Origin of the sequence: Campylobacter sp. IFREMER_LSEM_CL2090, assembly GCF_025771865.1 — a bacterium.
Taxonomy (GTDB): Bacteria; Campylobacterota; Campylobacteria; order Campylobacterales; family Campylobacteraceae; genus Campylobacter_D; species Campylobacter_D lari_D.
In genome coordinates this window covers 1-57,417 of record NZ_JAKMRA010000005.1, presented here as the reverse complement: position 1 = coordinate 57,417, position 57,417 = coordinate 1, and the positions used below count along the sequence as shown (strand labels likewise).

59 protein-coding genes, 1 tRNA gene and 1 pseudogene (1 of these 61 only partly in view) are annotated in these 57,417 nt (G+C 30.1%); 36 read left to right on the top strand and 25 right to left on the bottom strand.

Annotation, left to right across the window (positions count from 1 at the left end; genetic code table 11):
- Positions 1-47, bottom strand: a pseudogene (locus tag L8V85_RS04005) (hypothetical protein); it reaches 765 nt to the left of the window's first position.
- 128 nt (positions 48-175) lie between these two features.
- Between L8V85_RS04005 and L8V85_RS04000 the strand changes: the two are divergent.
- The 4 genes from L8V85_RS04000 to mnmA all read left to right on the top strand — a co-directional run bounded on the left by L8V85_RS04000 (position 176) and on the right by mnmA (position 3,227).
- On the top strand, positions 176-760 hold the full coding sequence (locus L8V85_RS04000; RefSeq protein ID WP_263737510.1) for a hypothetical protein: 585 nt from the start codon (positions 176-178) through the stop codon (positions 758-760).
- A gap of 27 nt (positions 761-787) precedes the next feature.
- The gene (locus L8V85_RS03995) at positions 788-1,420 is read left to right on the top strand and encodes a hypothetical protein (RefSeq protein WP_263737509.1); all 633 of its coding nucleotides are present in this window, start codon (positions 788-790) and stop codon (positions 1,418-1,420) included.
- 192 nt (positions 1,421-1,612) lie between these two features.
- Entirely contained in the window at positions 1,613-2,248 is a 636-nt protein-coding gene (locus L8V85_RS03990) for a TIGR00730 family Rossman fold protein (RefSeq protein WP_263664779.1), read from the top strand.
- Positions 2,211-3,227 (top strand): tRNA 2-thiouridine(34) synthase MnmA, encoded by a 1,017-nt coding sequence (mnmA, locus tag L8V85_RS03985; RefSeq protein WP_263737508.1) that lies wholly within the window; start codon positions 2,211-2,213, stop codon positions 3,225-3,227. The genes L8V85_RS03990 and mnmA overlap by 38 nt, the downstream gene beginning before the upstream one ends.
- Before the next feature lie 173 nt (positions 3,228-3,400).
- On the opposite strand, the gene L8V85_RS03980 is transcribed toward mnmA, so the two are convergent.
- The 5 genes from L8V85_RS03980 to L8V85_RS03960 form a co-directional block, all read right to left on the bottom strand.
- Positions 3,401-3,823, bottom strand: coding sequence for a hypothetical protein (locus L8V85_RS03980; RefSeq protein ID WP_263737507.1), 423 nt, complete (start codon positions 3,821-3,823; stop codon positions 3,401-3,403).
- Between the two features lie 67 nt (positions 3,824-3,890).
- Positions 3,891-4,382 (bottom strand): phosphatidylglycerophosphatase A, encoded by a 492-nt coding sequence (locus L8V85_RS03975; protein ID WP_133319620.1) that lies wholly within the window; start codon positions 4,380-4,382, stop codon positions 3,891-3,893.
- A 2-nt stretch (positions 4,383-4,384) separates the two neighbouring features.
- The gene (locus tag L8V85_RS03970; RefSeq protein WP_133319619.1) at positions 4,385-5,551 is read right to left on the bottom strand and encodes a sulfate adenylyltransferase; all 1,167 of its coding nucleotides are present in this window, start codon (positions 5,549-5,551) and stop codon (positions 4,385-4,387) included.
- Positions 5,529-6,404, bottom strand: coding sequence for a hypothetical protein (locus tag L8V85_RS03965; RefSeq protein WP_220566787.1), 876 nt, complete (start codon positions 6,402-6,404; stop codon positions 5,529-5,531). The genes L8V85_RS03970 and L8V85_RS03965 overlap by 23 nt, the downstream gene beginning before the upstream one ends.
- On the bottom strand, positions 6,401-7,516 hold the full coding sequence (locus tag L8V85_RS03960) for a bifunctional 2-C-methyl-D-erythritol 4-phosphate cytidylyltransferase/2-C-methyl-D-erythritol 2,4-cyclodiphosphate synthase (protein ID WP_133319617.1): 1,116 nt from the start codon (positions 7,514-7,516) through the stop codon (positions 6,401-6,403). The genes L8V85_RS03965 and L8V85_RS03960 overlap by 4 nt, the downstream gene beginning before the upstream one ends.
- A gap of 107 nt (positions 7,517-7,623) precedes the next feature.
- On the opposite strand from L8V85_RS03960, the gene L8V85_RS03955 reads away from it, so the two are divergent.
- Both L8V85_RS03955 and L8V85_RS03950 read left to right on the top strand, forming a co-directional pair.
- A complete protein-coding gene (locus L8V85_RS03955; protein WP_133319616.1) occupies positions 7,624-8,727 on the top strand; it encodes an Mrp/NBP35 family ATP-binding protein in 1,104 nt (367 codons plus the stop codon).
- Positions 8,728-8,737: 10 nt separating this feature from the next.
- Positions 8,738-9,901, top strand: a complete 1,164-nt coding sequence (locus L8V85_RS03950) for a tetrahydrodipicolinate N-succinyltransferase N-terminal domain-containing protein (protein ID WP_114640023.1) — start codon at positions 8,738-8,740, stop codon at positions 9,899-9,901.
- A 337-nt stretch (positions 9,902-10,238) separates the two neighbouring features.
- Here L8V85_RS03950 and L8V85_RS03945 read toward each other — a convergent pair whose 3' ends face one another.
- The 3 genes from L8V85_RS03945 to galU form a co-directional block, all read right to left on the bottom strand.
- Entirely contained in the window at positions 10,239-10,694 is a 456-nt protein-coding gene (locus L8V85_RS03945; protein WP_133319614.1) for a Dps family protein, read from the bottom strand.
- A gap of 129 nt (positions 10,695-10,823) precedes the next feature.
- Positions 10,824-12,047, bottom strand: a complete 1,224-nt coding sequence (locus L8V85_RS03940) for a glucose-6-phosphate isomerase (RefSeq protein ID WP_133319690.1) — start codon at positions 12,045-12,047, stop codon at positions 10,824-10,826.
- Positions 12,037-12,867, bottom strand: coding sequence for a UTP--glucose-1-phosphate uridylyltransferase GalU (gene galU / locus L8V85_RS03935; RefSeq protein WP_133319613.1), 831 nt, complete (start codon positions 12,865-12,867; stop codon positions 12,037-12,039). The genes L8V85_RS03940 and galU overlap by 11 nt, the downstream gene beginning before the upstream one ends.
- Positions 12,868-12,941: 74 nt before the next feature.
- Here galU and L8V85_RS03930 point away from each other — a divergent pair, with 74 nt between their 5' ends.
- Positions 12,942-13,523 (top strand): IMPACT family protein, encoded by a 582-nt coding sequence (locus tag L8V85_RS03930; RefSeq protein WP_263665784.1) that lies wholly within the window; start codon positions 12,942-12,944, stop codon positions 13,521-13,523.
- An 18-nt stretch (positions 13,524-13,541) separates the two neighbouring features.
- Here the strand turns inward: L8V85_RS03930 and L8V85_RS03925 are convergent, their stop codons facing one another.
- The 5 genes from L8V85_RS03925 to L8V85_RS03905 all read right to left on the bottom strand — a co-directional run bounded on the left by L8V85_RS03925 (position 13,542) and on the right by L8V85_RS03905 (position 16,872).
- Entirely contained in the window at positions 13,542-13,874 is a 333-nt protein-coding gene (locus tag L8V85_RS03925) for a hypothetical protein (protein WP_263737506.1), read from the bottom strand.
- A 50-nt stretch (positions 13,875-13,924) separates the two neighbouring features.
- Positions 13,925-14,257 (bottom strand): hypothetical protein, encoded by a 333-nt coding sequence (locus tag L8V85_RS03920; RefSeq protein ID WP_039617462.1) that lies wholly within the window; start codon positions 14,255-14,257, stop codon positions 13,925-13,927.
- On the bottom strand, positions 14,254-15,828 hold the full coding sequence (locus tag L8V85_RS03915) for an ABC-F family ATP-binding cassette domain-containing protein (protein WP_263737505.1): 1,575 nt from the start codon (positions 15,826-15,828) through the stop codon (positions 14,254-14,256). Before L8V85_RS03915 ends, L8V85_RS03920 begins: the two co-directional genes overlap by 4 nt.
- 87 nt (positions 15,829-15,915) lie before the next feature.
- Positions 15,916-16,395, bottom strand: coding sequence for a hypothetical protein (locus L8V85_RS03910; protein WP_133319609.1), 480 nt, complete (start codon positions 16,393-16,395; stop codon positions 15,916-15,918).
- Between the two features lie 3 nt (positions 16,396-16,398).
- The gene (locus tag L8V85_RS03905) at positions 16,399-16,872 is read right to left on the bottom strand and encodes a hypothetical protein (RefSeq protein WP_133319608.1); all 474 of its coding nucleotides are present in this window, start codon (positions 16,870-16,872) and stop codon (positions 16,399-16,401) included.
- Between the two features lie 168 nt (positions 16,873-17,040).
- Here L8V85_RS03905 and L8V85_RS03900 point away from each other — a divergent pair, with 168 nt between their 5' ends.
- The 3 genes from L8V85_RS03900 (at position 17,041) to L8V85_RS03890 (ending at position 19,871) form a co-directional block, all read left to right on the top strand.
- Complete coding sequence (locus L8V85_RS03900; protein WP_039662706.1) at positions 17,041-17,250, top strand: hypothetical protein; 210 nt, start codon at positions 17,041-17,043, stop codon at positions 17,248-17,250.
- 253 nt (positions 17,251-17,503) lie between these two features.
- On the top strand, positions 17,504-18,502 hold the full coding sequence (locus L8V85_RS03895) for a hypothetical protein (RefSeq protein ID WP_133319607.1): 999 nt from the start codon (positions 17,504-17,506) through the stop codon (positions 18,500-18,502).
- Position 18,503: 1 nt separating this feature from the next.
- Positions 18,504-19,871 carry a phosphomannomutase/phosphoglucomutase gene (locus tag L8V85_RS03890; protein WP_263737504.1) on the top strand — a complete coding sequence of 456 codons (1,368 nt, stop codon included), beginning with the start codon at positions 18,504-18,506 and terminating at the stop codon, positions 19,869-19,871.
- Here the strand turns inward: L8V85_RS03890 and tilS are convergent.
- On the bottom strand, positions 19,852-20,814 hold the full coding sequence (gene tilS, locus L8V85_RS03885) for a tRNA lysidine(34) synthetase TilS (protein WP_263737503.1): 963 nt from the start codon (positions 20,812-20,814) through the stop codon (positions 19,852-19,854). The genes L8V85_RS03890 and tilS overlap by 20 nt on opposite strands.
- Positions 20,804-22,120: a 30S ribosomal protein S12 methylthiotransferase RimO gene (rimO, locus tag L8V85_RS03880; protein WP_263737502.1), complete on the bottom strand. Its 1,317-nt coding sequence runs from the start codon at positions 22,118-22,120 to the stop codon at positions 20,804-20,806. Before rimO ends, tilS begins: the two co-directional genes overlap by 11 nt.
- 76 nt (positions 22,121-22,196) lie before the next feature.
- Here rimO and prfB point away from each other — a divergent pair, with 76 nt between their 5' ends.
- Together prfB and L8V85_RS03870 are read left to right on the top strand one after the other, a co-directional pair.
- The gene (prfB, locus tag L8V85_RS03875; RefSeq protein WP_133319603.1) at positions 22,197-23,297 is read left to right on the top strand and encodes a peptide chain release factor 2; all 1,101 of its coding nucleotides are present in this window, start codon (positions 22,197-22,199) and stop codon (positions 23,295-23,297) included.
- A 19-nt stretch (positions 23,298-23,316) separates the two neighbouring features.
- Entirely contained in the window at positions 23,317-24,153 is an 837-nt protein-coding gene (locus tag L8V85_RS03870) for a universal stress protein (protein WP_263737501.1), read from the top strand.
- Positions 24,154-24,210: 57 nt separating this feature from the next.
- On the opposite strand, the gene L8V85_RS03865 is transcribed toward L8V85_RS03870, so the two are convergent.
- On the bottom strand, positions 24,211-25,248 hold the full coding sequence (locus L8V85_RS03865; RefSeq protein WP_263737500.1) for a YeiH family protein: 1,038 nt from the start codon (positions 25,246-25,248) through the stop codon (positions 24,211-24,213).
- Between the two features lie 106 nt (positions 25,249-25,354).
- Between L8V85_RS03865 and L8V85_RS03860 the strand changes: the two genes are divergently transcribed.
- Complete coding sequence (locus L8V85_RS03860) at positions 25,355-26,218, top strand: LysR family transcriptional regulator (protein WP_263737499.1); 864 nt, start codon at positions 25,355-25,357, stop codon at positions 26,216-26,218.
- Here L8V85_RS03860 and murD read toward each other — a convergent pair.
- Together murD and mraY are read right to left on the bottom strand one after the other, a co-directional pair.
- A complete protein-coding gene (gene murD, locus L8V85_RS03855; protein ID WP_263737498.1) occupies positions 26,210-27,409 on the bottom strand; it encodes a UDP-N-acetylmuramoyl-L-alanine--D-glutamate ligase in 1,200 nt (399 codons plus the stop codon). The genes L8V85_RS03860 and murD overlap by 9 nt on opposite strands.
- Entirely contained in the window at positions 27,409-28,467 is a 1,059-nt protein-coding gene (gene mraY, locus L8V85_RS03850; protein WP_263676290.1) for a phospho-N-acetylmuramoyl-pentapeptide-transferase, read from the bottom strand. Before mraY ends, murD begins: the two co-directional genes overlap by 1 nt.
- Before the next feature lie 78 nt (positions 28,468-28,545).
- Here mraY and gpmI point away from each other — a divergent pair, with 78 nt between their 5' ends.
- Both gpmI and fabG read left to right on the top strand, forming a co-directional pair.
- A complete protein-coding gene (gpmI, locus tag L8V85_RS03845; protein ID WP_263737497.1) occupies positions 28,546-30,024 on the top strand; it encodes a 2,3-bisphosphoglycerate-independent phosphoglycerate mutase in 1,479 nt (492 codons plus the stop codon).
- A gap of 14 nt (positions 30,025-30,038) precedes the next feature.
- Entirely contained in the window at positions 30,039-30,782 is a 744-nt protein-coding gene (gene fabG / locus L8V85_RS03840; protein WP_263737496.1) for a 3-oxoacyl-ACP reductase FabG, read from the top strand.
- Positions 30,783-30,790: 8 nt separating this feature from the next.
- On the opposite strand, the gene acpS is transcribed toward fabG, so the two are convergent.
- From acpS to L8V85_RS03825, 3 genes are all read right to left on the bottom strand, one after another.
- A complete protein-coding gene (acpS, locus tag L8V85_RS03835; RefSeq protein ID WP_220566804.1) occupies positions 30,791-31,147 on the bottom strand; it encodes a holo-ACP synthase in 357 nt (118 codons plus the stop codon).
- Positions 31,147-31,692, bottom strand: coding sequence for a flagellar basal body-associated protein FliL (gene fliL / locus L8V85_RS03830; protein WP_133319594.1), 546 nt, complete (start codon positions 31,690-31,692; stop codon positions 31,147-31,149). The genes acpS and fliL overlap by 1 nt, the downstream gene beginning before the upstream one ends.
- A gap of 65 nt (positions 31,693-31,757) precedes the next feature.
- Positions 31,758-32,396 (bottom strand): transcriptional regulator, encoded by a 639-nt coding sequence (locus tag L8V85_RS03825; RefSeq protein ID WP_220566805.1) that lies wholly within the window; start codon positions 32,394-32,396, stop codon positions 31,758-31,760.
- 218 nt (positions 32,397-32,614) lie between these two features.
- Here L8V85_RS03825 and L8V85_RS03820 point away from each other — a divergent pair, with 218 nt between their 5' ends.
- The 4 genes from L8V85_RS03820 (at position 32,615) to L8V85_RS03805 (ending at position 37,480) form a co-directional block, all read left to right on the top strand.
- Complete coding sequence (locus tag L8V85_RS03820) at positions 32,615-34,039, top strand: catalase (protein WP_133319592.1); 1,425 nt, start codon at positions 32,615-32,617, stop codon at positions 34,037-34,039.
- A gap of 51 nt (positions 34,040-34,090) precedes the next feature.
- Entirely contained in the window at positions 34,091-34,552 is a 462-nt protein-coding gene (locus tag L8V85_RS03815) for an ankyrin repeat domain-containing protein (RefSeq protein WP_133319591.1), read from the top strand.
- 172 nt (positions 34,553-34,724) lie between these two features.
- Complete coding sequence (argH, locus tag L8V85_RS03810; RefSeq protein ID WP_263737495.1) at positions 34,725-36,122, top strand: argininosuccinate lyase; 1,398 nt, start codon at positions 34,725-34,727, stop codon at positions 36,120-36,122.
- A gap of 20 nt (positions 36,123-36,142) precedes the next feature.
- Positions 36,143-37,480 carry an anaerobic C4-dicarboxylate transporter family protein gene (locus L8V85_RS03805; RefSeq protein ID WP_133319589.1) on the top strand — a complete coding sequence of 446 codons (1,338 nt, stop codon included), beginning with the start codon at positions 36,143-36,145 and terminating at the stop codon, positions 37,478-37,480.
- Here L8V85_RS03805 and L8V85_RS03800 read toward each other — a convergent pair.
- Complete coding sequence (locus tag L8V85_RS03800; protein ID WP_133319588.1) at positions 37,477-38,151, bottom strand: transcriptional regulator; 675 nt, start codon at positions 38,149-38,151, stop codon at positions 37,477-37,479. The two genes, L8V85_RS03805 and L8V85_RS03800, sit on opposite strands and share 4 nt — an antisense overlap.
- Before the next feature lie 167 nt (positions 38,152-38,318).
- On the opposite strand from L8V85_RS03800, the gene L8V85_RS03795 reads away from it, so the two are divergent.
- The 7 genes from L8V85_RS03795 (at position 38,319) to feoB (ending at position 46,365) form a co-directional block, all read left to right on the top strand.
- Positions 38,319-38,681: a Rid family detoxifying hydrolase gene (locus L8V85_RS03795; RefSeq protein ID WP_044598311.1), complete on the top strand. Its 363-nt coding sequence runs from the start codon at positions 38,319-38,321 to the stop codon at positions 38,679-38,681.
- Between the two features lie 3 nt (positions 38,682-38,684).
- Positions 38,685-40,124: a C4-dicarboxylate transporter DcuC gene (dcuC, locus tag L8V85_RS03790; protein ID WP_263664793.1), complete on the top strand. Its 1,440-nt coding sequence runs from the start codon at positions 38,685-38,687 to the stop codon at positions 40,122-40,124.
- A gap of 12 nt (positions 40,125-40,136) precedes the next feature.
- Positions 40,137-41,306, top strand: a complete 1,170-nt coding sequence (gene metC / locus L8V85_RS03785; RefSeq protein WP_261545055.1) for a cystathionine beta-lyase — start codon at positions 40,137-40,139, stop codon at positions 41,304-41,306.
- Between the two features lie 3 nt (positions 41,307-41,309).
- Positions 41,310-42,674, top strand: a complete 1,365-nt coding sequence (gene purB / locus L8V85_RS03780; protein WP_263676282.1) for an adenylosuccinate lyase — start codon at positions 41,310-41,312, stop codon at positions 42,672-42,674.
- A gap of 6 nt (positions 42,675-42,680) precedes the next feature.
- A complete protein-coding gene (locus L8V85_RS03775; RefSeq protein ID WP_263737494.1) occupies positions 42,681-44,021 on the top strand; it encodes an MmgE/PrpD family protein in 1,341 nt (446 codons plus the stop codon).
- A gap of 92 nt (positions 44,022-44,113) precedes the next feature.
- Positions 44,114-44,341, top strand: coding sequence for a FeoA family protein (locus L8V85_RS03770; RefSeq protein ID WP_263693143.1), 228 nt, complete (start codon positions 44,114-44,116; stop codon positions 44,339-44,341).
- A complete protein-coding gene (feoB, locus tag L8V85_RS03765) occupies positions 44,341-46,365 on the top strand; it encodes a ferrous iron transport protein B (RefSeq protein ID WP_263693142.1) in 2,025 nt (674 codons plus the stop codon). Before L8V85_RS03770 ends, feoB begins: the two co-directional genes overlap by 1 nt.
- A gap of 15 nt (positions 46,366-46,380) precedes the next feature.
- Here feoB and tenA read toward each other — a convergent pair whose 3' ends face one another.
- Positions 46,381-47,046, bottom strand: a complete 666-nt coding sequence (tenA, locus tag L8V85_RS03760; RefSeq protein WP_263673847.1) for a thiaminase II — start codon at positions 47,044-47,046, stop codon at positions 46,381-46,383.
- Positions 47,047-47,191: 145 nt separating this feature from the next.
- Between tenA and acpP the strand changes: the two genes are divergently transcribed.
- The 4 genes from acpP (at position 47,192) to L8V85_RS03740 (ending at position 49,747) form a co-directional block, all read left to right on the top strand.
- Entirely contained in the window at positions 47,192-47,425 is a 234-nt protein-coding gene (acpP, locus tag L8V85_RS03755; protein WP_039617517.1) for an acyl carrier protein, read from the top strand.
- Between the two features lie 26 nt (positions 47,426-47,451).
- Complete coding sequence (locus L8V85_RS03750; RefSeq protein ID WP_220566816.1) at positions 47,452-48,666, top strand: beta-ketoacyl-ACP synthase II; 1,215 nt, start codon at positions 47,452-47,454, stop codon at positions 48,664-48,666.
- Position 48,667: 1 nt separating this feature from the next.
- Positions 48,668-49,603 carry an acetyl-CoA carboxylase carboxyltransferase subunit alpha gene (locus L8V85_RS03745; protein ID WP_173787871.1) on the top strand — a complete coding sequence of 312 codons (936 nt, stop codon included), beginning with the start codon at positions 48,668-48,670 and terminating at the stop codon, positions 49,601-49,603.
- Positions 49,604-49,671: 68 nt separating this feature from the next.
- Positions 49,672-49,747, top strand: a tRNA-Phe gene (locus tag L8V85_RS03740).
- Positions 49,748-49,750: 3 nt separating this feature from the next.
- Here L8V85_RS03740 and L8V85_RS03735 read toward each other — a convergent pair.
- Positions 49,751-50,548, bottom strand: a complete 798-nt coding sequence (locus L8V85_RS03735) for a ferritin-like domain-containing protein (protein ID WP_263737493.1) — start codon at positions 50,546-50,548, stop codon at positions 49,751-49,753.
- An 81-nt stretch (positions 50,549-50,629) separates the two neighbouring features.
- On the opposite strand from L8V85_RS03735, the gene L8V85_RS03730 reads away from it, so the two are divergent.
- The 6 genes from L8V85_RS03730 to L8V85_RS03705 all read left to right on the top strand — a co-directional run.
- Entirely contained in the window at positions 50,630-51,406 is a 777-nt protein-coding gene (locus L8V85_RS03730; RefSeq protein ID WP_263671618.1) for an ABC transporter permease, read from the top strand.
- On the top strand, positions 51,403-52,074 hold the full coding sequence (locus L8V85_RS03725) for a capsular polysaccharide export system, ATP-binding protein (protein ID WP_039617525.1): 672 nt from the start codon (positions 51,403-51,405) through the stop codon (positions 52,072-52,074). The genes L8V85_RS03730 and L8V85_RS03725 overlap by 4 nt, the downstream gene beginning before the upstream one ends.
- A complete protein-coding gene (locus L8V85_RS03720; RefSeq protein ID WP_263737492.1) occupies positions 52,064-53,179 on the top strand; it encodes a capsule biosynthesis protein in 1,116 nt (371 codons plus the stop codon). The genes L8V85_RS03725 and L8V85_RS03720 overlap by 11 nt, the downstream gene beginning before the upstream one ends.
- Complete coding sequence (locus L8V85_RS03715) at positions 53,179-54,822, top strand: polysaccharide biosynthesis/export family protein (RefSeq protein ID WP_263737491.1); 1,644 nt, start codon at positions 53,179-53,181, stop codon at positions 54,820-54,822. Before L8V85_RS03720 ends, L8V85_RS03715 begins: the two co-directional genes overlap by 1 nt.
- Positions 54,823-54,830: 8 nt before the next feature.
- Entirely contained in the window at positions 54,831-55,787 is a 957-nt protein-coding gene (locus L8V85_RS03710) for a KpsF/GutQ family sugar-phosphate isomerase (RefSeq protein ID WP_412175245.1), read from the top strand.
- On the top strand, positions 55,784-57,417 hold a 1,634-nt coding region (locus L8V85_RS03705), incomplete at its 3' end, for a galactosyltransferase-related protein (RefSeq protein WP_263737490.1). The genes L8V85_RS03710 and L8V85_RS03705, both read left to right, overlap by 4 nt.

Genomic DNA, 57,417 nt, shown 5'->3' with positions numbered 1-57,417 from the left:
AAAATACAACTAAGTAAAACCATAAATGTTAAGAAAATCTTTTTCATTGTTACCTTTCTAAATATTTTTAGATTTTTTCCATTAAAACAATAAATGTTTCAAATAACAAATTGATTTTAATATGTAATTTGTGATATTCTTTAAAAAAGAGTAAAAATAGCTAAAAAAGGAAGTTATGTTAAAGAAGTTAGCAGGTTCTTTGATTTTAGGTTCTTTGTTAGTAAGTTCTGCTTTTGCTGGGGATTTTTTAGCTAAAGTTAGTAATGGTGCTTTAAGTGATAATTCTCAAGGCGTAAAAGTTCTAAATGTAGATGAGATGAAACAAGTTAAGGGTGGGTATTTAGTCGGTTTTAAATTTTTTAAAGATCGTCCAAATTTAATTTCAGAAGTTTATGCAATTGCAGATTTTTCAGAATACGAACTTAGCAATCTTAACAAGGGTCTATGTGGTGCAGGAGATGAAAAATGCTCAAACCCTAGTAGAGATAGATTAATTTCTTGGTTGCAAGCGAGTGCTAATTCTCCTGCTGAATATCGTCCTGTATATAAGGTAAAAAGACAAATAAAATACTCAAATTTAGGACAGCCTTATGTTTTATTTACTTATGGAGTCGGTGTTTATAATGTAAAGAATGGACAAATATATCAATATAATTCTAGTCCTATGTTAAATAATAATACAATCATGAGAGAAATTGCTTATAAATATCAAAATTCTATACAAGATGCCATGGGTGGTTGGAATCCAAGATTATTTTAATAAAATATCATAAAAAAAGGGTTTTCTATGGTAAATTTTGATACTCAATATACAAATATTAATTATCTAAGCAATAACACGAACAATAAAAAATCTGTGCTTAAAAACGATGATAATTATTTTAATTCCGTGATAAAAAAATTTAATTTCTCTGAAAAAACCAAAGAAGAACAAGGGTATAATGGATCTCCTGATGTAAAAAAAGTAGAAAACTCTTTATATAAAAGATATATGGAAGATAAACTAAGCAAGGATGAAATAAAAATACTTAATAAATTTGGCACAGACTATCTTACAGAAGGCGTAGATTTGTCCGCACTTCATAAACGAAAAGTTGATCTTTTAAAAACTCTTACAAGTATGAATGAATTTGAGAAAATATGGGGTGCTGAAAGGGCACAAAGAGAAAAACAATTTTTTAATGAACTTGGTAAGTCACTTACTCAAGAAGATATAGATAGGTTCTTAGCTAATAAAAACAATCAAAAAGAAGATAAAGAAAAACCCTTTAAACCTATACAAGCAGAAAGCAAAAACAAAGAAACTTACAAAGATGATAATAAAATGAATGAGCTTGTAAAAAAACTATTAGAAGATAAATTTAGTACAAGCGATGAGTTGAAAATTCTTTTTGGTGTTAAAATAGATGTAAAGATTTAAATAATAACGAATTTACTAAAATCTTTTCATAATTAAGTGTGTATAATATATAAAAGTGTGAATTTGAAAGTTTAGAAATTTAAAAAAATCTAATTTAATGCAGTTTGCAAAAGAAAATTATTTAAAAATTACATAAAAGATTATTATAAAAATTTAGCTAGAATGGAATTTATTTTAACTAAAGGTTATAAAATGAATGAAAAAATAATCCAAGATTTAGAAAAATTTGCTAACATGCCAAACCTAAAAAATGCTATAACTTTTTTTGGTTCTGCAAGATTAAAAGAAGACAATGAGTATTGTATTTTGGCTTCAAAATTAGCTCAAAAGTTAGCTGATGAGGGTTATAGCATCATCAGTGGTGGTGGCGGTGGTATTATGCAAGCTGCAAATTACGGGGCTATGCAAAGTCAAGCTTCGCACTTGAAATCTTTTGGATTTAATATACATTTACCATTTGAGCAAAAAGCAAATGACTTTTTAGAGTATAATATCACTTTTAAGAGCTTAGCCATTCGCAAAATGGCTCTTATCCAAAAGAGTCTAGCTTTTGTGATTTTCCCAGGCGGCTTTGGAACATTAGATGAATTTTTTGAAATTCTTACTCTTAAGCAACTTAGTTTTAAAAAAGATGTTCCTATTATTTTAGTTGGGCAAAAATTTTGGCAACCTCTTGATGAATTTATCAAAACTTCTTTACTAGAACTTGGAACTATATCTAAAAATGATGAGTTAAAGTATAGTATAAGTGATGATTTAGATGAAATTATAAGAATGATAAAGGAAAAAGATGAAAATTCTTGTTGCAATGAGTGGGGGTGTAGATAGCACTGTAACTGCTTATAGGTTAAAGCAAGCAGGACATGAGATTATAGGTTGTTATATGAAGCTTCATGGAAAAGCTAATTATCATGAAGAAAATATACAAAAAGTTGAAAAAGTTGCTAAATTTTTAGACATCAAATATCATATTTTAGACTTACAAGAAGATTTTAAAAATCAAGTTTATATGCCTTTTGTTAATACCTACAAAGAAGGAAAGACGCCAAATCCTTGTGCTTTGTGTAATCGCTTTATTAAGCTTGGCAAGCTTTTAGAATTTGCTAAGAGTTTGGGTTGTGAGAAATTAGCCACAGGTCATTATGCAAGGATAGAAAATGGTTTGATTAAAATTGCAGTTGATGAGAGTAAGGATCAAAGCTATTTTTTAGCAAATGCAGAGAAAGAGGCTTTGGAATATTTGATTTTCCCTCTTGGAGAGATGAGAAAAGAAGATGTGAAAAAATTTGCTTCTACAATCGATGTTTTAAAATCTTTTGCAATACAAAAGGAAAGTTCTGAAATTTGTTTTGTGGAAGATACTTATGTGCAAGTTTTAGATCAGTTTATGGATACCAAAATTCCAGGTATTGTAAGAGATAGTAGTGGTAAAGAAGTAGGAAAACACGAAGGTTATATGCACTATACCATAGGTAAAAGAAGAGGTTTTGAGGTACGCGGGGCTCATGAGCCACATTTTGTGTTAAAAATTGATCCTAAAAAAAATGAAATCATAGTAGGTAAAAAAGAAGAACTTAAGATAAGTGAATTTAACCTTGATAATATTAATTTATTTATCGATGCTAAAGAGCTAGATTGTGAAGTAAAAATACGCTATAGATCAAGATCGACCCCATGTAAAGTTTTGATTAATGAAGATAAAAGTGCAAAAATCATCTTACAAGAGCCTGTTTATGGGCTTGCCAGCGGACAAATGGCGGTATTTTACGATAAAGATTTGGTTCTTGCAAGCGGATTTATTAAATAAAAAAGCTAAAGGGTTGCACCCCTTTGGCGTTGCACCCTTTATACTAACTTTTTTTTAAAAATTAAAATTATTTTATTGTAATAAAAAATAAGAAAATTGTAGTTGAGGTTTTTCTAAGATAGATTAGGCAAATCTTATCTTAGAAAAATTATATTGCATTTGATAGGTTGATCTTATTCAGTCATATCAACAATTGTTCCACGATCTTCACATCTTTCTTTATTCCATTTTCTTGTATCACATGCTCCATAAACTATTTCATGTTTATTCAAATCGCCATTTTTATAGTTGATATAAACAACATCGCCATATTCTATTTCGCCTTTTGCAACATCTCCTAGCAATCCATCTTGTTCTATTTTAATACCTTCAAAATCTTCAGCTACTTCAGGGTGTTTTTCTTTTAAAGCATTTAAATCAACATCTTTAAGGCTTTTTATCACAACATTAGAGCCATAATCTTTTTTTAAAGTTTTAATGAATAAATCATAACCACCTTTAGAACCTCTACTTGAATCATATTTATAATCTACTCCATTAGTACATGCTATAAAAGAAATTAATGCTAAAGCACCAAACATTGTTTTTTTAATCATTTTTTATCCTTTTAGTTTTAGTTTGCAAAGTTTATCATAAATGAAGTTAAATCAAAAAATTACGGAGCTAAAATATCTCCATAATGCTTATATCAAACCATAAAAGATCAAATTTAAGTAAAATTCCATAAATCACTGCACTAAATAATCCTGCGAAAATTCCTGCTAAAACATCATCTAGCATTACACCCAAACCACCTTTAGTTTTTTTGTCAATTTTACCTATGATAGAAGGTTTTGTGATATCAAAAAATCTAAATAAAACAAAAGAAAGCAAAAAAGTAAAAACACTCTGTCCGCAAATTGCCAAGGCTAAAAATACCCCAACAACTTCATCTATTACAATATGCTTATCATCGTGTATGCCTGTTTGTTTTTCATATTGATCGATGATTTTTATAGAGATTAAAAAAAGTAAAATTGCAAGCAAGATCAAAGTTCCTATGCCCAAATACCTTAAAATAAAAAAAGCAGGGATTAGCGCTGCTATCGTGCCAAAAGTTCCTGGAGCTTTATTAACACTACCTGAATAAAAAAAAGTTAAAAATAATTTTTGCATGATTACACCATATATGACATTTGATGAAGTTTTATAAGTTGCTCATAAAATTCTTTATCGCTTCGATACTCTAAAATACCATGTGTAGGGAAAAGATTACTATAGATATTTTGTTTATTATGAAAGCGATTTGGGAAAAGCTCAGATAAAATCAAAGCTGAAATTTCTCTTCTTATAAAAACTGCTGGTGGAATGATACCAAGTCTAAGTAAATTTTTTAAAGAATCACCATGGTATTTCATATGATGATGAGCTCCATGGGGACATGATTTGGTACTTACTACCATTTTACATTCATCACAAAATACAAATTCAGGAAGTATGGTAACTTCTATATTATAATCTTTTGCAAAATCATCAAGCACGGTAAAGGTTCTGTTTTGATTAAAATACATCCCAAGTCCTGCATGATTTTGTCCTACAAAAAGTTTATTGCAATCAAAACTTTTAGCCAAAGCACACTCAAGCACAGGGTTTAAATGCGAGGCAAAAATTTTGATATTATGTAAAGGTATAAGTAAAACCCTAGAAGATGGTAAGTAATTTTGCGCAAAAACATCAAAACAACGCTTTTTGAGTTTTAAGCTCAATCCGTTGTTTTCATAGGATTCTATAAGGAAAATAATCACTAAATCAGATTGTTCTATAGCCCATCTTAAAATTCTCTCATGTGCTCTATGAAAAGGATCAAAACTTGAAACAATGGCTGTGATATTAGAAGGATTTAATCTTTTTTTGATTTTTTCAAAATCTTCTTTAATGGCTTTGATATTATTGTGATAAATTTCAAATTCGCCACTTATACAAATTTTTCCAAAATCTTGGATCAAGCAAGCATTAGGTCTAAAAATATCATTGCTATTTTTATCATTTTCAAATTTGCTTTCTAAAATGATATGTCCTATGGGTTTATCATTGCAAATAAAGTCTATTTTATCGCCAACTTTTGCATTTTCTAAAGCAGTATTATTTTCTTTTGTACTTGCAGGTGCAAAGGTGAGAGTATAAGGAATTTTTTGTTTATGTATCATTCCTGTGGCTATAACTTCATCTCTTTCTTTTTGATTCATTAATTTTGTAAAAGAACCAAAAACTCCTTCTTTGATAAAACATAAAACTTCGTATTCTTCTTCTGAGATTGTAATACTATTTTTTCTTTGTAATGCCATATTTTTTCCTTTTTTCCCATAAAGATTTTCTAGAAATTCCTAATTTTTTTGACAAATCTGTATCAGGAAAGACATTTTGATAACTAATGATAATATGTTTAACATAATCATCAATAGTTAAAATTCCATTACTTTCGAAGTTTTTCTCATCCTCACCCAGTTCTAAAATTTGAAAATCACTATGTTCAACATTTGTACTTGTATGTATAATAACAGCTTTTTTTAAAGCAAGGTTTAACACTTTTTCTTTGTCTGATGATTTTAGAGTTTGGAAATTTACAAGATAGTATAAACAATTATCTTTAAAGATTTTATCTAAATTTTGTTGATGTGAAAGATCTATATAAATATTTGCGACATTATGCTCATTGGTATAGTTAAATACAAAATGATCTGCAAAATTTTGATTATTAGTTTTTAAAATCAAAGGCAATTTGAATTTTTTATAATCAAAAGTTGGTAGTTTAGCTGTCTCAAATTTATGTTTTAAATAAGACTGATAAGTATGATTTAAAATATTTATTTTCTTAAATTCTTGAAAATGTTTGATTTTTCGCGTTAATTCTTCTATCATAAAAGGCTTTTGTATATAATCACTCGCACCGGCTTTTAGTGGCGCTAAAACTGTATCTGAGCTTATATAAGATATAAGTAAAATAATAATTTTATGCTTAAAAATTTCTACAATATGTTCAAAATTAGCCATACTAGTAGAAAGCAAAATGATTTCATAATCATGATGAGCAAGCTCATTAACATTTGCAATAATATCACAATCATAACCTATAGAATTAAGTTTTGAACCTATGCTTTGGGCTAAATAAAATTCATTTTCTACTATTAAAACTTTCATAATTTCATCCAATCAAAATATTTTAAATTCGCACTTACTAAAACAGCAATTCCTTCTTTTCTTCCTACAAAACCTAAATGCTCTGTGGTGGTGGCTTTGATATTGATTTTATTTGGTGTTACTTTTAATATTTTGGCTATATTAAAAGCAATATCTTCTTTAAAATCTTTCATCTTGGGCGTTTGTGCAATGATTGTAATATCAGCATTCACAAGCTCAAATCCATAATTTTGCACCAAAGTATAAGCATTTTGCAATAAAAGCATAGAATCTGCGTTTTTATATTGTATATCATTATCTGGAAAAAGTTCTCCAATATCTCCAAGTCCTGCTGCACCTAAAAGCGCATCAATTAGTGCATGAGCTAGCACATCTCCATCAGAATGAGCTTTCAAGCCCATATTTTCATGTACTTTTACTCCGCCTAAAAGTAAGGCTCTTTGCTCTCCAAATTCATGCACATCAAAGCCATTTCCATTAAAAATTTCCCAAGATGGTTTTGGTAAATTTAAGCTTTTTAAATCTTCTTTAAAGGTAATTTTTTTAGCTAACTCATCACCTTGTACATACCAAATCTTACCACCAATAGCTTGTATTGCTGTGCTATCATCGGTAAAATTTGCATTTTGCTCTAAAGCTTTTTTGAGCATACTTGTGCGCGAAAGTTGAGGGGTTTGTATGAGTTTTATTTTATCTCTGTCGATAACTTCTTGAGCATAAATTGCTGTATCGCTTACTTTTAAAACAGGTGTAATACAATCTGCTTTATCGTAATTTTCTATAATATTATTAAAAAGGTTTTTAGAAATCAAAACCCTTGCGACATCGCTAACTAAAACATATTCACTTTGTACTAAATTTAAAGCATTAAGTAATGATTGTGCTCTTGTATTACCGCCTTTAACAAAATGATACTCAGGTGCAAATCTTTTCATATAAGAAATATTACCAGAAGTAACAATTACTTGTTTAAAAGGGTAAAAAGAACTTAAATTTTTAGTTGCATAAAGCCATAATGGATGTTCACCTAGTCTTAAAAACTGCTTTTTTACTGGAGCATTAAATCTTGATGACTCCCCTGCTGATAGCATAATCAAGGAAATATCTAACATTTGTTACACCTTAATTTTTTATTAATGTTACGATATTATACACCATAAAAGCCAAAATTTATATTTAAGTTAGTAGAATTAATCATTTTAAACAACAAGGAGAAAAATTGAAGGAAAAAATCGAAGAAAGACTAAAACAAGTTATATATCCGGGATTTAAAAAAGATATAGTAAGTTTTGGTTTTGTAAAAAAGATTGATTTGAATGAAAAACAAGCTCATATTGTAGTTGAAATCGTTTCGGCTAATGCTCAAATTGCACAAGAACTTAGACTAAACATTGCAAATGTTTTAAAAGATTTAAATTTAGAGCTTAATTTAGAAATCATACAGCCAAAAATTCCTGAAGAAAAAAGCAATTCAAGAAGTGGTAAAAATATCGCTCCACAAATTAAAAATTTCCTTATGATTTCAAGTGGAAAAGGTGGGGTAGGTAAAAGTACTACAACTTTAAATTTAGCGATTTCTTTGGCTAAAATGGGTAAAAGGGTAGGGCTTTTGGACGCAGATATTTATGGGCCAAATATACCAAGAATGCTAGGTGAGAGTAAAAGCAAACCTGAAATTGTAGGTCAAAAAATTCGTCCTATTTTATCTCATGGAGTTTATATGATGAGTATGGGTGTGTTGATAGAAGAAGGTAAGGGTTTAATGTGGCGTGGCTCTATGATCATGAAAGCGATTGAACAACTTTTAGCTGATGTGCTTTGGCCTGAACTTGATGTATTATTGCTTGATATGCCTCCAGGAACAGGTGATGCGCAAATTACCCTAGCTCAAAGCGTGCCAGTGAGTGCGGGTGTGTGTGTAAGTACTCCTCAAGTAGTGTCTTTAGATGATAGCAAAAGAGCGCTAGATATGTTTGAAAAATTGCACATTCCTGTTGCAGGTATTATAGAAAATATGAGTGGCTTTTTATGTCCTGATAATGGTAAAGAATATGATATCTTTGGTAAAGGCACCACAGAAGAAATGGCAAAAGCTTATAAGTGTGAAGTTTTAGCTCAAATTCCTATCGAAATGAGTGTAAGAGAAGGTGGAGATAGCGGTAAGCCTGTAAGTTTTTATATGCCTGAGAGTGTAAGTTCAAAAAGATATTTACAAGCTGCTGAAAAAATCTGGGAATTTATAGAAAAGGTTAATCAAGAAGGTAAAGTAGATAATTCAGCTATTCAACCTATAATGAATGGCAAAAGCGCGTGCTCGCAATAAGGAGGAAAATATGCCAATAGAAAGTAAAGAAGAATTTTTAAATTTAATCAAGCAAATCGAACAAAGGATTAATTATAAAAAGCCTAAAGCTTTTGCTATAGCAAGACTTGATCTAAGTCAAGTTGATCCTAGTAAAAAACTTCAAGCTAATTTTGGTGTGATTAATTTTGAGCAAAATTATGCCGCTGCAGCTGTTATGTTTGAAGCTTTTTTTAGAAGAGGGGTTGATGTTGATTTTAATGAAAGTGAGTTTGTGGCTACTTTGATTAAAGAAGATTTGGATTTTGCACTTGAATGCTTTGCACCATTTTTACAAGAGCAAGGTCATAAAAATATAGAAGCAATTAAAGCAGCAAAGGAAAATTTTAGAGAAAATGCTTTTTCTTTTGTTTGTATTTTTGAAGATGAAGCACCAAAAAGCTTAGAAAGTGTGTATTTAAAACTTTATTTGCTTTCAAATAAAAAAGTACCTTTGAGAAGTTTAAATTTAACAGGTGCTTTTGGGATTTTACCAAATGTTGCATGGAGTGACAATAAGCCTATTGATTTGGACTTTTTAAGAGAAAATGAGATTGATTTAAAAATGAGTGGAAGGTATCCAAGGATTGATTATGTAGATAAATTTCCAAGATTTTTAGCTCATGTTATTCCTGAGGATAATACTAGAATTTTAGAAAGTTCTAAAGTAAGAATGGGGGCGGTTTTAGCTGCAGGTACTACTATCATGCCAGGGGCTGCTTATGTGAATTTTAATGCAGGTACAACTGGAGCTTGTATGGTAGAAGGGCGTATTAGTTCATCAGCTGTTGTGGGCGAAGGTAGCGATGTAGGAGGCGGTGCTTCTATACTTGGTGTTTTAAGTGGTACAAGTGGTAATGCTATTAGTATTGGTAAAGCTTGTCTTTTGGGCGCAAATTCGGTTACAGGAATTCCTTTAGGGGATAATTGTATCGTTGATGCAGGCATTGCTGTTTTAGAAGGGACTAAATTTGCTTTAAAAAATAAAGAAGAACTTCAAAAAATCAATCCTGATTTTAAATTTGACAAAGATATATACAAAGGTTTAGAATTGGCAGGGCTAAATGGCTTACATTTTAGACAAGACTCTCAAAGTGGAGTGATGATAGCAGCTTTAAACAAAAAAGCTGTAAAACTTAATGAAGATCTACATTAAATTCTTAGCCCTTATGGGTTAAGAATTTTAAAACTCACGTTGTAGATTTTAAATTAAACTATAGATATTGTAAAAATGATTTTTAGTATTTAGTTTTTTTAGTGAAAAATCCTACATAAAAGCTTGAGCTGAATACTTATCTAAATAATATTTTGTGATGATCATTTTTCAATGATATATTTTTGTTTAAAAATACATTGAGTTGCTATAAACTATAATTATAAAATAGTACTTAAGCGAACTTGGAATTTTATAAGAGTAGTTTCTCTTGGGAAGTTAAATTTGTTTTTTGACTTAAAGCAATAAAGCTTTGTAAGTCAAAAAACATTATAAATTCTTACATAGAGCAAGTATTTTGGATAGTTGAATTAAGCATCCAAAGAACTTTTTCATATTTTGCGATATTTTCTTGAGCAAATGCTGCAGTTGTAGTATCGCTTGCTTTTTCAGCTTCTTCATTTAATTTTTTAAATTCAGCTAAAAGATATTTATAATCTTCTCTAATAAATTCTAAAACTTCTACAGGAGTAAAGCAATCTTTACCATTTTCTAGTTTTGGGCTTTTTGCATTTTCCATTAAAACTTTTTGGCAAGTAATAGCTTTTTCTCCAAGTTGTAAAACTCTTTCGGCGCAATCATCAAAAAGTTCTGCCATTTCTTCATAAGCTTTTTCTGTATATTCATGAATTGAAAAAAACTGTAAACCTTTTACATTCCAATGATAATTATGAAATTTAACCCATAAATGATGAGCATCTGCTTGTAATTGTAATAATTGTTTTGTTACTGACATGTTATCTCCTTTTTTTATTTTTAAAATTATAACATAAAATTCTTAAATAATAATTATTATTATCTAATAAATTTTAATGTTAATAATTATTATATTTTCATTATACTCTTTTTTTACAATAAAGCAAATTTATTTACTTAATATATTTTTGAGTATTAATTTTCCCACCTCTACGCCAGGTTGATCATAAGTGTTAATTCCAAGCATAATGCCACATGCAGAAGTAAATAACTCATAATAATACATCAAATACCCACAGTGATAAGCATCTAATTTCTCAAGTTCTATTACATCAACACTTAAATTTTCAGCAATTAATGCATGCATGGTTGCATCGCATTGCGCGTTTAAAAGATTATGTAAATTAACTTCATTAGTAAAATCACAATTTTGCAAATGATTAAAGCTTATATTCGGGATACTAGGAGATTTTTGACTATCTTTGATTTTTAAAAAAGTAACAGTTTTATCTTTGGGTCCATCCATGATAAGTTGTAAAAAGCTATGCTGATCTCTAGCACCAATTAAAGCAATAGGAGTTAAACCTATGCGTTTAAAGCCTTGTTTTTTACCTAGACTTTCAGCAATTAGTTGAATATACCATTCATTAAAACCTTTAAAAGCATCCCCATAAGAAAAAAGCACATTAATATGTGCACTTTTATGTGTGCAGTAATGATAAGCCTTTTGCAAAATTTGATCACATTTTTTCTCAAAAAAATCCACATAACAAGCTTTTGCACCTTCTAATAAGGCTTTAGTATCATAGCCACAAAAGCTCAAAGGAACAATACCAATAGCAGATAAAACACTAAATCTACCACCGACATTTTTAGGTATAAAAAAGCATTTTATGTTTAATTCTTCTCCTAGTTTGTGAAGTTTTGACTCAAAATCAGTAATAAACACAAAATTTTTGTGTAAATTTTCATTTTTAAAATCAAAATGAGCAATGATGAGTTTAAATAAAGAAATCACTTCTATAGTTGTACCTGATTTGCTTGCTATGATGAAAAGTGTTTTTTTGGGATTTATTTTTTGCATAGTTTGGGTAAAAGTATGTGAGGAAGTATTATCTATGATGAAAAGTTTTTTTTCTTCTACTTGATCAAATAAAAGCTCTTTTAAAGCTTTAACCCCACAACTTGATCCACCCATGCCCACTAAAACGATATTTTCTATATGAGTTTTAGTTGCGATAAATTCTTTACTTTCTTTGATTAAATCAAAGCTTGTATCTACTAAGTGATAATACCCTATATCGCCACTTTCTAACTCATCATTCATTCTATTTGCATAAGCGGTAATTTTTTTAAAATCTTGGGTTTTAAAAAATAAAGTATTATTTAGCATTTTTACTTTTCTCATAAAAATAATTTGTCGCCTCAACAAAGCCTTCTACGCTTCCACAATCAAACCTTTTTCCTTTAAATTTATAAGCTAAAACCATATTATTAGTTGCTTGTGAAAGTAATGCATCAGTTAGTTGAATTTCTCCGTTTTTACCTGCTTTAGTATTTTCTAAAATACCAAAAATATCAGGCGTTAGAATGTATCTTCCTATGATAGCTAAGTTGCTTGGAGCATCTTTTGGATCAGGTTTTTCTACCATAGAATTTACCATGATCAAATCCTCTTCCACAGCATTTCCTGCTATAACCCCATAGTTTGAAACTTGATCAGCTTCAACTTCCATCACAGCTATAACAGAGCAGCGGTATTTTTCATAAATTTTTACCATTTGAGCTAAGACATTTATCCCATCTTCATTTACACATAAATCATCTGCTAAAATAACTCCAAAAGCTTCATCTTGCACTAAAGGCTTTGCTTTTAAAACCGCATCTCCTAAGCCTTTCATTTCATTTTGTCTTGTAAAAGTAAAAGTGCAGCGATCTATGAGTGTTCTTATTTCACTTAAAAGATATTCTTTTTTAGTACCTGCGATTTGGTGTTCAAGTTCATAAGAAATATCAAAATAATCCTCCAAAGCTCTTTTTCCACGCCCTGTAACAAAGCCCATGGTTTCCATACCAGCTTCTAAAGCCTCATCTACACCATAATGAATTAAAGGCTTAGTTAGTATAGGTAGCATTTCTTTAGGTAGGGTTTTTGTAGCAGGTAAAAATCTAGTACCATAACCTGCTGCAGGAAAAATACAAGTTTGAAGCATAGTTTATCCTTAAATTTTTATAAGTTGTTTTGATTATAATTTTATTTAAATATTATAACTAATTTAAGGAAAAAATGAAAACTATTGATCAAATTTATCAAGCAAAAATAGAAATCAAAAAATCAACTTTTTTGTCGTTTTTATGTCCTTTTGAAGATTTTCAAACTTTAATGCAAAAGCTAAGAAATGAGCATTTAAAAGCCGTGCATTTTGTATATGCTTATAGGTATTTAAATGAATTTGATCAAATCATAGAAGATAAAAGCGATGATGGTGAGCCAAAAGGAACTTCTGCTATGCCTTGTTTGAATGTCTTAAGAGGGGCTTTACTTGTTAATTGTGCGGTGATTGTGGTGCGTTATTTTGGAGGGATTAAACTTGGTACAGGTGGTCTTGTAAGAGCTTATAGTGAAGCTACAAATGAAGCTATTTTAAATGCGATGCTTTTAGAATTTGAAGCTAAAAATATTTTAAGTTTAAACATTCCTTTTTATCTTTATGCAAGATTTGAGCATTTTTTAAATAAAAATAACATTTCTTATGAAAAAAAATTTCAAGAAAATGTTGAGTTGGTTTTAAGTGTTAATGTAAAAGAAGAAGAGGAATTTAAAAAATTTGCAAAAGAGTTTGAATTTAGTGGACTTATTTGGAAGTAAGCGTTTGCTTACTTCTTTTCATAAAGAATTTAAAAGATCTTTTACCATATCTTTTTGTGGCTCTTGTTTTTCTTCTATATTAGCTTGCATAGGAATTTCGTTTTGTCCTCTAAAACGATAATTATAAATATTTGACATATTTGAGCTAAAAATTCCTGTGCTAAATTGATCTTGACTCATGGCTTTTGAAAAAAGCTCATCAAGTTTTATACTTTGCTCGTTTAAATTTTCGCTATTGTTTTGACTAAGTAAAGACATAAAGTCTTCATTAGCTCCTTGAGTGCTTTTATAGGCACTACTTTGACCATATCCATACTCTTTAACCGATAAATTATCATGGTTAACTTGCATGTTTTCTCCTTTCAAAATATTACAAGGAAAAAACAAGCAAAAATCATTCCTTAATCACCATGAGTTGGGTAGTATTCAGCTTCTATTTCATTGTTTTTGATAAACTCTTCTCTAGCTTTGTTACAGCGCTCATCTCTTAGTTTTCTATAAGCATTTCTACTTTCTAATTCTTGAGAAGTTAAAGGGCGATCTTCTAAAAATGAAATGTGAAAATAAGTATCATCTTCTTTGCTGAATTTTTCATAAAATTCAACATAGTCAAAATAATCTTTTTCACTTTGAAAATCAATACTTTCTTCTACATAAATAGTTGGGCCAAAACCTCTGTGATTTTGAGTAAAATGTCCAAAACCAGCTGCATATTTTATCTTAAACGAATTCATTCTAAACCTCCTAAAAATTCGTCATAACTTCCTTTAAAGTCTGTTAATTTCCCATCTTCTAAAAACCATATACGATTAGCAAAAGCGCTAATTAGCTCTCTATCGTGGCTTATGCATATCACACAACCTTTGAAATTATACAAGGCTTCGCCTAATGCAATGATACTTTCAAGATCTAAATGATTATCCGGTTCATCTAAAAGTAAGAAATTTCCACGTTCTAACATTAATTTTGAAAGCATTAAGCGGTGTTTTTCGCCCCCACTTAAACTAGAAGCCATTTTTTCTTGATCGCTTCCGCTAAAGAGCATTCTACCAAGACATTTGCGAATTTCATCCAAATCTTTGAATTTTTCACTCATTAGCCATTCATAAAGTTTCAAATCTTCATTAATTAAATTCGTTGTATCTTGTGAAAAATATCCCATTTCTATGGTAGCACCAAGGTGAATATGACCACTATCAGGTTCTAATTTTGATGCAATGATTTTAGCTAAAGTGCTTTTTCCAACACCATTTGCTCCGATTAAGGCTATTTTATCACCTTTTTCTAATTTTAATTCTAAATTTTCAAATAAAGTTTTATCATAAGCCTTGCTAATACCTTTTAATTCTAAAACTTCATTTCCTATTTCTCTATTTGTTCTAAAAACTATGCTAGGATCACGCCTACTTGAAGTTTTAATCTCTTCAAGTTCAAGTTTTTCTAAAGCTTTAGCCCTACTTGTAGCTTGTTTGGCTTTTGAAGCATTAGCGCTAAAACGGCGTATGAAATTTTCTAATTCTTCTCTTTCTTTTAAGGTTTTATCACGTTTGAGTTCAGCTTGTTTAGCAAGTAAGGTTGAAGCCATATACCAATCATCATAATTTCCAGCAAAATCACGTATTTGTTTAAAATCTACATCTAAAATTCTTGTACAAACTTTATTTAAAAAATGTCTATCATGGCTAATTACTACTAAAGTTCCCTCATGTCTTAAAAGCTCATTTTCAAGCCAAGAAATAGCTTCTAAATCAAGGTTGTTTGTAGGCTCATCTAAAAATAATACATCAGCACCTAAAAATAATACTTGAGCTAATAAAACTTTAAATTTATCCGCACTTTGTAAAGTACTCATGAGAGCATTAAAATCTTTAATATTTAAAGAGCTAAGAATTTTTTCACATCTAAGCTCGCAATCATAGTTTGGATCTTCTTCTGCTGTTATGATTTCAAGCTCGCTTAATCTATCATTGATTTCATCGGTAAATTCTTCACTCATATAAAGTTTTTCTTTTTCTTTTAGTGTATCATATAATCTTTTATTTGCACACATTACCGCATCTTTGATAGTGTAGTTTTCAAAAGCAAATTGATCTTGTCCTAACACTGCGATTTTTAAATTTGGATCTATGCAAATTTCTCCACTGCTTGATTCTATTTCGCCTGAGAGAATTTTTAAAAAAGTTGATTTTCCTGCGCCATTTGCGCCTATAAGTCCATATCTTTCACCACGGTTTAATTTTAAATTTACATCTTCAAATAAAAGCTGATTTGCAAAACGCATAGTGAGATTTTTTACTTCTACCATAATTTTCCTTAAGAATTTTCTAGATATTGTAGCGAAAAACTTTTGAATGAAGAAGGGCTTGAATCAAGTCAAACCTAAAATATCATACTAAAGAAAAGATTTAATCGTTTTGTAAAGCTCTTCAGAACACTGCTCTACATATTTCTCCATTTTTGTCTGTAAAAATTTCCCATTTTCCTCATAAAACTCACTCTTAATTAGGCTTTTAAACTCTTTAACTCTCGCTTGAGTATTTTGCTCTAAGTATTGTTTTATAATTTCACAAGTTTTACCCCTTGTGCGATATGCAACTATAAAAACATCGAAGCACTTTACACCTTGCTCCAAAGCTTCCTTATTTAAGAGCTCAAATTTATTTACAAGTTCCAAATCATCACCAGCTGAGCAAAAAGACACATATTGATCTTTAAATTCTACTATGGCTATAAAATCTCCTTTTTCATAATATTTAAAATATCTTATCAAAGGCTTCTTTTCTAAGGTACGTAAAAATGCACGAGAAATGCTTGCAGTTTTTCCTGTGTTAGCTGCACCTTGAAGTGTAATTAACGCGTTAAAATTCATCATTATTTATTCTTGTTTATCTTCATTTTCTATATTTTGTATCAAATCCATAATTTGATAAAAATTATAACTATAAGCCAAATCATCAGCTCTTGTAATATCCCAAATCCATAAAATTATAATTAAGATTTTTAAACCGATTAAAATTGCACCTCCAAATACAAATGCAATCCCTGCGAATTCACTTTGGAGTCCATTAAACACAATCCGTGGAAGAATAAGTATAGCAACCAAAAGAAATATTCTTATCCAACCTGCAACTTTTCGCCCAGTCATAAATCTAGCAATTCCAAAAGCACCGAAAAAAAATGTTAAAAATCGTAATTTTGGTGCTTCTTTTAAATTTAGTTTATCTATCCTACTATCAAATTGCTTTAATTGTTCGCTAGAAAATTTTCCAAGCTTTTGTTCAATTAAATCTAATTCATAATCACCACCAATAGCCCACGCAATGTTTGCTATCGAATCCACTTTATCCACAAAAAACTCCTTTTTAAAAAATGATATTAAATTATTCCACAATTTAGCTTAATTAATATTGAAATAATCAATATTAATTAAATAAAACATAGAATATTTCAATTGTTTTTAATAAAGAATTTTTAATGTAAAATCAGCCCATAAGTATTTAAAAATTTAGGGTAGCTTATGGCAAAAAAGAGCAAACGCGATATGGCATATGAATTAGATATTGATGTTAGCACTTTGTATAATTGGAGAAAATACAAACCTAATTTATATCGCATCGTTATGCTTGGCTTTAAATTTGATGAACTTTTGGAAAAAAATAAAAAAAATTATGAAGAGCTACTTGAGATAAATCAAACCATACAAGATGAAATTGCAAAATTTAAATAAAAACAATTTAATGATTTTAATATATTTATTAGCTTTTTAATTTCATAAAGTTTTATTTTAAAAGTTTTTTCGTGTTATCATTTGTTGCTTTGAAATTTAACTATCTAAGATAAATTACATTATTTTTTACTAAGCATATTTCAGGCATATTTATTTTAATTTCTATTTTTATTTTACTTATAATATGTATTAAAAAAATAATTCAAAATTGTTGTATAATTTTTAAAATTATTTTTAAATTAAGGTTATTTGATTGAGTTTAGTTTTATTATCTTTTTTACCTTCTTTTAGTTTTGTTTTGGAATTTTTAGCTTTATTTTTAGCTTATTTTTTTAAGCAAAATAAGATTTTTTTCTTGCTTTTGTTGATTTTATGTGCTAGGGCTTTATCTTTAGTGGCAAGTGAATATCAAGCGCATTTGTTTATCTCGGTATTTTTACCTTTTTCTTTTGTGCTTTTTGTTTTTTTGCAAGATAGTAAGCTTGTTTTTGAAAGAATTAATTTTATTAAATTTGCGTATTTAGCCTTTATGGGTTTTGTAGCGTTAATACTTAGCACAAGTACTAATTTTAATGCAAGCATTACAAGTGAAATTTTTGGCCTTTCAACGCAATTTTTTAAGCCTATTAGCGAGTTAAGCTTTTGTGTGTTTTGGGTAGGAATGATATTTTTATTATTTTCATATTTTAAAAATAATGATTTTCATTTTTTGCTAGCTTATATGGGCTTGAGCGTGCAATTTTTATTTTACAATAGTGTTGATTTGGGTTATTATGAATTTGCTTCTTTGGTGTTGATAGGATTTTTAGTGTATAAAGCTTATAAAATAGCCTTTTTTGACACTTTAACCAATTTGCCAAATTTAAAGGCCTTAAGAAGATATGCCCAAGGACTTGAAAATTTTCATTTAGCCTTGATTGAAGTAAAAAATATCAATGAAATTTATCATCAAAAAGACTCAAAAATGGGCGAGTTTATAATGCATGAATTTGCTAGGATTTTAAAAAAAGCTTTACATGCTAGGGTTTTTAAAGATGATAAGGATTATTTTATTATTGTATTTGAAAATGAAAATATAGCTTTTGTGCAAAGCAAGCTTCAAATGCTTGAAAATTTTATGCAAAAATATTGTTTTGAATTTAAAGAACAAAATGTAAAGTTAGAAATTAAACTTTGTTTATCAAGTAAAAATGAAAACATAGAAGAAAGTTTAAAACAAGCAAAATTAGAACTTAGAAGACAAAAGGATTAAAATGTTAGATTTGATTTTTAGAGAGTATGATATAAGAGGGCTTTACCCAAGTGAGTTAAATGAAAAAAGTGTAAAAGCTATAGGCTATGCTTTGGGTTTAGAAATGAAATCAAGGGGTTGTGAGAAAGTAAGCGTAGGCTATGATGCAAGATATAGTGCAAATGAACTTTTTAACTATTTAATCAGCGGTTTAAATAAAGCTAATATGCAAGTTTTCAATATAGGCTTAGCACCAACTCCTATGGGGTATTTTAGTTTATTTTTTGATGAAATTTTTGATGCAAATATCATGATAACAGGTTCGCATAATCCAAAAGAATACAATGGCTTTAAAATAACGATTAATAAAGAAAGTTTTTTTGGTGCTGATTTGAAAAAGCTTTCTTTAAAAGTGCAAGAGTATTTAGAACTTGAAATCAATGATGATTTAAGATATGAAAATTATGATATTAAAAGCTTATACATAGACTTTTTAGCTAAACATTTTTCACATCTTAAGGGCTATAAAGAAAAAATCATTATTGATTGTGCAAATGGAGCTACTGGAGTGATTATAAAGCCTTTGGTGGAAAAATTAAATCTTAATGCACAAATTTTATTTGAAAATCCTGATGGAAATTTCCCAAATCACGCGCCCGATCCAACAGAGCTTGAAAATTTGCACGCATTGCAAGTTGCGCTAAAAGAAAATGAAAATGCAAAAATGGGCTTTGCTTTTGACGGAGATGGAGATCGCTTGGTGGTTGCAAGTAAAGATTATGCATTTAAGGGCGATGAGCTTTGCTATTTATTTGCTAAAAATATAAAAAATCCTAGAGTTTTAGGTGAAGTAAAATGTTCTAAAAACCTTTTTGATGAGGTAGCTAAATTTGGTTTTATCATGATGGGTAAGACTGGACATTCTAATATTAAAAAAATGATGAAAGAGCAAAATATCGACATAGCAGCAGAGCTTAGTGGGCATATTTTCTTTAAAGATAGATATTTTGGTTATGATGATGGAATTTATGCATTTTTAAGAACCTTAGAGCTTTTGGTAAATGGTTTTGATATAGAAAAATTAGTTAAAGAATTACCAAAACTTTATGCAAGTGAAGAGATTAAGCTTAAGGTTAGTGAAGAAAATAAATTTCAAATCATAGAAAAATTTAAAGAAAAAATAAAAGCAAATGCTTTTGAAAATGTGCTTGATTGTAATGAAATTGACGGAGTTAGAATTACCTTTAAAGAAGGCTGGGCGCTTTTGCGTGCTTCTAATACAAGTCCATATCTTATCATGCGTGCTGAAGCTACAAGTGCTGAATTTAAAGACTTTTTAGAAGCAAGAGTAAAAGAACTTTTTGAAGAAATCATAAAAGAGCTTGCATAAGCTCTTTTATATCAATATTTTTTGTGTATAAATATGCTCTTAAGAGTTTAGGGATTTTTGCTTTTCTATAAATTTCTTTAAATTCTTTTGACATTTTCTCACAACTTACAAAAGGAAAAATCAAAACTTTTTCTTGTATGTAAACAATGCCTATTTTATGCGAAATTACTCCATCGCCTTTTAAAGCTTCTTGTCTTTGTTTAGCACTTAAAAGTATTCCAAGTTTTTTAAAGCATTTTGCGATTAAACTTTCATCTTTATGAGTAATGTAAATATTTTTAAATTCACAAATATTTTCTTCTTTTAAGTCTTTTTCTAAGTATTTAAAGCTCTTTTTTACTCCATTTGGATAAAGCTTTAAAAACTCATTGGCAAAATTTTTGCGTATGAAATTTCTAAAATATTTTTCATCATCATTACTCTCATCATGAAAATAAGCGATATTGTTGTCTTTTAGGTAGTTTGAAATTTCTTCTTTTGGAATTTCAAGCAAGGGTCTTATGATAGTAAAATATTTTCTTTTTTCAATATCTTTAAAACCAAGTAATTCTCTAAGTCCTGCGCCTTTGGAAAATTGCATTAAAAACCATTCTAGTTTATCATTTAAATGATGAGCTAGTAAAAGATTATCATAAGAGTGATTTTTGCAAAGTTCTTCAAAAAATTCATAACGCAAAGCTCTTGCACAAGCTTCGAAATTTTTTGTTATCTTGGGTGCGGTTTTGATGTAAATTTTTTTATGAAAACGCTTGGCTAATTCTTTAGCACTTTGCTCTTCTTTATCACTATTTTTGCGAGTTTTGTAGTTTATAAAAGCAAGATCAAAATCTATATTTTTTTCTAAAAGCATGAAAAATAAAGCACTAGAATCACTCCCGTGAGAAAATGCTAAAAGATTTTTCCCTTGCTTTAAATGATTTAAATATTTGCTATCAATCATCAAACTTTCTTAAGGCTTTTGCAATGAGTTTTTTATCTAAGCTCTGCGTGATTTCACACTCATAAAGCTCGCCCATTTCTAAATTTCCACAATCACTTTCATTGATGAGAATTTCTCCATCAATATTTCTATCCCAACGCAAATCTTTTGCACCGATGAAAAATTCTCCTTCAGAGCTTTGACCTTCACAAAATGCTAAGGTTTTTTTACCAACTTGTTGATTAAAGCTTTTTTCTATGCAATCATCAACGATTTTTTCTATTACTTTTAATCTTGCATTGATGATTTTACTAGGAATTTGTTCCATTTCAAAAGCTGCGGTATCTTCTTCTTTAGAATAAGCAAAAACACTAATTCTATCAAAATCAAATTCTTTTATAAAAGTGCATAATTCTTCAAAATCCTCATCACTCTCTCCAGGGTGTCCTACTATAAAACCTGTGCGTAAAAATGAATTTGGAGCTTGTTTCATTAAATTTAAAAGTTCGATTAATTTTGCTTTGTTAGCTCCGCGTTTCATGATTTTAAGCATATTATCACTGATGTGTTGTAAAGGTATATCAAAATAATTTACAAAAACTTTTGACTGAATGATTTTTTCTATCACTTCTTTACTAATGCTTGTTGGATATAGATATAAAATTCTAGCAGCCTTTACACCTTGGATATTTTCTATAGCTTCAATAAGCTTTAAAAGTCCATCTTTTTGACCTTGATCAAACAAATACGAGCTTGTATCTTGAGCAATAAAAGAAAAGTCTTTATAGCCTTTTTTAACAAGTTCTTTTACTTCATTTATAATACTTTCTAAGCTTCTTGATTTAAGTTTGCCTTTAAAACTTGGTATAGCGCAAAATGAACATTTTTGATTGCACCCTTCAGCTATTTTGATAAAAGCATGATAGTTTGATCCTGTGATCACACGATTGGTATTTTTATCTTGTAAGTAAGTAGAATTTGAAAATAGATTAGTTTTTTTAAGTATCATTTCATCAATTTTTTCATAATCTCCCACACCGGTAAAAAGATCAACTTCAGGTAGTTCTTTCATTAATTCTTCGCGGTAGCGTTGCATTAAACATCCTGTTACAACTAACAATGAATCTTTTTTTCTTTGCTCGTGTAAGTCTAAAATCGCATTTATGCTTTCTTTTTTAGCGCTATCTATAAAACCACAGGTATTTACAATCAAAACATCAGCTAAGCTTGGCTCATCACAAATATCATAATCACTTAATCTTCCAAGCATGATTTCACTATCAACTAAATTTTTATTACAACCTAAAGACATTAAAAAAAGTTTTGGCATATTTCTCACTTTAAATGTTTTATTTTTTGCTAAAATTATAAGATTAAATTATATCAAAATTAGAAAGAAAATTTTTATGGATAATTACGAATACAGCGAACTTTTAAAAAAATTAAAAAACAAAGTTGGAAATATCGCTTCTATTATTAAACCTGAAGAGATAAAAACAAGATTAAAAGAAATAGAAAATTTAGAAAATTCCCCTTCTTTTTGGAGTGATGTAAAACAAGCAGGCGTTATAGGTAAAGAAAAAACTAAAATTTCAAATTTACTTAAAAATTATGAAAATGCAAATAATGCTTTAAATGATGCAAGTGAGCTTTTTGATCTTGCTAATAGTGAAAATGATTTAGATACCATAGAAGCTTTATTTGAAGATGCAAATAAGCTAGAAGATCTTATTGTAAATCTTGAAATTTCTATGCTTTTAAGTGGGGAAAATGATGGTAAAAATGCCATAGTTTCTATTCACCCAGGAGCAGGTGGAACGGAGAGTAATGACTGGGCTAGCATGCTTTATAGGATGTATTTGAGATTTTGTGAAAGAGAAGGTTTTAAAGTAGAAACACTTGACTTTCAAGAAGGCGAAGAAGCAGGGCTTAAAGATGTTAGCTTTTTAGTAAAAGGTGAAAATGCTTATGGGTATTTAAAAGCTGAAAATGGCATTCATCGTTTAGTAAGAACTTCTCCATTCGATAGTGCAGGACGCCGCCATACGAGTTTTTCTAGCGTGATGGTTTCGCCTGAACTTGATGATGATATAGAAATAGAAATTGAAGAAAAAGATATAAGGATTGATTATTATAGAGCAAGCGGAGCAGGTGGACAGCATGTTAATAAAACCGAATCAGCAGTGCGCATAACTCATATGCCAAGTGGTATAGTAGTGCAATGTCAAAACGATAGAAGCCAACACAAAAACAAAGCAACTGCTTTTAAAATGCTAAAATCACGCCTTTATGAGCTTGAGCTTATGAAACAACAAGATGAAGCAAATTCAAGTGAAAAAAGTGAGATAGGTTGGGGTCATCAAATCCGCTCTTATGTGCTTTTTCCTTATCAACAAGTTAAAGATACACGCTCAAATGAAGCTTTTTCACAGGTTGATAATATCTTAGATGGAGATATTAAAAAAATCATAGAAGGTGTTTTAATAGCACAAAAAGCACAAGATTAATACTACAAAAGGATATTAAATGGAAAAAATTCTAGTTTGTGTAGATGTTTTAGAGCCTTGTAGGGAAAGTTTGCATTATGGGGTGTATTTAGCTAAAAAGCTAGATTTACCTTTAATGTTTTTATATACTATAGAACCAAATTTTACCAATGCTGAATTAGCTTGTAGTTTTGGCATAGGTGCTAGTGGGTGTGTGATTGAAGATTTAGTAGAAGAGCAAAGCCAAAAAAATGAAAATCTTTGCAAAAAAGGGCAAAGAATTTTAGAAGAATTTTGTGCTTATGCAAAAGAACAAGGTGTAAAAGAATGCTTTAGTGTGCAAAGAGATGGAGACTTAGAAGAGGTTTTAAAAGAATATAATGATCAAATAAGATTAGCCATAGCAGGTTTAAAAGGCGGGGGTAAGAAAAATAAAATAGGTATTCATACAGAAGAATTAGTAAGAGCTTTAAATGTGCCTATTTTGCTTGTAAATTCTGCTTTTAAAGAGATTAAAAGTGTAATGATGGCTTATGATGGGAGTAATTTAGCTAAAAAGGCTATAGAACAAGCCATTAAAAGACCTATTTTTAAAGAAGCAAAGCGTTATGTAGTAAATGTTTCTAAAGATGAAAAATCTTCTTGTGAGTTATTAGCTCAAGTAAGTCAAATTTTTAAAGAAGCAAATTTAAATGTGCAAACTCAATATTTAAATGGAGAGATTACTCAAGCTTTATTTGATTTTGGTGAGCAAAATGATATAGATTTATTGATCATGGGAGCTTATTCACATCATTGGTTAAAAAGTATTTTATTTGGTAGTTTGACAAATGATATTTTAACTAAGGCTAAAAAACCTTTATTGCTGATTCGCTAACATTAATTTATTTTGATTAAAGATTATAAAATAAATACATGAAGAATTTTCATGTATTTATAAATTTAATAATAAAATAAAACTAATTGATATAAAGATTAACCATATAAAAAGAAAAAATGCCATTAAAAATGGTTTAAAACCCGCATTTTTTAAAACATTTTTATGGATATTTACTCCTAAAGCTACCATAGCCATAGAAAGCAAAAGTGTGTCTATAGTTTGTATGCTTGGTTTTATATAGTTAAGCGCAAAATCTGTATTTAATATTTCAAGTGAGCTAATACCGCATGCAAATAAAAACCACAAAGCAAAATAAGGAATATTTGCTTTAATGGAGATTTTTTCATTATTTTTACTTAGAAATTTCAATGAAAAAAGACTTAAGAAAATCAAAAAAGGCACTAGCATTAAAACACGCATCATTTTTTCTATGACAGCACCATCTCCTGCTTTTACAGCTTCACCTGCTGCAACAGCATGTGCAACTTCATGCAAGCTTGCTCCCATGAAATACCCCATTTGCTTTAAATTAAAAAAATCAAACCAATCTAAATTCCAAGCCAAAGGATATAAAAACATCCCTAAAGTTCCAAACACAACCACAGTGCAAACTGCTACGCCAACTTTAGCAGAGCCACCTTTAACAATGCTTTCACTAGCCATCACAGCAGCTGCTCCACAAATGCTTGAGCCACTACTTATAAGTATGCTTTCTTTAAGATCAAGTTTGAATAATTTTCCTAACAAAAGCCCTATAAAAAAGGTAGAAAATACCACTAAAAATGCTAGCAAAATCCCATTTAATCCAACTTTTTCTAAATCATTAAAAGTAATTCTAAAACCATAAAGTATAATTCCAAGTCTTAAAATTTCTTTTGTTGCTATGCTTAAAACTCCTGATTTTTTAAGTAAATTTGCATTTTGATGTGCTAAATTTCCTATTAAAGCTCCCAAAATCACGGCTATGATTAAAGCTGAAATTCTAAGATTTTTAAAAAAATTAAGCTCAGAAATAGCAAAAGCACAAAAAGCAAGAGTAAAAAGTAGTAAAAAAGCTTCAAATTTTCTATTTTTATATATATTTTTATGCATGAATTTTTCCTTTTTTTGTTTTTTGTAATCTTAATGATTTTTTTATGATAAGTAAAATTAATTTTATTTGATATAATGATTAAAAATATTTATCAAAAGAGTGCTTATGACTTTTAAACAAATAAAATATTTTCAAGCCTTGTGTAGAAATTTAAATTTAAGAGTTTGTGCTAAAGAATTAAATATAACTCAATCTGCTTTGTCTTTAGCTATATTTGAACTTGAAAAAAGTTTAAACACCAAGCTTTTTGATAGAAATGCTAAATTTTTAAGCTTAAATGAAAAAGGAAAGGTTTTTTTAAAACAAATTACTCCTTTGATTTTAGAATTTGAACGCATAGAAAAAGCAATGCAAGATGATCAAAGCTATGAAATAAGTATGAAAGTTAGTCAAAATGTAGGCACTTATTTACTAGGAACTTTTTTAGATCAAAAGGCGGAAAATATCAAGTTAAATTTGTCTTTGGATAATAGTCAAAATATCATCAAAGATATTTTAGATAAAGAAATCGATATAGGTTTAATTGAAGGTATTTGCAAAGATAAGGATATAAAAAAGATTAAAATTTGTGATGATGAGCTTATTGTGGTGAGTAAAAATGACTTCAAAAAAGAATTTTTCATAGATGAATTAAAGGATTTTAAATGGCTAAGTCGTGAGCAAGGTTCAGGTGCAAAAGAAGTGTTTTTAAATGCTTTACCTAAAGATGTAAAGCTTAATTTGGTTTATGAGTTAAACTCAACTGCTATGATAAAAGAGTTGACTAAAAAAGGTAAATTTTTAGCAGTTTTACCTAAATTTAGTGTTAAAGAAGAGCTCGAAGCTAAAAGTTTATTTGAAGTAAGATTAAAAAATTTTAAAATTTCAAGAGAGCTTTGCTTGATTTATCATAAAAATAAAGAACCAAGCAATAAATTTATAAATTTATGTGAGTTTTTAAAATTTTGCATTCAAAAAGATTTAGCTTAATTCTTGAATACATTTTTTAAAAAGCTCTCCTCTTTCTTCATAAGACTTAAACTGATCTAAGCTTGCACAAGCAGGGCTTAGTAGGGCTACTTCATCATTAGTTAAGTTTTGATTGATTTTTTCTACCGCTTTAGGTAAAAACTCACAAAAATGTGCTTTTAAATTAGCATTTTTAGCATAATCAAGTATTTTATTGGTGCTTTTTCCTATGGCATAAAGCTCTATATCAAGCTCTTTCATAAAAACAAATAAAGCGCTTAAATCCACTCCCTTGTCATCCCCACCTATGATAAGATGAATTTTTTTATCCTTATAGCGTTTAAGAGCAGCTAAACTAGCATCAAGATTAGTTGCTTTAGTATCATTTACCCAAAGTCTATTTTTATGATCAAATATTTCTTCAAGTTTGTTTTTTTCTATCTTAAACTCGTTTAAAAGCTCATAAGAGCAACGATCTAGTATGATTTTTTCTATACTTAAGGCAATAAGAGCATCAAGCAAAAATGGGGTTTTAAAATGAATTTTTTCTAAATCAATTTGCATTTTTTTAGCTAAATCTTGCTCATCTTCATAGCTTATAACATAAGCATGAGTTGGATAAGCCTCGTATTTTTTAGGTAAAATTACCACATCATTTTCATTCATTCTTTCAAGCACACTAAGCTTGGCTTGCTCATAATTTTCAAAGCTTTTATGCCAAGAAAGATGATCAGGTGTGATAGGTAAAAGTGCATAAATTTCAGGTTTAGCTACTTTGGTGTAAAAAAGCGAAAAAGATGAGCTTTCTAAAATCCATAATTTAGCACTAATATCCATTTGTGCTAAAGGAGTTCCTATGTTTGCTCCCATTTGTGCATTGATATGTTTTAAAAGATGATGAGTCATTTGGGTAGTGGTGGTTTTGCCATTTGTTCCGCTTATCCAAACACTTTTTGGCATGCCATCATAAAAAAAATCATATTCGCTACTTAAATTTCTTGCTTGCTGTATGAGAAGATGATCATTTGGAAAGCCAGGACTTGGAATTTCTAAGTCACTTTTTAAAGGATCAAATTCACAAGGCGGTAAAAGTGTATTGTTAAATTCATCTTTACTTATACTTGCAAAATGATCATCATAAATATCGCAATTTCCAAAACGCTGTGCAAAAGCTTTAGTTGTTTTTCCGTATCCAAAAAGTGAAATTTTCATTATCTTAACTTTATACTAATTAATGCAATAATATTTGCAAGTAAGGCTATCATCCAAAAACGCACAATGATTTTATTTTCCACCCAGCCTATTTTTTCAAAATGATGATGAATGGGTGCCATTTTAAATACTCTTTTGTTAAAGATTTTAAAACTTCCTACTTGTAAAATCACTGAAATAGTTTCTAAAACAAATACAAAGCCTATAAGCAAAAGTAAAATTTCATTTTTACTTACTATACCAAGATAGCCTAAAAACGCCCCTATGCTTAAACTCCCACTATCTCCCATAAAAACTTGTGCAGGATAGCAGTTATACCACAAAAATCCCATAAGTGCACCAACTAAAGCCGCACTTATTACCACAAGTTCTCCTAGACCTTGAATTTTAGGTAAGAATAAATAAGAACTATAAATAGCATTTCCACTTAAATACAAAAAAGCACCAAGACTTAAAAGAGAAAATATAGAAGGCACGGTTGCAAGACCATCAAGCCCATCGGTTAAATTTACAGCATTAGAGCTTGATATAATAACTAAAATCCATAAAAACAACATAAACATACCACCATCAAAAATAGCATGTTTGTAAAAAGGTAAATAAAATTCAGTATTTATATCAAATAAATATAATAATCCAACACAAATAAAAGCAGCGCTAAATTGTCCTAGAAGTTTCATTTTTGGGCTTAATCCTGCGTGATTGTCTTTTTTTAAAATTTTCCCCAAATCATCAACTAAGCCTATAGTGCAAAATAATACTAAACATAATAATCCAACGATTACAAAACTATTATTTAAATCAGCACTTAAAACACTTGCTATGATAGTAGCAAAGATAAAAACAAGCCCACCCATAGTAGGGGTATGAGATTTAGCTTGGTGTGATTGTGGAGCGTATTCATAAATAGGTTGATTTGCTTTTTTATTTTGAGCCCATTTGATAAATTTTGGCATTAAATACAAACTCAAAAATAAAGCAATAAAAAATGCAAAACCAGCACGCACGCTAATATAAGAAAAAAACATATAATTTGTATATTCTGTAAGATAAAGCAAAATTTTAACCTTGTATTTGTTTTTTAAAAGCATAATTTTAGTAAAATCACATAAATAAATTATAAAAAAGAGTAAAAAATGAGTCAAAAATGTATTTTGATAATCACAGATGGTATAGGACATAATACAAATTCAAACTATAATGCTTTTTTTCATGCTAAAAAGCCAACTTATGATAAGCTTTTTGAAAATACCCCTAATGTTTTGATAAAAACAAGTGGCTTGGCAGTTGGCTTACCTGAAGGTCAAATGGGTAATAGCGAAGTAGGGCATATGTGTATAGGTAGTGGACGCATAATCTATCAAAATTTAGTCAAGATAAATAAAGCCATAGAAAATGACACTTTAAAAGACAATAAGGCTTTAAAAGAATTGTTGCAAAAATGCAAAAGAGCGCATATTATAGGGCTTTATAGTGATGGCGGGGTGCATTCTATGCATACACATTTTAATGCACTTTTAAAAATTTGTAAGCAAGAAAATAAAGAAGTTTTTGCACATGCAATTAGTGATGGTAGGGATTGTCCTCCAAATTCGGGTTTAGAATTTATAAAATCTTTACAGGAATTTTGCGAAAAAGAAAGGGTTAATTTTGCTTCTTTATCGGGAAGATTTTATGCTATGGATAGAGATAAGCGCTATGATAGGGTTAAGTCTTATTATGATGCTTTATTTGCTAAGGCACCAAAGTGTGATGATTTTGTGCATTTTATACAAAAAAGTTATGATGAAAATATCACAGATGAGTTTTTAACCCCAGTTATTAGTCAAAACTTTGATGGAATTAAGGCTGAAGATGGTGTGATTTTTATCAATTTTAGAAATGATAGAATGCGTCAATTAGTCGCTTCTTTAACCCAAGAAAGTTTTAATGAATTTTCAAAAGAAGTGCTTATAAAAAATGCCATTACTATGAGTTTGTATGATGAGAGTTTTAAACTGCCTGTGATGTTTGAAAAAGAAGAATTAAATAATACTTTAGCTTCTGTGATAGCTAATGCAAATTTAAGCCAACTTCACACAGCTGAGACAGAAAAATATGCTCATGTAACCTTTTTCTTTAATGGGGGGAAAGAAGAATTAGAATGCAATGAAACAAGAGTTTTAATTCCAAGTCCTAAAGTAAAAACATATGATGAAAAACCTCAAATGAGTGCTAAAGAAGTCACAGATGAGGTGCTTAAGGGTATAGAAAGTGGTATGGATTTTATCATAGTAAATTTTGCAAATGGTGATATGGTGGGGCATACGGGTGATTTTGAAGCTGCGATTAGTGCGGTTGAATGTGTAGATGAGTGCTTGGGTAGGGTTATTGCCAAAGCAAGGGAACATGATTATGCTTTTATTATTACTTCAGATCATGGAAATTGTGAAGCGATGAGGGATGAAAATGAAAATATGCTTACTAACCACACAACCTTTGATGTTTTTGCCTTTGTAGAAGCTAAAGGAGTAGAAAAGCTTAAAGAAGGCATGGGGCTTAGTAATATAGCACCAAGCGTGCTTAAAATTTTAAACTTACCTATTCCAAAAGAAATGGATGAGGCTTTATTTTAATTTAAAGGAGAACAATGAAATTTAGTGGAAAAAATGTTTTAATAACAGGTGCAAGTAAAGGTATAGGTGCAGCAATAGCCAAAGAATTAGCAAGTTATGGCTTAAAAGTTTGGATTAATTATAGAAGTAAGTCTGAACTTGCTGATGCACTAAAAGAAGAGATAGAAAAAAGTGGTGGTTGTGCGGCTGTGATTAAATTTGATGCAAGTGTTGAAGAAGAATTTACAAGCGCTATTGCAACTATAGTAGAAAGTGATGGTGAGCTTAGTTATTTAGTTAATAATGCAGGTATTACTAATGATAAATTAGCACTTAGAATGAGTATGGATGATTTTTCTTCAGTGATTAATGCTAATTTAAATTCAAGTTTTTTAGGTTGTAGAGAGGCATTAAAAACTATGAGTAAAAAGCGTTTTGGTGCGGTTGTAAATATTGCTTCTATAGTTGGAGAAATGGGAAATGCAGGCCAAACTAATTATAGTGCTAGTAAAGGCGGTATGATAGCTCTAACAAAATCTTTTGCTAAAGAAGGTGCAGCAAGAAATATAAGATATAACTGCATTACCCCGGGTTTTATAAAAAGTGATATGACTGAAGTTTTAAGTGATGAAATAAAACAAAATTATATTAATAATATCCCTTTGAAGCGTTTTGCAGATGCAAGCGAAGTAGCTCAAGCTGTGGCGTTTTTATTAAGTGATCATTCTTCTTATATCACAGGAGAAATTTTAAAAGTCAATGGCGGGCTTTATATGTAAGCAAGGTTTTAACCTTGCTTAGTTTCTATAGCTACTACTGCTATAGCAAAACCCCCATCATGCGCTACGCTTACACTTGCTGATTTAATTTTGAACTCTTGCATGACTTTTTGAGAAAAACTAATGTGTGGAGCATTTTTGTCATCTTTAGAGATGATGATGTCAAAAAAAGAACATTCTTTAGAAATTCCAACCCCCAAAGCCTTAGAGGCAGCTTCTTTAATAGCCCAAAATCCGGCTAGAGTGTTGGTATTTTTTATATAACTTTGCTCTTTCTTGGACAAAAATTTATCCAAGAAAAGTGTTTTATGTCTTTCATAAATTTTTTCTATGCGAGAGCATACGACTATGTCACAGCCTATCATTAAGATACTACAAAGTCGGTAAAATAAATATTTTTGATAAAACCATCAGTTAAAACTTCATTGATCTTACCGGTTAATTCATCTTTTAATCTTTCTTTACCCTTTGTAGTGCTTACTTCTTCAAAGGTTTTTGATGTTAAAGTTCTAATGATAATATCTCTAATAATAGCAACTTTTTTATCAAGTTCAGGAGTTAAGGTTTCAACATTTTGTTCAAGTTGAATGGTGCATTTTACATATCTTGATCCACCATCGCTTAATAAATTTAGCGTAAAAGGTGCTAAAGGATACATCACGCCAATATTTGCATAATCACTCCCTCTAGCTGCTACTGCATTTGTTTTTTTAGGAGCTTGTGCAACTTGTGCGCTTTCTTCAGTTTGCGGGGTAGGATTTTCTTCAGAGCCGCCACTAAACATTAGATAAGCAATTGCTCCTACAATAACAAGTAAAAATACAAATAAAAATACAACGATAATGATTACTAAAGTATTCCCGCCTTTTTTCTTTGATTCACCTTGTTCATCCATCATATCATCAGCCATATTTTTCCTTTTATAAAATTTTAAAATGTTATTGTATCAAAAATTATATTTTTTTTAAATTATGATTATTTAATCTTTTGTAAATGTCTATAAACACTAGGTTCTGAAATATTTAAAAGCTCCGCAACTTTAGGAATAACACCTTTTACATTAAATACGCCTTTTTCATATAAGCTAGCTATCATTTTTTGTTTTTCCTTTGGTTTTAAACTTTTATTTTTAAAACTTTCAATATCTATCCCCGTAATATCTTCAACGATTTCTTCTAAATCAAGTTTTATGTATTCTTTATTTTCTTGTTCAGGACTTTCATAAGAATTATCATAAATATTTCCAAGATTTAAAATTTCATCAGAGATTTTTTTAAATGCTGAAGTATCATGATTAATACAAAGCAAACCTTCAAGTTTTTCATCTTTTTTAATAAAAAAAGTAGAGCCTGACATTACTTGTGAGCTTTTAGCTGAAGTTTTATAATGTGTTATATAATCACGCTCTAAATAGATTTTGTTTTTAATCATTTCAATAGCAAAGCCTGTTAGAGGTGAATTTATAGTTCTTTTGCTAATATGATTATTAGCTATTTCTGCTATATTAGTACCATCTTCACTTACATCATGCAAAACTATTTCATAATTTCTTCCCAAAGCATCAGCAAGAAATTTCACTAATTTAATATAGTAAGTTCTTGTTTCTTTATCCATTAAACTCTCCTTGTTTTATTAATTTTGTAGTAAAAATATTTAAAATAAGAGCACTTATTCTTATTTTTCAACAATTTTAATACAAAATAAAAATAATTATGCTTAAAAAAAGATTATTTTTTCAAAAATAATAATTTTTATTGTTTAATTTTATTTTAATAATATAGGGATATAATTTATCAAATAATAAAAATTATTATTTATAAAAAGGAGAAAAGATGAAAAAACTAACCAATGATTTCGGAAATATCATAGCCGATAATCAAAATTCATTAAGCGCAGGTGCTAAGGGTCCACTTTTAATGCAAGATTATATTTTGTTAGAAAAACTTGCCCATCAAAATAGAGAAAGAATTCCAGAAAGAACTGTTCATGCAAAAGGGAGCGGTGCTTATGGGGAGCTTAAAATCACTAAAGATATTTCTCAATACACCAAGGCAAAAGTTTTACAGCTTGGAGAAAATACACCTTTATTTATAAGATTTTCAACCGTTGCAGGCGAAGCAGGTGCAGCTGATGCAGAAAGAGATGTAAGAGGTTTTGCTATTAAATTTTATACTAAAGAAGGAAATTGGGATTTAGTAGGTAATAATACTCCGACATTTTTTATAAGAGATGCATATAAATTTCCTGATTTTATCCACACTCAAAAAAGAGATCCAAGAAATCATTTAAGAAGCAATAATGCTGCATGGGATTTTTGGAGTCTTTGTCCTGAAAGCTTACATCAAGTTACTATTTTAATGAGTGATAGAGGTATTCCTGCAAGCTATCGTCATATGCATGGTTTTGGAAGTCACACTTATAGTTTGATTAATGATAAAAACGAAAGATTTTGGGTGAAATTTCATTTTAAAACAAGGCAAGGTATTAAAAATTTAACCAACGAAGAAGCGGCAAATTTAATAGCAAATGATAGAGAAAGTCATCAAAGAGATTTATATGAAGCCATTGAAAAAGGAGATTTTCCAAAATGGACTTTCCAAATTCAAGCTTTAAAAGAAGATGAAGCAGAAAAATTAGGTTTTAATCCTTTTGATTTAACTAAAGTTTGGCCACATAGTATTGTGCCTTTAATTGAAGTAGGCGAATTAGTACTTAATAAAAATGTACAAAATTACTTTAATGAAGTAGAACAAGCTGCATTTAGTCCAAGCAATATTGTTCCTGGTATTAGTTTTAGTCCTGATAAAATGCTGCAAGCTAGAATTTTTTCTTATCCTGACGCACACAGATACCGCATAGGGACAAATTATCATTTATTACCAGTTAATCGTGCAAAAAGTGAAGTAAATACTTATAATGTAGCAGGTGCTATGAATTTTGACACTTATAAAAATGGTCTTGCTTATTATGAACCAAATAGTTATGATGATAGTCCAAAAGAAGATAAAAATTACCTAGAGCCTGACTTAGCACTTGAAGGTAATGCGCAAAGATATGCTCCACTTGATAATGATTTTTACACCCAACCAAGAGCCTTGTTTGATATAATGAATCAAGATCAAAAAGAGCAATTATTTAAAAATATCGCTGCTTCTATGAGTGGGGTTGATGAAAAAATTATTGCTAGAGCATTAAGTCATTTTGAAAAAATTTCAAGTGAATATGCAAATGGCGTTAAAAAAGCTTTGAAAATGTAATTTTTACTTGCCACTTTAAAAGTGGCAAACTAAAGATTATAAAGGAAAAATATGTTTAATAATGAAGAAGAAAAAAGAATTCAAGAGCTTTGCACTATGGCTTTTGATTACGCAAGACAAAATGATTTACAAAATTTAAAGACTATGATAGAAGCGGGTTTGAGTGTGAATTTAAAAAATCATAAAGGCGATAGTCTTTTAATGCTTGCAAGTTATCATAATGCTTATGAATGTGCTAAGTTTTTACTAGAAAATAATGCTAGGGTAGATGAGAAAAATGATAGAGGACAAACTCCATTAGCAGGGGTGTGTTTTAAAGGATATTTACCTATGTGTAAGCTTTTGGTAGAACATGGAGCAAATATTGATGAAAACAATGGTCTTGGTATGACACCTTTTACTTTTGCGTTGATGTTTGGGCATAGAGATATAGTAGAGTTTTTAACAAAGCATTCTAAAAAAAGTTTTCTTAAAAAAATAGCTTTTAGTGTATTAAAAATTTTCAAAAAATAGTTAATAATTTATAATATATTAAAAATATATTTTATTTATTTAAAATTATCAAAAAATTCTATTATTAAATTATAAATTTTTAAAATTTTTTATTATAGAAATAAAAAATTTAAGCTAAATTAAAATAAATTCAAATAAAATTACCCCTAATTTTTTAATGAAAGGATAACAAATGTCTAACAAAACAGAAAAATTATGGGGTGGGCGTTTTGATTTACCTACAAATAAATTAGTTGAAGAATATACTGCTTCACTACCAGTTGAGCCAAGACTTGCTCCTTTTGATATACAAGGTAGTATAATTCACTGCACCATGCTTGCAAAACAAGGTATTATAAAAGAAGATGAAGCAAAAACTATCATTAAGGGCTTAGAACAAGTTAGAGAAGAAATTCAAAATGGTACTTTTGTGTTTGATATAGCTGATGAGGATATTCATATGGCTGTAGAAAAAAGAATGACACAAATCGTAGGTCCAGTAGGTGGAAAACTTCACACCGCAAGAAGTAGAAATGACCAAACTACTCTTGATTCAAAAATTCATATGAGAGCAGTTATTAAAGAAGTATTAACTCAAATTACTACTTTGCAAGAAGAAATCGTCCATCAAGCTCAAAAAAATATCAAAGCTATTATGCCAGGTTATACGCATTTGCAAACGGGCCAGCCAGTGCTTTTTTCACATTGGATTATGGCGTATTTTTGGATGTTAAGTAGGGATTATTCTCGTTTTGAGGATTTATATAAAAGAATGAATGAGTGTCCTTTGGGAGCAGCTGCACTTGGCGGAACTACATTTAATATAGACAGACATTTTTGTGCCAAAGAACTAGGCTTTACTAAACCAACAGAAAATAGCATTGATAGTGTAAGTGATAGAGACCACATGGTTGAATTTACTGCTATTGCTGCAATGTGTTTCATGCACCTTAGTCGTTTTTGTGAAGAGCTTATACTTTTTTCAAGTCAAGATTTTAAATTTATAGAATTAAGTGATGATTTTTGTACAGGTTCAAGCATAATGCCTCAAAAGAAAAATCCTGATGTAGCCGAAAAAATGCGTGGTAAGACAGGTAGAATGTATGGTAATGTTATGGCAATGCTAACTATTATGAAAGGTATTCCATTGGCTTATAATACTGATATGAGTGAAGATAAGGCTCAAGTTTATGATTCTATGGATACTTTAATGGCAAGTTTAAAAATTATAACTCCTATGATAGAAAAAATGCAAGTAAATACTAATAATACAAGAGCAGCAGCTGCAAAAGGATTTTCAAATGCCACAGATATGGCTGATTATTTAGTAAGAAAAAATATACCATTTAGAGAAGCTCATAGTATAGTTGGTGGTACTGTGAATTATTGTATTAAACACGGAAAAATGCTTGAAGAGCTTAGCATGGAAGAATTCCATCAATTTAATGAAAATATCCAAGAAGATATTTATGAAGCAATTGCTTTAGAAACTTGTATAGACGCAAGACTTTCTTATGGCGGTACAGGAACTAAAGTTGTATTAGAGCAAATTGAACATGCAAAAGAATTGTTGGATAAATGTAAAAAATAAACAATAAGGGCGAAGATTAGATGGATATTATTTTTATACTTCAACTTTTTATTATTTTTTCTATGATAGCCATAGGTGGTAGATATGGTGGTATAGGACTTGGGGTTGCAGGTGGGTTTGGTATGTGTATTTTGGTGTTGGTTTTTGGTATGCAACCAGCTTCACTTCCTGTGAGTGTTGTGTTTATTATACTTGCTGTGATTACTTGCGTGAGTGTTTTGCAAAGCGCAGGCGGGCTTGATTTGCTAGTAAAAATAGCTGAAAAAGCATTAAAGAAAAAACCTCAAGCTATTGTTTTTATGGGCCCATTAATCACATCCACATTTACAATATTTTGTGGTACTACTTATGTAGCTTTTTCTATTTATCCAGTGATTGCTGAAGTAGCTGCTCAAGCTAAAATTCGTCCTGAAAGACCACTTTCAGTTTCAGTTATAGCAGCAGGTATTGCAGTGGTAGCTTCTCCTATGAGTGCAGCCACTGCAGGTATGGTAGCCATTTTAGCCATTAGCGGTGTAGGACTTGTTCAAATATTAGCTGTGGTAATGCCAGCATTTTTAATTGGTGTTATATGTGCTTGTTTGAGCGTTTTTAAAAGAGGAAAAGAGCTTGAGCAAGATGAGGAATTTCAAAGAAGAGTAAGAGCAGGGGAATATCAGTTTTTAACTCAAGATAAACAAGAAGATAAACAAGAAACAGATCCTAAAGTAAAAAGAGCTTTATTAATATTTGCTTTGGGGATTTTAACCATTATTTTCTTTGGGACTTTTACAAATTTGTTACCTCACTATGAGCTTGCAAATGGTAAAATAGAAAGACTTTCTACCCCAAATTTAATTCAAATGATCATGCTTGCAACAGCTTGTTTAATTATGCTTTTTGCTAAAGTTCCTGCTAATAAACTTGGTGAAGCTTCTGTATTTAAATCAGGACTTATAGGCGTTGTAGGGGTTTTTGGTATAGCTTGGATGACAGGGACATTTTTTGAAGCTTACAAGCCTTTATTTAGTGATTCTTTATCACATATTGTAGAAGATTATCCATATTTATTTGGCGTGGCTTTATTTGCCTTTTCTATGGTGATTTTTTCTCCAGCTGCAACAGTAGCTGCTTTGATGCCCTTGGGTGTGAGTTTGGGAATTCCTCCTCAAATTCTTATCGTGCTTTATCCTTGCGTGAGTGGAGATTTTATAGTTCCAGGAGCTAATCAAATAGCTTGTGTGGCTTTTGATAGAACAGGCACAACAAAAATAGGAAAATTTGTGATCAATCACTCTTATTTAAGACCAGGTTTTGCTTTAATCATTGGTGCTGTTGTGAGTGCTTATTTTATATCGCAAATAGTTTTTAGCTATTAAAGGCTATTTTTAAATTTTTGCAAATATCTGTAGACGCTAGGTTCTGATATATTAAGTGACTTAGCAACTATAGGTATACTTCCTTTTATATTAAAAATTCCCTTTGAATGAAGCTTTTTAATAATCTCATCTTTTTGTTCAGTGCTTAAGCTATATCCTGAATTTAAATATTTTAAGTCTATGTTTTCAGCTAGAATATCTTCTATAGAATGACTAAGTGTTTCTATATTACTCACATTGTGTAAATTTACATTGTTTTGATTGTGAATATCTAATAAATCACTAAAATCATTAATTTTTTCTAGTTCTATGATTTTACTAATAGCATTTCTAAGTTCTGTGGTGTCGTGATTTATACATAAAATTCCTACAATTTTATTTTGGTTTTTTATAAAAAAGGTTGATCCGGTAACGATCTTAGACTTTCCAACCTTTGCTTTGTAATCACATAAAAAATCTTTATTTAAATACTCTTTTTCTTGTACAAGCTCACTCGCAAAAGAGGTTAATGGAGAATTGATTGTCCTTCCGCTAATATGATTATTTGCAATGGCTGCTATATATGAACCCTCAGGTGAAATCACATGAAAAACTATTTCATACTGATCTCCAAGAACTTGCCCTAAAAATTGAGTGAGTTTGATAAATAATTCTTTTTGTTGTTCATCCATGATCTAGACCTTTTTGTTGTTTTTTGTTATTTTACAAAATATTTTCATCAAAGTTGTTAATATTTACAACAATAAAAAAAATTATTATTATGATAAAAAAATATTGACAATTTATTATTATGATGATAATATTATATTATGATTTCATTTAAACACAAGGAGTATACATGGCAAATTATCCAAAGGCTATAGGACCATATTCAGCTTATAGAGAAGCTAATGGTTTGTTATTTATTTCAGGACAACTTCCTATTAATCCACAAAGTGGAAACATAGAAAGTGAAGATGTAAAAGAACAAACAAGACAATCATTGTTAAATATCAAGGCTATATTAGAAGAAAATAATCTTTATTTTAATAATGTAGTTAAAACGACTTGCTTTTTGGCAAATATTGATGATTTTTTGGCTTTCAATGAGGTTTATTCTGAATTTTTCGCAGCTCCATATCCTGCAAGAAGTGCTTTTGCGGTAAAAGATCTTCCTAAAGGAGCAAAAGTGGAGATAGAGGTTATTGCTCATAAAGGATAGAGCATGTTGGGTTTATTTTTTGCAGGATGTTCTGTATTTTTACTTGTTTTTATGCTCTATAAAAAAATCAACGCCCACATGGCGTTGCTTTTAAGTGGTTTATTCTTGTTAGCTTTAGCAGGAATTTTTGGACTTTCTCCAATTATTAATGAAAAACAATCTTTACATTTAGGTCTTTTTGATATTTTTCAAGTAGTAAATACTAAAATGTCAAGTACTCTAGCAGGTCTTGGACTTACTTTAATGTGTATAGCAGGATTTTCTGCTTATATGGATCATGTAGGTGCAAGTTATGCTTTATTTAAAGTATTTGAAAGACCTTTAAAAGCTGTGAAATCACCTTATGTTTTATTGTTGGTTTCATATTTTGTGATCCAGTTTTTAGTGCTTTTTATACCTTCACATGCAGGTTTAGCACTTTTGCTTATGGTTACAATGTACCCTATTTTAGTGCGCTCAGGTGTTTCTAAGCTTTCTGCGCTTTCGATTATTGCTATTTGCCAATACATTGACCATGGCCCAGGAAGTGGTAATGTAATTTTAGCTGCAAAAACAGCTGAAATTGATCCTGCGGTATATTTTGTGCATTATCAGCTTCCTACAACTGTGCCTATTATCATAGCAGTGGGTATTGCGATTTATTTTTGCTCAAAATATTTTGATAAAAAAGAAAATTTCATATTTAACCGTGATGATGTTGAAAAAGAATTAGCAGAACATGATGGCAAAAGTGAAGAGCTTAAAAAGCCACCTAGAATTTATGCGATTTTACCTATTATACCTTTAGTGTTAATTTTGGGCTTTAGTAGTGTTTTAGATAGCATTATGGTGTTAATGGGATTTACTACCATGGAAGAAGTTAAAGCAGCTTCATCTACTGCAATTAGAATGAATGTGCCAGTTGCTATGATGATTTCGACTTTTATAGCAATTATTTTTGAAATCATTCGTTATAAAAGTTTAATTGATACTTTAAATTCTATCATGGTATTTTTCAAAGGTATGGGGCATTTGTTTGTGATCACAGTTTCTTTGATCGTTTGTGGCCAAGTTTTTGCAAGTGGCCTTTTATCGGTTGGTTTTGTAGATACTTTAATAGACTTTGCAAAAGATGCAGGTTTTGGAGTGCTTGCTATCATCATAGCAGTTTCTATTTTACTTGCTGTGTGCGCATTTTTAATGGGTTCAGGAAATGCAGCATTTTTTTCTTTTGCACCACTCATTCCAAATATAGCAAAATCTTTTGGAGTTGAAACTATAACTATGATAGCACCTATCCAAATCATGACAGGTTTTGGTAGATGTGTTTCACCTATTGCACCAGCTATTTTGGCAATTTCAGCTATGGCTAAAGTAAATCCATTACAAGTTGTAAAAAGAACAGCTATTCCTATGCTTGTAGCTGCTATTGTTAATGTGATTATGACTTATGTTTATTTGTAAAAAGGACTTAAAATGAATAATAAAACTAAATTAATCCACCTAGGAAGAGGCGATCAAAACGCTGAAGCAAGATCAGTTAATCCAACCTTAATGCGTGCATCAACCATACTTTTTAAAGATCATGCTACTTGGCAAAAATACCGCGAGCTAAGAAAAAATGAGCGTGTTTTAAGTTATGGTGCTAGAGGAACAGCTACAAATTTTGAACTTGAAAAACTTATTTGTGAGCTTGAGGGTGGTTATAGAGCACAACTTTTCCCAACAGGGCTTGCAGCATTAGCTATGGTGCTTTTAAATTATGCTAGTAAAGATGCTCATTTTTTAATCACTGATGCTATTTATGGACCTGTTAGAACAATTTGTGATTTATTTTTAACTAAAATGGGCGTAGAAATTGACTTTCTAAAAGCTGATGCTTCTGATGTAGAGGAAAAAATCAAACCAAATACAAAATTAATCCTTTGTGAAAGTCCAGGTTCTATACTTTATGAAATCATAGACTTACCAAAACTTTGCGAAATTGCGCACAAACATAACATACCAGTAGCGATTGATAATACTTATTCAAGTGGGTATTTTTTAAACCCGCTTGAGCTTGGAGTGGATATTTCAGTAATTGCAGCGACTAAGTACTTAAGTGGGCATTCAGATGTTACTATGGGTATAGTGGTAATTAATGAAAAAGAATGGAAAAATTTTGACAAATTGCCAGAAGCTTTAGGATTTACTACAAGTCCTGATGATGCTTATTTAGTGCTTCGTGGTATGAGAACTTTAGATGTAAGAATGAAAGCACATGAAAAAAGTGCAGATGAGGTGGTAGAGTTTTTACAAAGTAGAAAAGAAGTTAAAACAATTTTTTATCCAAAATTAAAAACTCATCCAAACCATGAAGTTTTTATGCGCGATCATAAAGGTGCTAATGGTATGGTAACGATTGAATTTGCAGATGGCATTTCTAAAGAACAAGCTATCGAGTTTGTAGATAATTTAGAGTATTTTTCAATCGGTGCAAGCTGGGGTGGATATGAGAGTTTAGCTACTGTTACTACTCCACCAAGAACTGCAACAGATTGGAGTGCTAGAGGGCCTTTTGTGAGATTTCATATAGGTCTTGAAGATAGTAAGGATTTGATTGCTGATTTAAAACAAGCATTTGAAAAAATAAATTTTAAAGGATAAAACATGGGTGTGAGTGTATTTGATATGAGGTTGCTTCAAGATTCTTGGAGCACTCCTGCAATGAGAGCTATTTTTAGTGAAGAAAATAGAATTCAAAAATGGCTTGATGTAGAAGCTGCCTTGGCAAAAGCTCAAGCAAAACTTGGCATTATCCCTAATGAAGCAGCTATAGAAATAGCTAAAAAAGCGCATTATAAATTTATGGATATGGATTTTATTTTTGCTGAGTTTAAAAAGACTAAACACCCTTTAGTGCCTACTGTTAGAGGTTTGGAAAAAGCTTGCGAAAATGGTCTTGGCGAATATGTGCATTTTGGTGTAACAACACAAGATATCATTGACACAGGCATAGTTTTACAATTTAAAGAAGCTATGGCTTTAATCAAACAAGATTTAAAAGATATAGCTAAAAATTTAGCAAAAATCGCAAAAGAGCATAAGAACACTGCAATGATGGGAAGAACCTTAGCTTTACAAGCTTTACCTATAACTTTTGGACACAAAGTTGCAATTTGGCTAAGTGAGCTTAATCGTCACTATGAAAGAATTATCGAACTTGAAAAAAGATTATATGTAGGATTAATCGTAGGTGCAGTGGGAACTAAAGCAAGCTTAAGTGACAAGGCTAATGAAGTAGAAAAACTTACTTTAGAAAGTTTAGGTTTAGAGGTTCCTGACATCTCATGGCAACCAGCAAGAGATCGTTTTATTGAGCTTGGTTATGTTTTAGGTAATATCAACGCAACCTTTAACAAAATTGCACATCAACTTTTAATCTTAGCTCATAATGAAATCGATGAAATTGCTGAGCCTTTTGGAAAAGGTCAAGTAGGAAGTTCTACTATGCCTCATAAAAGAAATCCCGCAGTAAGTGAAAACGCAGTGACTGTAAGTAATGCCCTAAGAGCTAATATTGCAATTTTAAGCGATATAGAAAGACATGAGCATGAAAGAGATGGTCAAGTTTGGAAAATGGAATGGAAGCTTTTACCAGAAGCATTTTTAATGCTTTCAGTGGTATTAGCAAATATGAAATTTGTCTTTGATGATTTAGAAGTTAAAAAAGACAAAATGTTAAAAAATCTTGATACGCTTAATGGCTTTGTGTTAGCAGAACGTGTAATGTTTGCTTTGAGTGATCATTATGGTAAGCAACATGCACATGAAATTGTTTATGAAAATGCTATGAGAGGTATAGAAAATCATAAAACTTTTAAAGTTGTTTTACTTGAAGATGAGCGTGTAAGTAAGGTTTTAAGTGAAAAAGACATTGATGTTTTAATGGATGCTACAACTTATGTAGGTTATGCACCAAAATTAGTTGATGAGTTCTTAGAAAAAATCGCTAATGCACAAATTCTAAAGTAGGAAAAAATGTATTTAAGTGAAAAACTAGCCGAATTTATCGTAAATTTAGACTATGAAGCTATTCCTAGTGAAGTAAAACAAAGAGCAAAAGAGCTTATGCTTGATGCACTAGGAACAGCCCTAGCTGCTAAAAATGAAGCTTGTGTTTTAAATGCAACTAAGGCTTTTGAAGCTTTAAGCGTAAATCCTAGTGAAAAAATTTGGAGTGGGGATAAAAAGCTTGATGTAATTTATGCTGCGATGGTAAATGCTATTGCAGCGCATGCCCTTGATTTTGATGATACTCATACTGAAGCTATTTTGCACGCTAGTGCTATTTTAACTCCACTTTGTTTAACTTATGGATTTAGCGTAAGTAAGGATGGAAAAAAAGTTTTAAAAGCCTTTATTGTTGGTTGGGAAATTGCTGCTAGAGTGGGTATAGCAAGCAAAGGAAATTTTCATAAGCGTGGCTTTCATACTACAGCTATAGCAGGAATTTTTGGTAGTGTGGCTGCAAGTTGTGTTTTACTTGGTTTAAACAAAGAACAAATCATCAATGCATTAGGTTTAGCAGGAAGTTTTGCAAGTGGGGTAAATGAGTTTTTATCTAATGGATCTAATTCTAAAGTTTTACACATAGCTAATGCTTTGAAAAATGGAATTTTGGTAGCAAATTGCGCAAAAGCTAATATGAGTGGTCCTTTGAGTATATTTGAAGGAAGGGATAATGTCTTTAGAACTTTTGGCTTAGAAGATGAATGTGATAAAAATGAACTTTGTAAGGGGTTGAATGAAATTTGGCAAGTAATGCAAGTTTCGTTAAAACCTTATCCAAGTTGTCATTTTGCACATGGGCTTATTGATTGTGCTATGAGTTTAAGAAATGATGGCTTAAAAGCACAAGATATCAAAAGTTTGCATTGCTTTGTAGATGAAGTGCCAATTTCATTTATTTGTGATCCAATAGAAGCAAAATACACTCCACAAAGTGCTTATGCGGCCAAATTTTCCATGCCTTTTTTAATGGCTTTAGCGTTTTTTGATGGCAAAATTACTTTAAAATCTTATGAAAATTTAAATAGAGCTGAGCTAATAGAATTTGCTAAAAAAATTAGCTATGAGAAGAAAAAATCTAGCGGTTTCCCTAAATACTTTCCAGGACATTTAGAAGCTGTTTTAAATGATGGAAGGGTAATTAAAAAAGATGTGTTTATAAATAAAGGAAATTTTGATAATCCTTTAAGTTTTGATGAATTAAAAGATAAATTTCTTTCTAATGCTAGCATAGCACTTTCTTTAGAAAAGGCTGAGGAATTAGTCAAAAAGCTTCAAAATTTAGAAAATCTAAATGATTTTGATTTCTAGCAATCTCAAAAAATGAGATTGCTTATTATTTTAAAAAATAAATAATTGAATTTTTTATATAATGTCTTATCTTAGTTTTTGTAAGGAAAAACATGACTTTAGATACATTAAAAGACAATGAAGAAGCCTTTATAGTAAGCTTTGAAGCAGATAAACAACTCCAAGCAAGACTTTTTAGTTTTGGTTTTGCAAAAAACAAAAAAGTTAAAAAAATTCGCTCTTCTATAGCAAATTCTACTATTATGGTAGAACTTGATACAACTTGCGTGATTTTACGTTCAAGTGAAGCAAAAATAATACAAATTTCAAAAGAGTTTTAATGAAGGAAATCATCGTTGCTTTAGTAGGTCAGCCAAATGTCGGTAAAAGTTTATTAATTAACGCACTTTGCAAAGCTAATATGAAAGTTGGTAATTTTAGCGGTGTTACGGTTGAAAAGGCTGAGGCTAGATTAATTTATAAAAATTATGAGTTTAAATTTATAGATTTACCAGGAACTTATGCATTAGATGGTTATAGCGAAGAAGAAAAAATTACAAAAGATTTTTTAAAAAAGGGTAAATTTGATCTTGTAGTAAATGTGCTTGATTCTACAAATTTAGAGCGTAATTTGATTTTGAGTGCATCTTTAATAGAAGCTAAAATCAAAATGATTATGGCTTTAAATATGCAAGATGAAGCTAAAAATGAAGGTTTTAGTATAGATTTTAAAATTTTATCCCAACTTCTAAATACACCTTGTCTTGGCGTGTGCGCTAAAACTAAAGAAAATCTAAATGCACTTTTGGATTTAATCATTTCAACCTATGAAGCTAAATTTGAAGCTAAAGAGCGTGTTTATAGCGATATCATAGAAGAAGAACTTGCAAAAATAAGTGAATTTTTAAATCAAAATGAAATTACTTATTTAGATTTTTCTACAAAAGATTTAGCGATAGCTTTGCTTAAAAATGAAGTTAATATAGTCATTTCGTACGCTTTGAGAAAAATACTTGATGAAGCTTTAGAAAAAATTTATATGGCATATCATAGCAAAGATATGGAAAGTATTTTTAAAGAAGAGCTGATTGCTTTTGCAAATGGTATATGTGTTAAGGTTTTAAGCAAGAGTGTTAAGTATAAAAATCATACCAAAGAAATAGATTCTATTTTAATTAATAAATTTTTAGGAATTCCTATATTTTTGTTTTTTATGTGGGCTTTATTTCAACTAACCTTTACTTTAGGTCAAATCCCTATGGATTATATAGAAATGTTTTTTGCTAATTTAGGTGATATGGTAAAAAATAATATTAGCAATGAATTTATCGCTTCAGCCTTAGCTGATGGTGTTTTAGGTGGGGTTGGTGCGGTTATAACTTTTTTACCAAATATTATGATTTTATTTTTTGGTATAGCCTTGCTTGAAACAACTGGATATATGGCTAGGGTTGCATTTTTATTAGATGGAATTTTATACAAATTTGGCTTACATGGTAAAAGTTTTATCCCTTTAATCACGGGTTTTGGCTGTTCAGTACCTGCATTTATGGCTACAAGAACTTTAAAAAATAAAAAAGATAGATTATTAACTCTTTTTATTATTAATTTTATGAGTTGTGGCGCAAGACTTCCTGTATATGTGCTTTTTGTTGGAGTGTTTTTTCCTACTGATGTGGCGGGAAATTATCTTTTTGGGATTTATCTTTTGGGTGCGTTTTTGGGTTTGATTGCAGCTAAGATTTTAAGAATGAGCGCTTTCAGAGGACAAGATGAACCTTTTGTAATGGAAATGCCAAAATATAGAATGCCAAATTGGAATTTGGTATGGTTTATGGTGTTTAACAAAGCCAAAATGTATTTAAAAAAAGCAGGAACATTTATTTTGATAGCTTCTTTGCTTATTTGGTTTGCGAGTAATTTTCCTGCACAAGAAAATAATACTCAAGATGCTTTAACTCAAGAACTTCAGATAGAAAATAGTTATCTTGGACAATTTGGCAAAGCAATAGAGCCTATTTTTGCACCACTTGGCTTTGATTGGAAACTTAGTGTATCTTTGGTAAGTGGTTTAGCGGCTAAAGAAGTGATGATTTCTACTATGGGTGTGCTTTATTCTTTAGGTGATGAAGTTGATGAGACAAGTTTAAATTTACAAGAAGCCATAAAAGAAAACATCCCTTTTAGCACAGCAGTTGCTTTTATACTTTTTGTTATGATTTATAATCCTTGCTTTGCAGCAACTATAGTTTTTGCCAAAGAAGCAGGAAATAAAAAGTATGCATGGTATCTTTTTATATTTACATCTTTATGTGCATATTTGGTTGCTTTTGTAGGGATTAATATTGCTAAATTGATAATTTAATCATCTTTATGATGATTAAATTTCCATTTTTTGCTCTAAAGAGTGTTGCCAAAAGGCCGTTTCAAGTCTTATAGTAGTATAAAAAATTTCGTTTAATTTTTTAAATTTTTCTTCACTAATGCTATTTGCATAAGAATTAAAAAAGTCTTTAAATTCTTTAATTTCATCTTGAAATTCTTTACCTGCATAGGTTAAAATCCACTCTTTGTAAGGATGATTTTCTAAGCTTTTTTCATTAAGTCCTTTATAAATTTCTTCCCCTATATATGCATATCCTATAGCACAAGCACTCAAAGCACACAGCATATCCAAATAATCTCCATTTTGTCCCACACTTAGTAAGTATCTTGTATAAGCAATATTAGTTAAACTTTCATCTTTATAGTCAAGTTTTTCTACATCAATGCCTAGTTTTAAAATACTTCTGTGAAGTTTCAATTCTCCTTCTAAAGTGTAGTTTTGATTTTTAATAGCAAATTGAATTTCTTTAGCATTATTTGCATTTAAAGCAAGCAAAGCATAGCATTTTGCATAATTATTTAAAAAAATATAATCTTGTTTAAGATAAAACAAAAATGTATCTTTTTCTAAAGTACCATTTTGAAGTTTTTTTACAAATTCATGATGGATGTATTGTTCCCAAGTTTTTTTATTTTCTTTTATAAGTTTATCCAAAAGCATAAATTTCCTTTGCTAAAATTTAAGCTTTTATTTAAACACAGATAATTAAATTTTTCGTAATAATCTTTAATTTTTAACTTTTTAAACAAGAAATTTATTTTTTTATTGTAAAATGCGTTTTAATTTTTTAAACTAGGAGATAAAAATGGCAATTTTTGATGATGTAAAAAAAGTAGTTGTTGAGCAACTTAGTGTTGATGAAGATGCAGTTAAAATGGAATCTAAAATCATTGAAGATTTAGGTGCTGACTCTTTGGATGTTGTTGAATTAGTTATGGCTTTAGAAGAAAAATTTGATGTGGAAATTCCAGACAGTGATGCTGAAAAACTAGTAAAAATTGAAGATGTTGTTAATTATATAGAAAATCTTCAAAAATAATTTTAATTTTTAATAAGGAGTGCGGTTTGAAACGCGTTGTAGTAACAGGTATAGGAATGATCAATGCTCTTGGCTTAGACAAAGATAGCTCATTTAAAGCAATTTGTGATGGCAAAAGTGGCGTTGATAAAATCACTCTTTTTGATACCACTGATTTTCCAGTGCAAATTGCTGCTGAAGTAAAAAATTTTGATCCTTTAAGTGTCTGTGATGCTAAAGAGGTTAAAAAAATAGATCGTTTTATACAACTTGGTATTAAAGCAGCAAAAGAAGCTATGGAAGATGCTAAATTTGATGAAACTTTAAATAAAGAAGAATTTGGTGTAGTTTCAGCAGCTGGTATAGGTGGTTTACCAAATATAGAAAAAAATTCTGTTACTTGCGCACAGCGTGGACCACGCAAAATAACTCCTTTTTTCATACCATCAGCTTTAGTTAATATGCTTGGTGGGATTATTTCAATCGAGCATGGATTACAAGGACCAAATATCTCATGCGTAACTGCTTGTGCAGCAGGAACTCATGCTATAGGCGAAGCTTATAAAAGCATAGCTTTAGGCAATGCAGATAAAATGCTTGTAGTAGGCGCTGAAGCAGCTATTTGTGCTGTGGGTATAGGTGGCTTTGCTGCTATGAAAGCTCTTTCTACTAGAAATGATGATCCAGCTAAGGCTTCAAGACCATTTGACAAAGAAAGAGATGGTTTTGTAATGGGTGAGGGTGCTGGTGCTTTAGTGTTTGAAGAGTATGAGGCTGCTAAAAAGCGTGGAGCTAAAATTTATGCTGAGTTAGTAGGTTTTGGCGAAAGTGCGGACGCACATCATATCACTTCGCCTACTTTAGAAGGACCATTGCGTGCTATGAAAAAAGCCTTAAAAATGGCAGGAAATCCAAAAGTAGATTATATTAATGCACACGGAACTTCTACCCCGGTAAATGATAAAAACGAAACGGCAGCTATTAAAGAACTTTTCAAAGATCAAATTCCTTTAGTTAGTTCTACAAAAGGTCAAACAGGACATTGCTTAGGTGCTGCTGGAGCTATTGAAGCTGTTATTTCTTTAATGGCACTTGATCAAGGTATATTACCGCCAACTATCAATCAAATCGTAGCAGATGAAAATTGCGATCTTGACTATATACCAAATACTGCAAGAAAAAGCGAAGTTAATGTTGTAATGAGCAATTCTTTTGGTTTTGGTGGAACAAATGGTTGTGTGATCTTCAAAAAAGTAGATTAATATGGCTTCTTATTTAGATTTTGAAAAAAATATTCAGCAAATTGATGAGGATTTAGCAAATGCTAAAATCAAAGGCGATGATGAAGCAGTAAAAATTTTAGAAAAAAACCTTGAAAAAGAAACTCAAAAAGTTTATAAAAATTTAAGTGATTACCAACGCTTACAGCTTGCAAGACATCCTGATCGTCCTTATGCACTTGATTATATTCAAGCTATACTAAGTGATGCTTATGAAATTCATGGCGATCGTGCTTTTAGAGATGATCCTGCTATTGTGTGTTATGCAGGTTATATAGGTGGGAAAAAAATTATTGTTATAGGTGAGCAAAAAGGTAGAGGTACTAAAGATAAGCTTCATAGAAATTTTGGTATGCCTCATCCTGAAGGTTATAGAAAAGCTCTAAGAGTAGCAAAAATGGCTGAAAAATTTGACATACCGGTGTTATTTTTAGTGGATACTCCAGGTGCTTACCCAGGAGTGGGTGCTGAAGAGCGTGGTCAAAGTGAGGCTATAGCTAGAAATTTATACGAGTTAAGCGCCCTTAAAACAATCACTATAGCAGTAGTTATAGGTGAAGGTGGAAGTGGTGGTGCTTTGGCTATAGGAGTAGCTGATAAACTTGCTATGATGAAAAATTCAGTTTTTTCTGTGATTTCACCTGAGGGTTGTGCTGCTATTTTATGGAATGATCCATCAAAAAGTGAAGCTGCTACTAAGGCGATGAAAGTAACTGCTGATGATTTAAAAACTCAAGGTTTAATAGATGATGTTATCGAAGAGCCAATGAGTGGAGCTCATAGAGATAAAGAAAATGCGATTAAAAATTTAAGTGATTATGTCTTAAAAGCTATAGAAGAGTTAGAACAATACGATAAACGTGAATTAGCTGCATTAAGAATGCAAAAAATCTTTAAATTTGGAGCTTTTGCTGAATGATTTGCATTTTTATGCAAATTTCAACTTTTTTTAAAAAAACTATTGTATAATTACAACTTCAATTCAGTGGTTGGATAGCTCAGTCGGTAGAGCAGCAGACTGAAAATCTGCGTGTCGGCAGTTCGATTCTGCCTCTAACCACCATCTTCATTTTCTATTATAAAAATCATCTAATTCTTGAAGTTCATTTTCATTAAATCCTGCTTGAATTCTAGCTGTTTTGTTATATACTTTTCCTAAAAGATTGAATTCTTTATATTTGGCACAAAGATCCATATAATTGTCATTTTCATTTTTTGCATAATTCCACCAAAAATCTCCTTTGTTTACATGTTTAATCTCATCATTTAATATAATGGTAAAAATTTCACCAAATAAACTTTTTATAGGATGATTAGTTGTGTTTAATTTTTCTAAGACAAAAGGATTGGCATCAAGTCCTTTTGCTTCAAGTCCTCTATGCACTATGCCCATTCTATGAGCAAGATTATCTTTGGTTAAAAATAAGGCTTTTTCAAGATTATCATGAGCATAGAAATCTCCATATTTAAAACCAAGCTCATTTAAAGTTTTTTCTAAAAGTAAAAAATGCTTAATTTCCTCATCAGCTACCTCAAGCCAATCTTGATAAAATTTCAATGGCAAATTTTTAAATCTATAACTAGCATCTAAGGCCAAATTTATAGCACTATATTCTATATGTGCAACTGAATGTAATATTTTAGCTAAAGATAAAGTACTATTTGCTTCTTTTGGACGCCTTATTTTCATAGGATGAAGGATTTTAACTTGTGAGTTTTCATAAATGATCGCTTCATGGGAATGATTAAAATCATATAAATTAGCTTTAAAATTTTCATAAAATTCATTAAATAATTCAATCTTTTTGAAAATATCTTTATGATATAAAATTTTTTCTAATTCTTCAAAGAAATTTCTTTTCATTTTTAAACCTTGTTAAATATTATATAAGATAAAAAAGTATAATATAAAAATTTTGAAAATTTAAAAAGGTTTGCTAAAAATATGTTTAATGTCATACATGCTCTTTTTTTTAGAGAGTTAAAGACAAGATTTGGTATTAATAAATATTTGGGCTATTTTTGGGTAATCGGAGAGCCTATGATGGTAATCTTAGTGATTACTTCTATAATCACACTTATTAGAGAGTTTCGCCATCAAATCATGCCCGAGGGTGTTTCTATCTTTTTATTTTTAGCAGTAGGGATTATACCTTTTTTTATGTTTAGAAGTATTATTAATCAGCTTTTAAATGGCATTAGTTCTAATCTAACTTTATTTGCTTATAAGCCAGTAAAACCTATACATGTCTTTATTGCTAGGACTATGCTTGAGTTTTGCATTTATTTTACTATTTTTATTTGTGTGATGTTTTTAGCTGGATGGTTTTTGCATATGCAAGTTATACCTAAACACTTTTTAGAAGTGATGTTTTCACTTTTTTTACTTATAGTGTTTGGTTTTGCTATGGGAATGTGTTTTGCTATAGCAGGACATTTTGCGGAGCCTTTAAAAATGGCATTAGGTTATTTAAATGCTATTTTATATTGGACTTCTTTGGTGGTATTTCCTGTTTGGATAGTACCCAAACCTATTTTAGATATTTTATATTACAATCCACTTTTGCATATTATGGAGCTTTTAAAATATAATTTTTTTCAAAATTATCCATTACTTGATGATTATAATTATTATTACCCTATTGCATGTTTAAGTGTGATTTTGTTTTTAGGATTGTTTTTTTATTATTTTACTAGAGAAAAGTTGATAGCGGTACGATGATAAAATTAGTTAATTTAACCAAATCTTTTCCTTTACGCAATGGTGGAAGGCATTATGTTTTTAAAAACTTAAGTTTTGAATTCCCTGAAAATTGTAGTATAGGTTTAATGGGACGCAATGGTGCTGGAAAATCAACCTTAATGAAACTTTTAAGTGGTTCCTTGCTTCCTGATAGAGGTAAGATTATAACTAATAAAAAACTATCTTGGCCTCTAGGCTTAGCAGGTGCGTTTCAACACAGACTCTCAGCAAGGGACAATGCACGCTTTGTGGCTAGAGTATATGGTTACAAAGGAAAGGCTTTAGAAGAAAAGATTAAATTTGTTGAAGATTTTGCTGAGCTTGGTAAATTTTTTGATGAGCCTATGAATACTTACTCAGCAGGTATGAGTGCTAGAATATCTTTTGGTTTAAGCATGGCATTTGATTTTGATTATTATTTAATCGATGAAGCAGGTGCTGTGGGAGATCCTAAATTTAGAGAAAAAAGTTCTAAAATTTATAAAGAAAAATTAAGTCAGTCAAAAGTTATCATGGTTTCACACAATGTAGCTGAAATTAAACAATGGTGTGATAAAATTATATTCATGCAAGATGGACAAGCTACTATATATGATGATGTAGATGAGGGTATAGCGGTATATCAAGGAAAAATAAATGCAAAATGATTTATTAAAAAAGTTTAAAAATTTAAAGATACTTAATTCTTTTAAAATAGTATTGGTTTTAACAGCATTTGTTGTATTCTATTATGTTTTTATAGCAGCAAATCGCTATGTGAGTGAAAGTGTTTTAAGTGTGAAATCAACCACAGGAGATAGCGGAGCTATTACTGGAATTGCCGCATTTTTGACTAATAATTCTTTTTCAAGTGAGGATATTAATTATTTAAAATCTTATATTCATTCTTTAGATATGTTAAATATCTTAGAAGAAAAAGTTCAAATTCGTGAGTTATATCAAAAACAAAAACTTGATTTTTTTTATAGTATTTCTTCATCAGCCAATCAGGAAGAGTTTTTAAAGTATTATCAAAACCGTGTTAAAATTACTCAAGAAAACTCAGCTAATGGGCTTTTGCGTGTAGAAGTTGAAGGTTTTGATCCACAAAGTGCACATTTGATAGCTTCAACTATAGTTAAAGAAAGTGAAAAATTTATCAATGAAATTTCACACAAAGCCGCAAGAGATCAAATGCAATTTGCTGAAGAAGAACTTTTGCAGTTTAAAAAAAGATATCAAAAGGCTAAAGATGAGCTTTTAGCTTTTCAAAACAAATATGGAGTATTTGATCCACTCAAACAAGCAGAAGGGACCTTAAAACTCATAGCTGAACTTGAATCAAAAATAGCAGCCAAAGAAGCTGAGCTTTTAATGATGCAAAGTTATATAAACGATAATGCACCGCAAATTGTTACTATAAAAAGTGAAATCACAGCTTTAAAAAAACAACTTCAAAAAGAAAAATCCAAAGTTTCATCCCCAAAATCCTCTCAAAAACTCAACGATCTTGCAGCTAAATTCCAAGATCTAACCATAGAAGCAGGTTTTGCAGAAAGTGCTTACACAGCTGCATTAAAAGCTTATGAGAGTGCTAGGATAGAAGCTTTAAGAAAGATAAAGCAGGTGGTTATAGTGCAAAGTCCAAGTTTACCTCAAAGTGCTAAATACCCGGAAGCTTTGTATAATATACTCACAGCTTTTATGATTTTATCTTTGATTTATGGAATTGTTAAATTTATTAAAATGATTATAGAGGAGCATAGATACTAATGAGAAAGATATTTTTATTTTTACTTTTACCTTTGTTTTTATTTTCAGCGGTAGATGTTTCTCAAATCGCAAAAACACAAGCAGATAGTATAAAGCAAATTCGAGATAAAGAATTGTTACAAAGTGATTTAAATAAAACAGCAATTATGAATGCTAAAGTTTTTGGTGCACATTTGTTTAATGGAAACTTTACTAAATTTACCCAACATGTTTATAATCCTGATTATAAACTAGCAGTAGGCGATAGGATTAATGTAAAAATTTGGGGCGCAGTAGAGTTTATACAAACCTTAACAGTAGATTCTCAAGGAAATATTTTCATACCAAAAGTAGGTGCGATTAATCTTTTGGGTGTGAAAAATAGTGCTTTGGTACAAGTTATTACAAAAGCTATTAATAAAATTTATAAAAGCAATGTCTATGTATATGCAGATATGGATATTTATCAAAATGTATCAGTTTTTGTTACAGGAAATGTGAATCAACCAGGCCTTTATCAAGGATTAAGTTCAGATTCTATTATACAGTATTTAGATAAAGCAAGTGGAATTAATTTAGAATATGGTAGTTTTAGAGATATTCAAATTTTAAGAGATAATAAAGTCATTAAAAAGGTAGATTTATATGACTTTTTACTTAAAGGTCAGCTTGATCTTTTTCCTTTTAGAATGGGTGATGTGATCTTAGTGGGTAGTGTACAAAAGTATGTTTTTGTTGAAGGAGATGTGCAAAAGCCCTTTAGATTTGAGTTAAGTAATGATATTTTAAATTTAGAAGATATAGCCAAAGTTGCAGGAGCTAAACCTATAGTAACTAATGCTGTGGTAAAAAGCTATAGGGATGATCATAAATTACATGTGGATGCTTACAGCAAAAAGCAGTTTTTAGGTGTGAAATTATATAATGGCGATGAGATAGAATTTAGACCTGATTATACTGCGCAAAATATTAGTATTAGCATAGAAGGTGAGCATAGCGGTTTGCATTCAGTAGTGATAAAAAAAGGCACAACTTTAGCTGAACTTGCTAAAATGATTATAGTTAATGATCAATCAAACATTAACGCTTTACAGGTTTTTAGAAAAAGTGTAGCAGCTACCCAAAAACAACTTATTGAAGCCCAACTTAAAGAGCTTGAAACACTAGCTCTAACAAGCTCTTCGGTTAATGCTGAGCAAGCTAGTATTAGAGCTACTCAAGCTAAAACAATTTTAGAATTTATTGCGCGTGCAAAACAAGCTCAACCAAAAGGACAAATCGTTATAGACAATGTCAAAGCGTATAATTCTATAGTATTAGAAGAAGGTGATGTAGTAAATGTACCTAGTAAAAATAATCTTGTTTTAGTTCAAGGTGAAGTTTCTATACCGGGTGCGTTTGTGTATATGGATAAAGAAAAATTAAGATATTATATCAACCTAGCAGGTGGTTTTAGTGATAGAGCAGATGTATCAAGAGTTTTGGTAATCAATGCTAATGGTAAAGCAACTAAATACAGTGGTAGAAGTTCAGCAGATATCAAAGCGGGAGATTCTATTTTAGTTTTACCAAAAGTAGATAGTCAAAATCTCCAAATTTTTAGCATGCTAACACAAATTTTATATCAAATAGCTATTGCGACTAATGTAGTATTGAAAATGTAGGAATTTAGATGAGCCAAATAGATGCGATTAAAATAGCCAAAGAAGTTTTTGAGATAGAATCAAAAACGATTTTAGATTTATGCGATAATTTAGATGAAGATTTTAATAAAGCGGTTGAGTTGATTTTATCTAGTAAAGGTAGATGTGTAATAAGTGGTATGGGTAAATCAGGCCATATAGGGGCTAAGATAGCTGCGACCTTGGCTAGCACAGGTACTCCAAGTTTTTTTATGCATCCGGGTGAAGCATTACATGGAGATCTTGGTATGCTTACAAGTGAGGATGTGCTTTTGGCTATTTCAAATTCAGGAGAAACTGAAGAGGTCTTAAAACTCATACCTGTGATTAAAAAAAGAAAAATTCCTTTAATTGTCATGGTGGGAAATCAAAATTCTACTTTAGCTAAACAAGCAGATATTTTTATAAACATAGTAGTAAAAAAAGAAGCTTGCCCGCTTCAGCTTGCTCCAACTTCTTCTACTACGGCCACTTTAGCTATGGGTGATGCTATAGCAGTAGCTTTGATGAGAGCAAGGAATTTTAGACCTGATGATTTTGCTTTATTTCACCCAGGAGGAAGTTTAGGTAGAAAGCTTTTAACTAGGGTGGGTGATTTGATGGTGACAAGTAATCTACCTATAGTAAGCCCTGAGAGTGAATTTAATGAGTTAGTTGATGTGATGACTAGTGGCAAATTAGGACTTTGTGTAGTGCTTGAAAATGAGAAGCTAGTAGGAATCATCACAGATGGGGACTTAAGAAGAGCTTTAAGGGCAAACGGTAAGCCAAGATTTGATTTTAAAGCTAAAGAAATCATGAGCGATAGTCCAAAAACCATAGAAGCAAGTGCTATGGCAAGTGAAGCAGAAGAGCTCATGTTAAAACATAAAATCAAAGAAATAGTTGTCACTCAAGATGAAAAAATAGTAGGCGTTATACAACTTTATGCGATAGGTAATGTGTGAAGCTTTCCATTGTTATACCTTTTGGTTTAAGTAAGGAAAGAATTTATATCAAAGATCGTGTTATTCAAAAAGCATGTGAGTTTAAAAGTGATGATAGAGTTGAATATATTTTTGTTGAAGGGTATTCTTCTTTAGAAAATGATTTAAAGTGTATTATCGAAGAAAATGGGCATATTTATCATAAAGATGAAAGTCAAAAAGATTTTTTCTCCCAAGGAAAATGCCGCAACCTTGGTGCATCTTTTGCAAATTCAGATGTAGTGATGTTTTTAGATGTGGATTATTATTTATCACAACAATTTTTAGAGTATATTTTAGATCTTATTGATATCAAAGAAATATCCTTAAAACCAAATCATATTTTGTCTTTACCAGTTGTATTTTTAAATCAAAAGGGTAACGAGTTTATTTATACTCAAGATAAAAAATTATGGGACGGTTTGATAAAAAATGATTTAATTAGTGGGAAAAAAGAGTGGATCAAATTTTTTGCCCCAAGTTCTACCTCTAGTATAGTGATTAATAAGCATAAATTTTTAACGCTTGGTGGAAATGATGAGCAATTTATAGGCCACGGATATGAGGATTTTGATCTTTTGGCAAGAATTTTATACTCTTGTATTGATTTAGAACAAATACCAGTTAATTTAAACTATGATGCAAGAAATTGGAATTTTAAAAGTTTTGAAGGCTTTAGAGCTTGGTTTGCTTTACTTGGATATGAAGCAAGTTTTCATGGGATATATTTATATCATTTTCATCATGATGAACCAAATCAAAATGGTTACATGGATAATAAACATAAAAATCATCAAAGATTTTATAATCATATATCAAATATTAAATCACATTCTATAAAGCATTTATGCGATAAAAGTGTTTACCGAGATAATGTTTTATTTATTCATTCCAAGGAAATATTATATTCCATAAAAGAAATACTACCTTATATAGGCAATATTATATATATAAATGAAGATAATTTAATTTACAAAAGCCAAAAAGAACTCGAAAGTATAATCACGGAAAAACAAATTCATAAAGTTTTGCTTTTAAATGAGTGCATTAAAAATAAAAATCTATTGGATTTTTTTCAAAAGCTAGATTTGGATATTGTTTATTTTGAAAAAGGAATTTTACCTGAGTCATATTTGATAACTAGTAACAAAAATAAAATGTTAGAATTTGATAAAACTTTATATCAAGATGAAATAACACAAGCAAGATTGTATTTAAAAAGTTTATCAAAAGAAGACAATGATAAAATTTTAAATTTTATGGTAGAAAAAAATATAGATAAAAATGATTTAGATTTTTTTGTAAATTTTTTAATTAATGATTTATACTGTTTTGGTAAAAAAGAACAAGAAATTATAAAATTTTATAAGATAAATCTAGAAAATAAAAAAATATTTTTTAAAGATATTCAAAAAAGCAAATATAGTTTAAATTCTTTGATTTATAAGCCTTTTATATATGAGATTTCATCATTTTCATTTATAAAAATATTTAATAAATATATAGGCTTAAAGCTTGTGCAAACTAAAATTTCTCATACGAAATTTTATCGTTTATTTCAAAAATTTTTTTATAACCCAAAAGCGTTTTTTGATGATTCTAAATTTTTAAA

Excerpts from the sequence above, each read along its gene's own strand:
- L8V85_RS04000 (WP_263737510.1), top strand. The coding sequence starts at position 176 with ATGTTAAAGAAGTTAGCAGGTTCTTTGATTTTAGGTTCTTTGTTAGTA.
- L8V85_RS03995 (WP_263737509.1), top strand. The coding sequence starts at position 788 with ATGGTAAATTTTGATACTCAATATACAAATATTAATTATCTAAGCAAT.
- L8V85_RS03990 (WP_263664779.1), top strand. The coding sequence starts at position 1,613 with ATGAATGAAAAAATAATCCAAGATTTAGAAAAATTTGCTAACATGCCA.
- mnmA (WP_263737508.1), top strand. The coding sequence starts at position 2,211 with ATGAAAATTCTTGTTGCAATGAGTGGGGGTGTAGATAGCACTGTAACT.
- L8V85_RS03980 (WP_263737507.1), bottom strand. The coding sequence starts at position 3,823 with ATGATTAAAAAAACAATGTTTGGTGCTTTAGCATTAATTTCTTTTATA.
- L8V85_RS03975 (WP_133319620.1), bottom strand. The coding sequence starts at position 4,382 with ATGCAAAAATTATTTTTAACTTTTTTTTATTCAGGTAGTGTTAATAAA.
- L8V85_RS03970 (WP_133319619.1), bottom strand. The coding sequence starts at position 5,551 with ATGGCATTACAAAGAAAAAATAGTATTACAATCTCAGAAGAAGAATAC.
- L8V85_RS03965 (WP_220566787.1), bottom strand. The coding sequence starts at position 6,404 with ATGAAAGTTTTAATAGTAGAAAATGAATTTTATTTAGCCCAAAGCATA.
- L8V85_RS03960 (WP_133319617.1), bottom strand. The coding sequence starts at position 7,516 with ATGTTAGATATTTCCTTGATTATGCTATCAGCAGGGGAGTCATCAAGA.
- L8V85_RS03950 (WP_114640023.1), top strand. The coding sequence starts at position 8,738 with ATGCCAATAGAAAGTAAAGAAGAATTTTTAAATTTAATCAAGCAAATC.
- L8V85_RS03945 (WP_133319614.1), bottom strand. The coding sequence starts at position 10,694 with ATGTCAGTAACAAAACAATTATTACAATTACAAGCAGATGCTCATCAT.
- L8V85_RS03940 (WP_133319690.1), bottom strand. The coding sequence starts at position 12,047 with ATGCTAAATAATACTTTATTTTTTAAAACCCAAGATTTTAAAAAAATT.
- galU (WP_133319613.1), bottom strand. The coding sequence starts at position 12,867 with ATGCTTCAAACTTGTATTTTTCCTGCAGCAGGTTATGGTACTAGATTT.
- L8V85_RS03930 (WP_263665784.1), top strand. The coding sequence starts at position 12,942 with ATGAAAACTATTGATCAAATTTATCAAGCAAAAATAGAAATCAAAAAA.
- L8V85_RS03925 (WP_263737506.1), bottom strand. The coding sequence starts at position 13,874 with ATGCAAGTTAACCATGATAATTTATCGGTTAAAGAGTATGGATATGGT.
- L8V85_RS03920 (WP_039617462.1), bottom strand. The coding sequence starts at position 14,257 with ATGAATTCGTTTAAGATAAAATATGCAGCTGGTTTTGGACATTTTACT.
- L8V85_RS03915 (WP_263737505.1), bottom strand. The coding sequence starts at position 15,828 with ATGGTAGAAGTAAAAAATCTCACTATGCGTTTTGCAAATCAGCTTTTA.
- L8V85_RS03910 (WP_133319609.1), bottom strand. The coding sequence starts at position 16,395 with ATGATGAATTTTAACGCGTTAATTACACTTCAAGGTGCAGCTAACACA.
- L8V85_RS03900 (WP_039662706.1), top strand. The coding sequence starts at position 17,041 with ATGGCAAAAAAGAGCAAACGCGATATGGCATATGAATTAGATATTGAT.
- L8V85_RS03890 (WP_263737504.1), top strand. The coding sequence starts at position 18,504 with ATGTTAGATTTGATTTTTAGAGAGTATGATATAAGAGGGCTTTACCCA.
- rimO (WP_263737502.1), bottom strand. The coding sequence starts at position 22,120 with ATGCCAAAACTTTTTTTAATGTCTTTAGGTTGTAATAAAAATTTAGTT.
- prfB (WP_133319603.1), top strand. The coding sequence starts at position 22,197 with ATGGATAATTACGAATACAGCGAACTTTTAAAAAAATTAAAAAACAAA.
- L8V85_RS03870 (WP_263737501.1), top strand. The coding sequence starts at position 23,317 with ATGGAAAAAATTCTAGTTTGTGTAGATGTTTTAGAGCCTTGTAGGGAA.
- L8V85_RS03865 (WP_263737500.1), bottom strand. The coding sequence starts at position 25,248 with ATGCATAAAAATATATATAAAAATAGAAAATTTGAAGCTTTTTTACTA.
- L8V85_RS03860 (WP_263737499.1), top strand. The coding sequence starts at position 25,355 with ATGACTTTTAAACAAATAAAATATTTTCAAGCCTTGTGTAGAAATTTA.
- murD (WP_263737498.1), bottom strand. The coding sequence starts at position 27,409 with ATGAAAATTTCACTTTTTGGATACGGAAAAACAACTAAAGCTTTTGCA.
- gpmI (WP_263737497.1), top strand. The coding sequence starts at position 28,546 with ATGAGTCAAAAATGTATTTTGATAATCACAGATGGTATAGGACATAAT.
- fabG (WP_263737496.1), top strand. The coding sequence starts at position 30,039 with ATGAAATTTAGTGGAAAAAATGTTTTAATAACAGGTGCAAGTAAAGGT.
- acpS (WP_220566804.1), bottom strand. The coding sequence starts at position 31,147 with ATGATAGGCTGTGACATAGTCGTATGCTCTCGCATAGAAAAAATTTAT.
- fliL (WP_133319594.1), bottom strand. The coding sequence starts at position 31,692 with ATGGCTGATGATATGATGGATGAACAAGGTGAATCAAAGAAAAAAGGC.
- L8V85_RS03825 (WP_220566805.1), bottom strand. The coding sequence starts at position 32,396 with ATGGATAAAGAAACAAGAACTTACTATATTAAATTAGTGAAATTTCTT.
- L8V85_RS03820 (WP_133319592.1), top strand. The coding sequence starts at position 32,615 with ATGAAAAAACTAACCAATGATTTCGGAAATATCATAGCCGATAATCAA.
- L8V85_RS03815 (WP_133319591.1), top strand. The coding sequence starts at position 34,091 with ATGTTTAATAATGAAGAAGAAAAAAGAATTCAAGAGCTTTGCACTATG.
- argH (WP_263737495.1), top strand. The coding sequence starts at position 34,725 with ATGTCTAACAAAACAGAAAAATTATGGGGTGGGCGTTTTGATTTACCT.
- L8V85_RS03805 (WP_133319589.1), top strand. The coding sequence starts at position 36,143 with ATGGATATTATTTTTATACTTCAACTTTTTATTATTTTTTCTATGATA.
- L8V85_RS03800 (WP_133319588.1), bottom strand. The coding sequence starts at position 38,151 with ATGGATGAACAACAAAAAGAATTATTTATCAAACTCACTCAATTTTTA.
- L8V85_RS03795 (WP_044598311.1), top strand. The coding sequence starts at position 38,319 with ATGGCAAATTATCCAAAGGCTATAGGACCATATTCAGCTTATAGAGAA.
- dcuC (WP_263664793.1), top strand. The coding sequence starts at position 38,685 with ATGTTGGGTTTATTTTTTGCAGGATGTTCTGTATTTTTACTTGTTTTT.
- metC (WP_261545055.1), top strand. The coding sequence starts at position 40,137 with ATGAATAATAAAACTAAATTAATCCACCTAGGAAGAGGCGATCAAAAC.
- purB (WP_263676282.1), top strand. The coding sequence starts at position 41,310 with ATGGGTGTGAGTGTATTTGATATGAGGTTGCTTCAAGATTCTTGGAGC.
- L8V85_RS03775 (WP_263737494.1), top strand. The coding sequence starts at position 42,681 with ATGTATTTAAGTGAAAAACTAGCCGAATTTATCGTAAATTTAGACTAT.
- L8V85_RS03770 (WP_263693143.1), top strand. The coding sequence starts at position 44,114 with ATGACTTTAGATACATTAAAAGACAATGAAGAAGCCTTTATAGTAAGC.
- feoB (WP_263693142.1), top strand. The coding sequence starts at position 44,341 with ATGAAGGAAATCATCGTTGCTTTAGTAGGTCAGCCAAATGTCGGTAAA.
- tenA (WP_263673847.1), bottom strand. The coding sequence starts at position 47,046 with ATGCTTTTGGATAAACTTATAAAAGAAAATAAAAAAACTTGGGAACAA.
- acpP (WP_039617517.1), top strand. The coding sequence starts at position 47,192 with ATGGCAATTTTTGATGATGTAAAAAAAGTAGTTGTTGAGCAACTTAGT.
- L8V85_RS03745 (WP_173787871.1), top strand. The coding sequence starts at position 48,668 with ATGGCTTCTTATTTAGATTTTGAAAAAAATATTCAGCAAATTGATGAG.
- L8V85_RS03735 (WP_263737493.1), bottom strand. The coding sequence starts at position 50,548 with ATGAAAAGAAATTTCTTTGAAGAATTAGAAAAAATTTTATATCATAAA.
- L8V85_RS03730 (WP_263671618.1), top strand. The coding sequence starts at position 50,630 with ATGTTTAATGTCATACATGCTCTTTTTTTTAGAGAGTTAAAGACAAGA.
- L8V85_RS03725 (WP_039617525.1), top strand. The coding sequence starts at position 51,403 with ATGATAAAATTAGTTAATTTAACCAAATCTTTTCCTTTACGCAATGGT.
- L8V85_RS03720 (WP_263737492.1), top strand. The coding sequence starts at position 52,064 with ATGCAAAATGATTTATTAAAAAAGTTTAAAAATTTAAAGATACTTAAT.
- L8V85_RS03715 (WP_263737491.1), top strand. The coding sequence starts at position 53,179 with ATGAGAAAGATATTTTTATTTTTACTTTTACCTTTGTTTTTATTTTCA.
- L8V85_RS03710 (WP_412175245.1), top strand. The coding sequence starts at position 54,831 with ATGAGCCAAATAGATGCGATTAAAATAGCCAAAGAAGTTTTTGAGATA.